Origin of the sequence: Breznakia pachnodae, from assembly GCF_030814225.1 — a bacterium.
GTDB classification, from domain to species: Bacteria; Bacillota_I; Bacilli_A; order Erysipelotrichales; family Erysipelotrichaceae; genus Breznakia; species Breznakia pachnodae.
Map to the genome: position 1 here is coordinate 1 of NZ_JAUSUR010000004.1, position 57,671 is coordinate 57,671.

At 28.7% G+C, this 57,671-nt stretch carries 57 protein-coding genes (1 of these 57 running past the window's edge); 8 read left to right on the forward strand and 49 right to left on the reverse strand.

Going from position 1 to position 57,671, the window contains the following annotated elements; all coding sequences use genetic code 11:
- From J2S15_RS11040 to J2S15_RS11100, 13 genes are all read right to left on the reverse strand, one after another.
- A partial coding sequence (locus tag J2S15_RS11040; RefSeq protein ID WP_307408257.1) for a hypothetical protein occupies positions 1-588 on the reverse strand: 588 nt, incomplete at its 3' end.
- A 221-nt stretch (positions 589-809) separates the two neighbouring features.
- Positions 810-1,244 carry a MarR family winged helix-turn-helix transcriptional regulator gene (locus J2S15_RS11045; protein WP_307408258.1) on the reverse strand — a complete coding sequence of 145 codons (435 nt, stop codon included), beginning with the start codon at positions 1,242-1,244 and terminating at the stop codon, positions 810-812.
- A gap of 126 nt (positions 1,245-1,370) precedes the next feature.
- The gene (locus J2S15_RS11050) at positions 1,371-1,865 is read right to left on the reverse strand and encodes a PH domain-containing protein (RefSeq protein WP_307408260.1); all 495 of its coding nucleotides are present in this window, start codon (positions 1,863-1,865) and stop codon (positions 1,371-1,373) included.
- A 128-nt stretch (positions 1,866-1,993) separates the two neighbouring features.
- On the reverse strand, positions 1,994-2,848 hold the full coding sequence (fba, locus tag J2S15_RS11055; protein ID WP_307408262.1) for a class II fructose-1,6-bisphosphate aldolase: 855 nt from the start codon (positions 2,846-2,848) through the stop codon (positions 1,994-1,996).
- Between the two features lie 3 nt (positions 2,849-2,851).
- Entirely contained in the window at positions 2,852-4,708 is a 1,857-nt protein-coding gene (locus J2S15_RS11060) for a fructose-specific PTS transporter subunit EIIC (protein WP_307408264.1), read from the reverse strand.
- A 1-nt stretch (position 4,709) separates the two neighbouring features.
- Positions 4,710-5,630, reverse strand: a complete 921-nt coding sequence (locus J2S15_RS11065; RefSeq protein ID WP_307408266.1) for a 1-phosphofructokinase family hexose kinase — start codon at positions 5,628-5,630, stop codon at positions 4,710-4,712.
- Positions 5,631-5,716: 86 nt separating this feature from the next.
- Positions 5,717-6,454: a MurR/RpiR family transcriptional regulator gene (locus tag J2S15_RS11070; RefSeq protein WP_307408268.1), complete on the reverse strand. Its 738-nt coding sequence runs from the start codon at positions 6,452-6,454 to the stop codon at positions 5,717-5,719.
- 78 nt (positions 6,455-6,532) lie between these two features.
- Positions 6,533-6,853 (reverse strand): low molecular weight protein tyrosine phosphatase family protein, encoded by a 321-nt coding sequence (locus J2S15_RS11075; protein WP_307408270.1) that lies wholly within the window; start codon positions 6,851-6,853, stop codon positions 6,533-6,535.
- Positions 6,854-6,953: 100 nt separating this feature from the next.
- The gene (locus tag J2S15_RS11080) at positions 6,954-8,042 is read right to left on the reverse strand and encodes a C40 family peptidase (protein WP_307408272.1); all 1,089 of its coding nucleotides are present in this window, start codon (positions 8,040-8,042) and stop codon (positions 6,954-6,956) included.
- 3 nt (positions 8,043-8,045) lie between these two features.
- Positions 8,046-9,119 (reverse strand): NlpC/P60 family protein, encoded by a 1,074-nt coding sequence (locus J2S15_RS11085; RefSeq protein WP_307408274.1) that lies wholly within the window; start codon positions 9,117-9,119, stop codon positions 8,046-8,048.
- Positions 9,120-9,121: 2 nt separating this feature from the next.
- Positions 9,122-10,198 carry a C40 family peptidase gene (locus J2S15_RS11090; protein ID WP_307408275.1) on the reverse strand — a complete coding sequence of 359 codons (1,077 nt, stop codon included), beginning with the start codon at positions 10,196-10,198 and terminating at the stop codon, positions 9,122-9,124.
- Between the two features lie 45 nt (positions 10,199-10,243).
- A complete protein-coding gene (locus J2S15_RS11095; RefSeq protein ID WP_307408277.1) occupies positions 10,244-11,671 on the reverse strand; it encodes a hypothetical protein in 1,428 nt (475 codons plus the stop codon).
- A 9-nt stretch (positions 11,672-11,680) separates the two neighbouring features.
- Positions 11,681-11,839, reverse strand: a complete 159-nt coding sequence (locus J2S15_RS11100; protein WP_307408279.1) for a hypothetical protein — start codon at positions 11,837-11,839, stop codon at positions 11,681-11,683.
- Between the two features lie 154 nt (positions 11,840-11,993).
- Between J2S15_RS11100 and J2S15_RS11105 the strand changes: the two genes are divergently transcribed.
- The gene (locus J2S15_RS11105) at positions 11,994-12,341 is read left to right on the forward strand and encodes a helix-turn-helix domain-containing protein (RefSeq protein ID WP_307408281.1); all 348 of its coding nucleotides are present in this window, start codon (positions 11,994-11,996) and stop codon (positions 12,339-12,341) included.
- A 117-nt stretch (positions 12,342-12,458) separates the two neighbouring features.
- On the opposite strand, the gene J2S15_RS11110 is transcribed toward J2S15_RS11105, so the two are convergent.
- Positions 12,459-13,907 carry an RNA polymerase sigma factor gene (locus tag J2S15_RS11110; protein WP_307408283.1) on the reverse strand — a complete coding sequence of 483 codons (1,449 nt, stop codon included), beginning with the start codon at positions 13,905-13,907 and terminating at the stop codon, positions 12,459-12,461.
- Positions 13,908-13,931: 24 nt separating this feature from the next.
- Positions 13,932-14,300, reverse strand: a complete 369-nt coding sequence (locus J2S15_RS11115) for a hypothetical protein (protein ID WP_307408285.1) — start codon at positions 14,298-14,300, stop codon at positions 13,932-13,934.
- A gap of 176 nt (positions 14,301-14,476) precedes the next feature.
- Here J2S15_RS11115 and J2S15_RS11120 point away from each other — a divergent pair, with 176 nt between their 5' ends.
- Positions 14,477-14,608, forward strand: a complete 132-nt coding sequence (locus J2S15_RS11120) for a hypothetical protein (protein ID WP_307408286.1) — start codon at positions 14,477-14,479, stop codon at positions 14,606-14,608.
- A gap of 20 nt (positions 14,609-14,628) precedes the next feature.
- On the opposite strand, the gene J2S15_RS11125 is transcribed toward J2S15_RS11120, so the two are convergent.
- The 7 genes from J2S15_RS11125 to J2S15_RS11155 all read right to left on the reverse strand — a co-directional run bounded on the left by J2S15_RS11125 (position 14,629) and on the right by J2S15_RS11155 (position 19,899).
- Positions 14,629-15,888, reverse strand: coding sequence for a peptidoglycan bridge formation glycyltransferase FemA/FemB family protein (locus J2S15_RS11125; RefSeq protein WP_307408288.1), 1,260 nt, complete (start codon positions 15,886-15,888; stop codon positions 14,629-14,631).
- A 188-nt stretch (positions 15,889-16,076) separates the two neighbouring features.
- Complete coding sequence (locus J2S15_RS11130; protein ID WP_307408290.1) at positions 16,077-16,754, reverse strand: suppressor of fused domain protein; 678 nt, start codon at positions 16,752-16,754, stop codon at positions 16,077-16,079.
- Positions 16,755-16,763: 9 nt separating this feature from the next.
- Positions 16,764-17,339, reverse strand: coding sequence for a hypothetical protein (locus J2S15_RS11135; RefSeq protein WP_307408292.1), 576 nt, complete (start codon positions 17,337-17,339; stop codon positions 16,764-16,766).
- Positions 17,340-17,577: 238 nt separating this feature from the next.
- The gene (locus tag J2S15_RS11140) at positions 17,578-18,153 is read right to left on the reverse strand and encodes an RNA polymerase sigma factor (protein ID WP_307408294.1); all 576 of its coding nucleotides are present in this window, start codon (positions 18,151-18,153) and stop codon (positions 17,578-17,580) included.
- Positions 18,154-18,518: 365 nt separating this feature from the next.
- Positions 18,519-18,911 (reverse strand): hypothetical protein, encoded by a 393-nt coding sequence (locus J2S15_RS11145; protein ID WP_307408296.1) that lies wholly within the window; start codon positions 18,909-18,911, stop codon positions 18,519-18,521.
- Positions 18,912-18,928: 17 nt separating this feature from the next.
- A complete protein-coding gene (locus J2S15_RS11150; RefSeq protein WP_307408298.1) occupies positions 18,929-19,177 on the reverse strand; it encodes a hypothetical protein in 249 nt (82 codons plus the stop codon).
- A 119-nt stretch (positions 19,178-19,296) separates the two neighbouring features.
- A complete protein-coding gene (locus J2S15_RS11155; protein ID WP_307408300.1) occupies positions 19,297-19,899 on the reverse strand; it encodes an SOS response-associated peptidase family protein in 603 nt (200 codons plus the stop codon).
- Between the two features lie 300 nt (positions 19,900-20,199).
- Here J2S15_RS11155 and dinB point away from each other — a divergent pair, with 300 nt between their 5' ends.
- The 4 genes from dinB to J2S15_RS11175 all read left to right on the forward strand — a co-directional run bounded on the left by dinB (position 20,200) and on the right by J2S15_RS11175 (position 23,592).
- Entirely contained in the window at positions 20,200-21,462 is a 1,263-nt protein-coding gene (gene dinB, locus J2S15_RS11160) for a DNA polymerase IV (protein WP_307408302.1), read from the forward strand.
- Positions 21,459-21,701 (forward strand): hypothetical protein, encoded by a 243-nt coding sequence (locus J2S15_RS11165; protein WP_307408305.1) that lies wholly within the window; start codon positions 21,459-21,461, stop codon positions 21,699-21,701. Before dinB ends, J2S15_RS11165 begins: the two co-directional genes overlap by 4 nt.
- Before the next feature lie 218 nt (positions 21,702-21,919).
- Complete coding sequence (locus tag J2S15_RS11170) at positions 21,920-22,375, forward strand: RNA polymerase sigma factor (RefSeq protein WP_307408307.1); 456 nt, start codon at positions 21,920-21,922, stop codon at positions 22,373-22,375.
- Positions 22,376-22,377: 2 nt separating this feature from the next.
- Complete coding sequence (locus tag J2S15_RS11175; protein WP_307408309.1) at positions 22,378-23,592, forward strand: hypothetical protein; 1,215 nt, start codon at positions 22,378-22,380, stop codon at positions 23,590-23,592.
- Positions 23,593-23,748: 156 nt separating this feature from the next.
- On the opposite strand, the gene J2S15_RS11180 is transcribed toward J2S15_RS11175, so the two are convergent.
- The 4 genes from J2S15_RS11180 to J2S15_RS11195 form a co-directional block, all read right to left on the reverse strand.
- Positions 23,749-24,177: a hypothetical protein gene (locus J2S15_RS11180; protein ID WP_307408311.1), complete on the reverse strand. Its 429-nt coding sequence runs from the start codon at positions 24,175-24,177 to the stop codon at positions 23,749-23,751.
- A 12-nt stretch (positions 24,178-24,189) separates the two neighbouring features.
- Positions 24,190-24,810: a hypothetical protein gene (locus tag J2S15_RS11185; RefSeq protein WP_307408313.1), complete on the reverse strand. Its 621-nt coding sequence runs from the start codon at positions 24,808-24,810 to the stop codon at positions 24,190-24,192.
- 126 nt (positions 24,811-24,936) lie between these two features.
- Positions 24,937-25,173 carry a hypothetical protein gene (locus J2S15_RS11190; RefSeq protein ID WP_307408315.1) on the reverse strand — a complete coding sequence of 79 codons (237 nt, stop codon included), beginning with the start codon at positions 25,171-25,173 and terminating at the stop codon, positions 24,937-24,939.
- A 241-nt stretch (positions 25,174-25,414) separates the two neighbouring features.
- On the reverse strand, positions 25,415-26,944 hold the full coding sequence (locus tag J2S15_RS11195; protein WP_307408317.1) for a hypothetical protein: 1,530 nt from the start codon (positions 26,942-26,944) through the stop codon (positions 25,415-25,417).
- Between the two features lie 1,484 nt (positions 26,945-28,428).
- Here J2S15_RS11195 and J2S15_RS11200 point away from each other — a divergent pair.
- Positions 28,429-29,151, forward strand: a complete 723-nt coding sequence (locus tag J2S15_RS11200; protein WP_307408319.1) for a hypothetical protein — start codon at positions 28,429-28,431, stop codon at positions 29,149-29,151.
- 543 nt (positions 29,152-29,694) lie between these two features.
- Here the strand turns inward: J2S15_RS11200 and J2S15_RS11205 are convergent.
- The 4 genes from J2S15_RS11205 to J2S15_RS11220 all read right to left on the reverse strand — a co-directional run bounded on the left by J2S15_RS11205 (position 29,695) and on the right by J2S15_RS11220 (position 36,605).
- Positions 29,695-30,903: an ATP-binding protein gene (locus J2S15_RS11205; protein ID WP_307408321.1), complete on the reverse strand. Its 1,209-nt coding sequence runs from the start codon at positions 30,901-30,903 to the stop codon at positions 29,695-29,697.
- A 105-nt stretch (positions 30,904-31,008) separates the two neighbouring features.
- A complete protein-coding gene (locus J2S15_RS11210; RefSeq protein WP_307408323.1) occupies positions 31,009-32,109 on the reverse strand; it encodes a hypothetical protein in 1,101 nt (366 codons plus the stop codon).
- A gap of 1,017 nt (positions 32,110-33,126) precedes the next feature.
- Positions 33,127-34,890 carry an ABC transporter ATP-binding protein gene (locus tag J2S15_RS11215; RefSeq protein WP_307408325.1) on the reverse strand — a complete coding sequence of 588 codons (1,764 nt, stop codon included), beginning with the start codon at positions 34,888-34,890 and terminating at the stop codon, positions 33,127-33,129.
- The gene (locus J2S15_RS11220; protein ID WP_307408327.1) at positions 34,887-36,605 is read right to left on the reverse strand and encodes an ABC transporter ATP-binding protein; all 1,719 of its coding nucleotides are present in this window, start codon (positions 36,603-36,605) and stop codon (positions 34,887-34,889) included. The genes J2S15_RS11215 and J2S15_RS11220 overlap by 4 nt, the downstream gene beginning before the upstream one ends.
- A gap of 480 nt (positions 36,606-37,085) precedes the next feature.
- Here J2S15_RS11220 and J2S15_RS20310 point away from each other — a divergent pair, with 480 nt between their 5' ends.
- Positions 37,086-37,244: a hypothetical protein gene (locus J2S15_RS20310; RefSeq protein ID WP_370872536.1), complete on the forward strand. Its 159-nt coding sequence runs from the start codon at positions 37,086-37,088 to the stop codon at positions 37,242-37,244.
- Between the two features lie 241 nt (positions 37,245-37,485).
- Here J2S15_RS20310 and J2S15_RS11225 read toward each other — a convergent pair whose 3' ends face one another.
- From J2S15_RS11225 to J2S15_RS11315, 19 genes are all read right to left on the reverse strand, one after another.
- Positions 37,486-38,160, reverse strand: coding sequence for a DNA alkylation repair protein (locus tag J2S15_RS11225; RefSeq protein WP_307408329.1), 675 nt, complete (start codon positions 38,158-38,160; stop codon positions 37,486-37,488).
- A 55-nt stretch (positions 38,161-38,215) separates the two neighbouring features.
- A complete protein-coding gene (locus tag J2S15_RS11230) occupies positions 38,216-39,088 on the reverse strand; it encodes a hypothetical protein (protein WP_307408332.1) in 873 nt (290 codons plus the stop codon).
- Between the two features lie 467 nt (positions 39,089-39,555).
- Complete coding sequence (locus J2S15_RS11235) at positions 39,556-40,827, reverse strand: hypothetical protein (protein ID WP_307408334.1); 1,272 nt, start codon at positions 40,825-40,827, stop codon at positions 39,556-39,558.
- Positions 40,828-40,844: 17 nt separating this feature from the next.
- Entirely contained in the window at positions 40,845-41,561 is a 717-nt protein-coding gene (locus tag J2S15_RS11240) for an SDR family oxidoreductase (RefSeq protein WP_307408336.1), read from the reverse strand.
- Positions 41,558-41,794, reverse strand: a complete 237-nt coding sequence (locus J2S15_RS11245) for an acyl carrier protein (RefSeq protein ID WP_307408338.1) — start codon at positions 41,792-41,794, stop codon at positions 41,558-41,560. Before J2S15_RS11245 ends, J2S15_RS11240 begins: the two co-directional genes overlap by 4 nt.
- Positions 41,787-43,220 (reverse strand): class I adenylate-forming enzyme family protein, encoded by a 1,434-nt coding sequence (locus J2S15_RS11250; protein WP_307408340.1) that lies wholly within the window; start codon positions 43,218-43,220, stop codon positions 41,787-41,789. The genes J2S15_RS11245 and J2S15_RS11250 overlap by 8 nt, the downstream gene beginning before the upstream one ends.
- Entirely contained in the window at positions 43,202-44,545 is a 1,344-nt protein-coding gene (locus tag J2S15_RS11255; RefSeq protein ID WP_307408342.1) for an acyl-CoA synthetase family protein, read from the reverse strand. The genes J2S15_RS11250 and J2S15_RS11255 overlap by 19 nt, the downstream gene beginning before the upstream one ends.
- Before the next feature lie 5 nt (positions 44,546-44,550).
- Positions 44,551-45,753 (reverse strand): phenylacetate--CoA ligase family protein, encoded by a 1,203-nt coding sequence (locus J2S15_RS11260; RefSeq protein WP_307408344.1) that lies wholly within the window; start codon positions 45,751-45,753, stop codon positions 44,551-44,553.
- The gene (locus J2S15_RS11265) at positions 45,746-46,495 is read right to left on the reverse strand and encodes a creatininase family protein (RefSeq protein ID WP_307408345.1); all 750 of its coding nucleotides are present in this window, start codon (positions 46,493-46,495) and stop codon (positions 45,746-45,748) included. Before J2S15_RS11265 ends, J2S15_RS11260 begins: the two co-directional genes overlap by 8 nt.
- Positions 46,492-47,328, reverse strand: a complete 837-nt coding sequence (locus J2S15_RS11270; RefSeq protein WP_307408347.1) for a beta/alpha barrel domain-containing protein — start codon at positions 47,326-47,328, stop codon at positions 46,492-46,494. Before J2S15_RS11270 ends, J2S15_RS11265 begins: the two co-directional genes overlap by 4 nt.
- The gene (locus J2S15_RS11275; RefSeq protein ID WP_307408349.1) at positions 47,321-47,782 is read right to left on the reverse strand and encodes a nucleoside 2-deoxyribosyltransferase; all 462 of its coding nucleotides are present in this window, start codon (positions 47,780-47,782) and stop codon (positions 47,321-47,323) included. The genes J2S15_RS11270 and J2S15_RS11275 overlap by 8 nt, the downstream gene beginning before the upstream one ends.
- A gap of 39 nt (positions 47,783-47,821) precedes the next feature.
- The gene (locus J2S15_RS11280) at positions 47,822-48,769 is read right to left on the reverse strand and encodes a hypothetical protein (RefSeq protein ID WP_307408351.1); all 948 of its coding nucleotides are present in this window, start codon (positions 48,767-48,769) and stop codon (positions 47,822-47,824) included.
- Positions 48,762-49,820: a radical SAM/SPASM domain-containing protein gene (locus J2S15_RS11285; RefSeq protein ID WP_307408353.1), complete on the reverse strand. Its 1,059-nt coding sequence runs from the start codon at positions 49,818-49,820 to the stop codon at positions 48,762-48,764. The genes J2S15_RS11280 and J2S15_RS11285 overlap by 8 nt, the downstream gene beginning before the upstream one ends.
- 1 nt (position 49,821) lies before the next feature.
- Entirely contained in the window at positions 49,822-50,637 is an 816-nt protein-coding gene (locus J2S15_RS11290; RefSeq protein WP_307408355.1) for a class I SAM-dependent methyltransferase, read from the reverse strand.
- Between the two features lie 2 nt (positions 50,638-50,639).
- The gene (locus J2S15_RS11295) at positions 50,640-52,034 is read right to left on the reverse strand and encodes a coproporphyrinogen-III oxidase family protein (RefSeq protein WP_307408357.1); all 1,395 of its coding nucleotides are present in this window, start codon (positions 52,032-52,034) and stop codon (positions 50,640-50,642) included.
- A 13-nt stretch (positions 52,035-52,047) separates the two neighbouring features.
- Positions 52,048-52,539: a DinB family protein gene (locus J2S15_RS11300; protein WP_307408359.1), complete on the reverse strand. Its 492-nt coding sequence runs from the start codon at positions 52,537-52,539 to the stop codon at positions 52,048-52,050.
- 200 nt (positions 52,540-52,739) lie between these two features.
- Positions 52,740-53,996, reverse strand: coding sequence for a radical SAM/SPASM domain-containing protein (locus tag J2S15_RS11305; protein WP_307408361.1), 1,257 nt, complete (start codon positions 53,994-53,996; stop codon positions 52,740-52,742).
- 396 nt (positions 53,997-54,392) lie between these two features.
- Positions 54,393-55,739 carry a recombinase family protein gene (locus J2S15_RS11310; RefSeq protein ID WP_307408363.1) on the reverse strand — a complete coding sequence of 449 codons (1,347 nt, stop codon included), beginning with the start codon at positions 55,737-55,739 and terminating at the stop codon, positions 54,393-54,395.
- A gap of 182 nt (positions 55,740-55,921) precedes the next feature.
- Positions 55,922-57,671: the 3' portion of a DNA topoisomerase gene (locus tag J2S15_RS11315; protein ID WP_307408365.1), read on the reverse strand. The gene runs 374 nt beyond the window's last position; the window shows 1,750 of its 2,124 coding nt (coding positions 375-2,124); the start codon falls outside the window, past its right edge — the gene reads right to left on this strand; its stop codon occupies positions 55,922-55,924.

A 57,671-nucleotide genomic window follows, 5' to 3' on the forward strand; every position in this document is an offset into this window, starting at 1 on the left:
GTAGTTAGCTATTTCTTGTTTCTTTCTTTTCATCTTCCACAGCAACACCTTCAATCGATGATTCAAGTGTTTCATCATTACTTTGATATACAGCTCTTCAAATAAATACAGATTTATTTCTTTTCCATCTACAATACAAGTATTATGTTTGGTATATGAAAACCCACATCCTTTAAAGATATGCAATTTAACACTATTTCCTTGTGATATAGATATTAGACTATTGTGCACTTTCTTGAATTGCAAATATTGTTTTTCAACTTTCTTATACTTCTTTTTAATATTCTTATGTTCTCTAGTTACTCGCTTTTCATGAAACTTTTGGATTTGAATACTTGTCTTTATTTTTGCTTTTACATCACTTATCACACTAAGTGGCATATAGTCATTAGTGCCATATCTTGCCTTCAACTTCTTTTGAAATCCTTTTCCTATTTTCACATCATAAAAAGTATCATCATAGCATCTACGATAGGTATAACGATACATTTGATTATATACTTTTAAATCATGATGGATACAATTTATTTGAGGTTCACTTAAATGTTTGAGATAGAATCGTTGACTTTGAGAGATAGTTTTTGACATAAGTATTACTCCTTTTATTGGTTTATAATATTATATCAACGATTCAGTTTTGTTTATTTCTTATTAATCAAATAATACCATTATACCCCTAGTGATTCAATACTATTTTTACTAATATTTTCTCCAATTTCGCAGTGATTATTTTGTATATTTCACGCTTTCTCCTCTGACGAAACAAATTTCTTAATATATAAAAAAAGAACATTAATCATGTTCAATTTTTAAATCTTTAATTTCATGTAAGAGCTTAGTTTTTCATCATACTTCTTCAATGACTGTATTAACTCATCTAGCTCATCACCTAAATCATCATTTACTAAATCAAAGAAATGTTCATAACTCTCTTTTGATATTTTTCTTCCTTTGTCTGTAATTTCAATATAAGTAATACGTCGATCAACTTTAGATATTTTCTTTTTTAGCATTTTGTTTTCACTTAATTTTGTTACTACTACTGATAAGTTTGCTGCTGCCTTATTTAATACTTCAGAAAGTTTATTAAGTGTCATTTTATCATGTGAATCACATATCCTAATCACTCTTAACTCTATATATGATATTTTATATTTTTCAAAAAAAGAAGCCATTAATGCCATTGCTGTATCTTGAATTCTATAACTTATCAATTCTACTTCTTCAATTTTCTTTTCATCCACCATTGTACCTCCTGACATCATTATATATAGTATAACATATTTATATATAATGTATAACCAAACGTTGAGTGAGGTAATAAAAAAGAGAGATTAGAAAATATATAAAATCTAATGTCTCTGTTTTTATTATATCTTTTCGTGATATTGCACTGTCATATCTTCGCGAATGTTTAATACTGCTCTTCTGATAATATCTTTTACAGCAAATGCATCCAGAATATTCTGCATTACAAATACCCCTTCTGTGATATCTGTAGTATAGATGGTAATGTCACCAACTTTAGCAATACGATCAGTAACTGATTGTTTTACCTGAATGTCTTTCACATGACGTAATTCAACTTCAAACTGCTTTTTACCAATTAATCCATCAGTAATAATAATTCTTTCGTTTGTAACCTTATATCTTGTATCATTTAAAAAGCCCTTCGCTTTATCACCAATACCTTGAGGTTTCCCTTCCCAAAGTATAACCTCTTTGTCTGCTGGTTGAGCATTTGGACTAGTTTGATTACTTGGACTTTTTTGATTCATTTGAGCTTGTACGTTTGATAAATCTGTACCACAGCTTGCACAAAATTGATTGTCTTGTGCATCGAATCCACATTTTGGACAAAACATTATTTGCACCCTCCTTAATTTTATTTCATTATACTATAGGAAAATTGATATAACAATCTTTTGTCCACTATCTATTCTATAGAAAAAGAGTCTATAGCAGTAATAATACTGATATAAACTCTTAGTTGTTAGATTGCTTTATTTACACTGTCACAAACATGCATTTTTTCTTTAACATACTCTTTGACATATTCTTTTCCAATCGTATTATACTTTTTGGGATCAATTGTTTCTGGTTTATCTTCCAGAACTTCTTTGACACCTTTGGTAAATGCGATTCTTAAATCTGTAGCATAATTTACTTTACAGATTCCATTTTGAATACATTCTTTTACTACTTCATCTGCTACTCCACTAGTTCCATGTAACACTAGTGGAATACTTACTACTTTTTTAATATCTTTTAATACATCTATTGCTAGTTTTGGTTCACCTTTGTACACTCCATGTGCGGTTCCAATACCAACTGCTAATGAAGATACATTGGTTCTCTTCACAAACTCTACTGCTTCTGTTGGATTGGTGTATGGATTTTCATCACCACCATCCAAGTCATCTTCTTTTCCTCCAACTTTACCCAGTTCTGCTTCTACTGAGATTGCAGAAGGTCGACAAGCATCTGCTACACGTTTTGAAATTTCAATATTATCTTCAAAGCTTTCATGTGAACCATCAATCATAATTGATGTATAACCAACTCTAAGTGCTTTCATACATAACTCAAAGCTATTTCCATGATCTAAGTGAAGAGCAACTGGTATAGTTGCCTTATTCGCTAGAGCACTTACATTGGCAAGATATAACTCCAGTCCTGCATAACTGACTGTAGAAGGTGTTGTCTGGAGGATTACAGGAGACTTTAATTCCTCCGCTGCTTCGATAACTGCCATTACCATTTCCATATTTTCTACATTAAATGCACCTACTGCATACTTATGTTTCTGTGCATCTTTTAACATTTGTTGTGTTGTAACTAAAGGCATGAATTAACCTCTGGTGCTTAAGACTGTAAGCACTTCTTTTTCATTTGGACAATTACGTAATGCATCAATAAATTCTTCATGAATTAATTTCTTAGATAAATTTGCCAATGTCTGCAAATGCAAATTACCATCTGTTTCTTTTGCTGCTATCATAAAGATTAAATTACATTTTTCACCATCTGGTGCATCATAATCAAATCCATTTTTCGATATACCTACTGCTACATTTGCTTTTTTCACTGCATTTGTTCTAGCATGAGGAATGGCAATTCCACTTCCTACTGCAGTACTTGCCTGAGCTTCTCTTTCTAAAATTGCTACTTTAAATTCTTCTTTATTACTAATCATTCCATTCTCATCTAGTAATGCAATCATTTCGTCAATTACATCATTTTTATTTGTTGATTTTAAATCTATAGTAATTGTATTTTGGTCAAACAATTCTTCAAAGTCGATTGTGTTTTCTGAAATAGTTTCAGTTATTGTAGTTTCTTGTTCTACTTTAGGTGTTACAAAACGATAGAGTACTGCACCAACAACTGATCCAATTAAGATACATCCAACCCAAATAAATGGTTCATTCACAATTCCCAAAATTAAGAATCCACCATGAGGTGCAGGAACCTGAACTTTCATCATATACGTAAGAACTGCTGAAATTGAAGAAGCTATCATTAATACTGGTAAAACTTTTAATGGATTCTTTGCTGCAAAAGGAATTGCTCCTTCTGTAATATGTGTACACCCAAGAATATAGTTAATAAGTCCTGCTGTACGATCTTCACTTGTAAAACGATCTTTAAAGAAGGTTGCTGCGATTGCAATTACAAGAGGAGGTGTAATACATGCTGCAGATACTCCAGCCATAAAGTAGAAGTTACCTTCTGCAAGTAATGCAGTTCCAGTTACATAAGCTGCTTTGTTTACTGGCCCACCCATATCAAATGCACTCATACATCCTACTACGATTCCTAAAATAAATGGGTTTGAATCTTGTAGTCCTTTCAGGAAATCCATCATTGCCTGATTAAGTGCTGAGATTGGTTCTCCAAGTAATAACATCATTGCACCCATTACAAACACGGAAACAATTGGAAGAATGAAAATAGATTTTAATCCTTCTAAAGATCTTGGCATCTTTCTCATTGATTTTACTAAGAATAATACAAAGTAACCTGTTGCAAATCCACCAAGAATTCCTCCTAAGAATCCTCCACCTGTAGAATTTGCCAGCATACCTGTTACAAACCCAGTAATCATTCCTGGTCTACCTGCGATTGACTGTGCAATGAATGCAGTGAAAATCGGAACCATTAATCCCATTGCCACTCCACCAATCTCTTTAATAGATGCTGCTATCTCATTATATTGCGAACTTGTAGGATCAAATGAATAGATTCCCCACAGGAATGAAATAGCTGTTAATACCCCACCAGCCACTACTAGAGGAAGCATATGTGATACACCATTCATTAAATGTTTATAAATTGTATGCCCAACTGATTGTTTTCCTACTTCAACTGCTCCTGATTGTTTTGCCCCACCACGTACTGGTACTTTTCCATCAAGACATAATTGAATTAATTCCTTTGCCTTGTTGATTCCATCTGTTACTGATACTTCTAATACTGGTTTTCCATTAAAACGATCCATATCAACGGTTTTATCACATGCAACAATAATTGCATCTGCACTATTGATATCTGCTGCTGTTAATTCATTTTCAGCTCCAATCGCTCCATTTGTTTCTACTTTTATTTCTACACCCAATTCTTTTGCTGCTACTTCTAATGACTCTTGTGCCATATAGGTATGTGCTATCCCTGTTGGACATCCTGTTACTGCCAAAATCTTTTTCATATTATTTCACCATCCTTACATGTATTTTATCTTTATAGTTTTCTACCTTCTTAAAATCACCCAATGCATTGCTTTCTGCAACATTTGCTCCAATTGCTGCAGACTTTTTAAGTGCCTCTTCTATTTTGGTATTGTCCATTAACCATATACTCATAAATCCAGCCAATGCAGCATCACCTGCACATGCAGAACTTAATAGTTCAATCTCAACTGCAGAAGCATAATATATATGTTCTCCATTATAGAAGTAAGAACCTTTTTCTCCTAACGTTAATAAGATATTTTGTGCACCTTGCTCATATAAATATTCAAGGGCATCAATAACATCTGCTTCATCTCGTATAATCAATCCAAAGATATCCTTAATTTCTTCATCATTTGGCTTAATTAAATAGGGATGAAATTGAAGTAAACTTTTTAATTTCTTAGAACTTATATCTAAAATAACTTTTACCTCTTTCTCTTCACAAACCTTTAGGATACTCTGATAATAATCCGAATCAATTCCTACTGGTAAACTGCCACTGATGGATAAGCAATCCATATCATCAGCATTCTTTATTAACTCTAATAATTCCGTCTGCTTACTTTCTGGAACATAAGATCCTTCATTGACCATCTTATACTCTTTTTCACCATCAAACAGAAAGATATTAATTCGGGTTGTATCCTCAATCCAAGTAGGTAAGACTTCATAACCATTCTTTAATGATTCTTCCACAATATATTTTCCAGAAAACCCACCAAAGAAGCCTAATATTTTCGTTGGGATATTATAGTATCCTAAAACAAAACTTACATTTAAACCTTTCCCATTTGGTGTATACACAGTATCTCGAGTACGGTTTACTACTTTTGGTTCTAATCCATCTGTTGTTATGTTCATATCAATCGCTGGATTTGTAGTCAAAGTATAAATCATTAAACTCCTCCTCTCTTTACACTTTTAGTATAAGAAAAAGATAGATGAAAATCTTTCCAAAAAATGAAAATCATCATCTACCTTGTCTAATAAATAGCTAAATAATCAATTATAATTCGTGCAATTATGCTGAGTGATACCCTTGAAGAAACCTCGTATTTTGATATTGCCTGGTGCTCATGTTTATATCCAATCAGGTTTACTGTTGCATATTTACTTAACTGTGAGTTCTCGTTGCAACAACAGTTAATAATCTTACAGCCATTACGATTACCACTTTCAAGTGTTTCAATTAATTCCGTTGTTTTACCATTTAGCGAAAATGCAAATAGACATTCGTCACTTTTGATTTCACTTCCAACCTTTCGCATAATATTTGGATCTTTAATACAAACAGCATTTACATCCAATAGTTGAAGTTTAAAAGCAAATTCCTCAGCTACATATTCACTTAATCCTCTTCCCAAGACAAATACTCGTTTACTGTTTTTTATAATATAAATACTATCCAAAATATTCTGAATTGAAATTCTCTCAATATCATTTTGTGCTTCAATTAAAGATTTCTCCATAATCTCTCTAGCAGCCTGAATATCCGTATCTTTATGTTTGGCAGAAGATTTATAACGTAGTTCATTAAATCCTGCAATACCACATTTACGAATCGCACGTGATACAGTGGATGGTGATGAGAAGGTATTGAATGCAATATCTACAATTGATAATGTTGGAAGATTATCTTCATTATCATTAATATACCGTATTACTTCTAACTCCGTTTTTGACAAGCTATCAATAATATCCTGATTAAGTTGAATAATCATAAACACACCTCCATCTTATAGTTATATCCTACGATAAGAATAATCTATACACAAGAATAAATTATTAGAACTTATAGCTTATGTTATAAATTCATTTACCTCAGATTCCAAAATATCAATCAAAGATTCTTCCATAAACTGATAATCATCATAAATATTAAGAACAACTAATTTCTTATCTTCTATAACATCCTGATATTTCATCTTGATTCGCTGTGCATGCTTTTTTTCCATACAAAAAATAATATCTGCCCAACCAAGTAAACCAACAGTTACTTTAATCCTGGAGTTATTTTCGGTACCTGCTGAACGAGCAGTATGTCCATTTACTCCATTAAATATTTTTTCAGCAGTTAAGCTTCTTCTTTTGTTTTGACTACACAAAAACAGTAATTTCATCTTTTCCATATATTCAATTATAACAAATCTCACTAGATATTGAAAAAGTCCTTTCGGACTTTATTGATTATATTTGAAAAAATATTTCATCATTTAGTATTTATTCAACTCTTCTTATCTGATCAAAAGTTTCTAATCCATACAAACTCCGAGTTATGATTCCTGTTTCTGCATTTTTAGCTTCTACTATTTTCCAGTCACCAAGATAAAGCATTGCATGATTTCCCCTAATCAAAATATCTCCTGGCTGTGCCTGAGCAATATCTGTCGATCCAATATCATATCCTGATACTAATACCGAGTATCCCATCGAGTAACCATTTTGTTGATAGGCAAATAAAATTAAACCATCACAATCAAAACTATCCGGCCCATTAGTATCTAGAACATAGGGTTTCCCAACTTGGTTCAATGCAGTATTTATTACATCCTGAATTGTTCCTTTATTTTGCACAGGAGCATTCTGTGTATTTTCTGATACTGAACTATTTATATTATCATTACTTGTATTATTTGTTTGTTCAAAAGACTTTTCTTCAATTTCTTTTTCTCTAACAGTAACTTTAAACTTTAGTTCCGTACTATTTCTATTACTATCTACTGCAACAACTGTAAGTTCATAATCACCCACAGTGTTAGTATCTACTGCTCCATCAATAGTATAATAATTTACTTTATCTACAGATACAGTTGCATCTCTATCCTTTGATTTCACATTTGTCTTTTCTAATTCTTCTTTAGATATATATTCAATAGCACCATCTACTGGATCGCTAACTGACTCTATGTTTGATAGAACATCATATTGATTATCTATATCAATGGTAGGATTTTCTTCCTTCATCTTTATTTTTGGTTTCTTCGTATCTATTATTTCAATAGTTTTATTAAACTTCTTTTTTTGACCATCTTTTTCAACAACAAAAATTAAAGTATGTTTTCCTATTTCCATTGTGTTTAGTATAGGATATTCTTTTATTTTCCCATCTATTTCTTTCACTAAAGTTTTGGATTCAAAATTTTCAGTTCCATACTCTATCTCCACTAGACTTTCATCAAAAGTCAAATTAATACTCTTTTTCACCTCATTCTTCTTATAGTTATCATATATATAATAACTACTGATACCAGCAACAATGATAAAAAGAGAAACTAATAATATTATATATTTGCTTTTATTCGCTTTCATACTCTATCTCACTCTTCTTATATCTAAAAATTTCCAAGCACCCGGTTCTCCATACAAATATCTATCAGAAATTCGAACACCTGCAGATGAAACTGCTTCAATAACCTTTCCATCTCCTAAATATATAGATACATGATTTTCCGTATATATAATGTCACCTGGTTGTGCTACATCTAATGTATTTCCCACACTATATCCTGAATACGCTCCTGATGATGCCATAGAATATCCATTCTGAACAAACGCATATAAGACTAATCCATCACAGTCAAAAGAATCTGGTCCTCTGCCTCCAGTTACATAAGGTTTTCCAATTTGATTTAATGCTGTGTTTATTACATCTTGAATTGAACCCTTTGTCTGGACAGGGATATTCTGATTTTCATTTGTTGGGTTATTATTCGCTTGATTTTCACTTTCTGGTTTTCCTGCATCTTGTTGATTATTATTTTCAGTATCATTTTCTCTCTGCTTGACACTGACTTTAAATACAGATTCCATGCTATTTCCATTTTTATCAACTGCTAGTACTTTGATTTCGTAATCGTCTACAACACTAGTATCGATAACTCCTGAAACAGTATAATAGTTTGCTCTTTTCTTTTCACTTAACTCATCCAATTCTTCTTTTGATATATATTCAATAACGCCATCTACTGGATCGCTAACTGACTCTATGTTTGATAGAACATCATATTGAGCATCTATATCAATGATAGGATTCTCCTCTTTTAATCTTATTTCTGGTTTCTTCGTATCTACTATTTCAATTGTTTTTGTAAATTCCTTTTTTTGAGAATCCTTTGTGACTACAAATACTAAGGATTTCTTTCCTACCTCCATCGTATTTAAATCAGGATATTTCTCAATCTTCCCTTCTACCTTTTTCACCAAAATTTTTGTATCAAAATCTTGTGTTCCATATTCAACTTCATTAAGTTCATCATCAAACTGTAAAACAATACTATCTAAAATTTCATTCTTTTTATAATCATCAAATATTAAATATCCTCCAATACTAATTAAAATCACAATAACAATTATGATAATTATATATCTTTTCCTTTTCATTCCCATTATTATCTTACCCTCCGAATATCTATAAATTGAAATCCCTGCATGTTTGGGTCATCTGTCGCAAAATATGGTGCATAACTATTAACACGAATTCCCTGTTGTGGATTTTTTGCTTCAATTGCAAATCCATTTCCAATATATATTGCTACATGATTAGGTGTAACCAGAATATCACCTGGTTGGGCTAATGAAGCATCATTTCCAATACTGTAACCAGCTATAGAGGCAGTGCTAGGCATTGAATATCCATTTTGTGTAAACGCATATAAAACCAATCCATCACAATCAAAAGAATCAGGTCCTCTGCCACCAGCTACATAAGGTTTTCCCGCTTGAGCCATTGCTGTGTCAATTACATCTTGAATTGAACCTTTAGATGCTACCTGGCTATCAACTGATGTATCTCCACCAACTTTATTTATATCTTCATTTCCTTGAATATATGATTGATTATCATCTATATTACTAACTTCTTTTTCCTTAATAGTAAGAATAAATTGTGACTCTGCTTTATTACCATTTCTATCAACTGCAATTATTGTAATTTCATAATCATTCGCAACATTGGTATCAATTACTCCATATATAGTATAATAATTTATTTTATTTTCTAATTCTGATTCCTTATCTAAGTCTTCTTTAGATATATATTCTATATCTCCATCGATAGGATCCTTAACAACATCTATATTTGATTTAACATCATATTCACTACCTACTTCAATTGTAGGATTGTCTTCTTTGATTATTATTTCAGGTTTTTTTGTATCCTTAATCTCAATAGTTTTTGCAAACGTTTTGCTTTTCCCCTCTTTTTCAACTGTGAAAAGGAGTTTTTGTTTTCCTATTTTCATTGTATCAAGTTTGGGATAATTATTGATTTTACCATTTATAGAAGTAACTAGATTCTTTGTATCAAAACTATCTCCATATTCTACTTCATTTATAGTGTTATCAAATGTCAATGAAATACTATTTATAATCGCTTGTTTTTTATAGTTACAATATAATCCATAACTTACAACACAAGTAATTAAACCACATAGAATTAACACTAATATTTTCTTGTTCCTTTTCATTGTTTTCATACCCTACTACACTAATTCATCTGCTAATTGCATTTACTAATCTAGCTCAATTAACAGTTTCCCTTTCTCGCCTGATATCTCTTCAAAATCATTTATATTTAAATCATCTAAATCATATGTCTCTTTCATAAGTTCTTTTATAACATCTTTCCCCGAGACATTATCATTTAAAACAATAAACTTAGAAGTAAGTTTCCAATCAATTAATTGATCGTATTCTTCTTCTGAATTTATATCGTTAATTCGAAAATATAAATAAACTATACGCTCTTCTTGATTATCGCCAACTTTTCCCGAAGTTTTTACTTTATAAATATAGTGCAAATCAAGTTGTTTGTATTCCTTATCATAAGTTGTGTACTTTGATACAAGCTCCTTAGATTTCACCACATTGTCTTCAATGTCTTCGAAACTAAAGTCTCTGTCATTTGTTTTCGTTAAACTCATAAAATCTTTACGGTCATGTTCAATGATATCATTCATTTCGTCTACTGTTAACTGATCAATTTTTTTCATAGTTTTGGTAGGAATATCATCGGATGATTTATAACGCTCTATTAATCCTGTAACTTCATATTTGTTTTCCTTTATGGTTACATTGTAATTGTTTTCATCGGCTTTACTTTCATCATATACAATTTTAATCACTAATTCATCACCATTTGATAATTCCCCATTATTTGTAATTGTATATTCTACTGTTGATAAAAAGTCATTCATAGCCACACTGTCATTTGTATCTTCAAGTTCATTATAATCATATGACTCTCTACAATAAAAACTAGCTGAACCTTCTCCGCTATCTCCTTCGTATGTAACTTCACATGAATCTCCTAATATAATATCTATTGACTTAGGTTTATTAAAGAAAAGTTGATATACTACACCAGCTACAATTACAATGGCCAAAATAACTAAAATCAGTTTGCCTGTCTTTCCACTAACTACATTCTTTATATCCAGATTATTGTTATTGTTATCTGTTGCTTGAATTGCATTTTCAATATATTCATTTTTCTTTAAATTAATAATTGCTTTTACACCTAGAATAATCTGAATAAGAATACTTAATATTATCAATATTATTTTCATCATTAAATTTGACACAAATTGATCCAGCGATCCACTATTATCAGCAGAAGATACAATAGCAGATACTATTTGAGATCCATTAAATGCACCTAATAAAGATATTATTTCTAATACTAAATAGAACATCATGTCTTTTTCATTCGTCTTTCTATAAAACTTAATGTAAGATGCTCCTGCAATCACTACTAATGAACCAATAAGAATAATCATAAATACCAATGACAATAGTCCAATTTTATTAGCTACATTATGAATATCATCTAAATCAAATAAATTTCTTATTTGAAAAATACTAATACATGCAATTACTCCAAGTATTACTAATACATAATCTAAATTCTTTTTTGTAATATACGATTTTATTTTTTCCATTTTACCTTCCTAAAGTTTATTTTTATAAACTTTTTCACCTTTCTTATTTACTTGTTTTAAAATTTCACTTATTTCCTGATATAAGTGTTTTGCCTGTTCTACAGACAATTCTCCATCCTCTTCTAATTTGTCTAGTAAAGCTTTTATAGCATCATTTCTTTCCTCCATTTTTTCACCTCTCGCTTTATTGACGAATTTCAAATAAAACGGTTTTATAAAAATCATAAATTTTTCGAATTGTTATCATATATCACATTATGACTTTTACATTATTTTAACATATCATAAAATGACATACAATAAAGTAAATAGAGGTATCCCCATGAAATATAGTGATTTAAATTATGAAGATATTGGTAATAGAATTAAAACATTTAGAAAAGAAAAAAATCTTACTCAACAAAAGCTTGCAGATATAGTAGATATTGTAACTAGTAATGTATCGCATATTGAGCGTGGTACTACAAAAGTTAGTTTACCTACTCTAGTAAAAATTGCGAATGCTCTTGAGGTTACTGTTGATGAAATACTTTGTGGGAATGTAAAACAAGCAGCCCCTTTAATAAAAAAGGATATTGCAAAGCTTTTAGATGACTGTAATCCTAAAGAACTGAAAATACTGACTGATATTCTTGTAGCTAGTAAAAAAACTATTCGTGATAATCATTAAAGCGTATAAAAAGTACTCATTCAAAATGGGTACTTTTTTATCATTTTATACAACCTTCATCAACTATAAATTTAATATTTTAATGTGTAAAATGAACTCTTATATTAAGATATTTTATTAATTCTCTTTAATTGATTCAAACATTTCTTTCGCTAATCGTATTCTTTTTTCTTTAAATTCATCAGTTCCAAAATTAGATTGATCATCACGAATCGTAATAACAAATAAATAGTGCTTTATTTGATTATCAATTCCATTCAAGTCAACATTTATCGTTAATCCTTCACCATATGTATATCCACCCTCACCTGTAAATGCGGTACCAGCTCCCATAACACCACTTACTCTCAATGTAGCAAATACTTCACCATCTTCTTTATAAATTGATTCTATAGTAGTTTCGCTTCGGTCTTCAGCACCAGTAATAAAGTAATTATAACTTTGACCATTTAAATTATTAACAGCATCTTGAGCATTTTCTTTAGTATTAAAACCACAATGTATACAAGGCATCATTCCACCTTGAACTTTCCACATATCAATTCTGATTCCTTCAGGGCCAAACCTTGTATCATCATCTTTAGATTTCCATGTTATGATAGTATCATTTTCTTCCACTTTTTCGAGTCCTGATAACAGTGATATTTCTGCATTAACATCTGATAAAAGTAGTTGTTCAAACTCAAATTCTGGCGCTTCCTCCACTTCAATCACTTCTTCATTATGATTATTTTCTAACTCTTTACTTTCTTCATTATCATTCGTAGCTAAAAATACTCCTACTACAATGGTACAAATTGCCAAAGAACCAGCAAATAATTTAATTAATACCTGTTTAGCTATCTTAGATGATCCCTTAGTTGGAGTTATCTCTAATGATTTAGATATTAAATTCCCGTTTACATTCATCCATATTGAGCTAGATATTTTTGTTGATGCAGCGAATTCATTAAACATCCAAACCATAAATGGAATAGGTGCAACTCCTCTAAATTTAACGCCTTTAGCTTCTAGTGTCTCCACTTCTTTCTTTATGTGTTTTCTTCCATAGTTGAGCCTACTTTTTATTGTTCCACTAGATAGTTCTAATGTATCAGCAATTTCACCTACTGATAATCCTTGAAAATAATACATTAGAATACACATTCTATTTTCTTCTGATAAGTTATCAATAATATCAGACATAGCAATCTTTAACTCTTCGTATTCATATTGATCTTTAGGTTTAAATTCTATAGTTTCATCTTCTAGAAATTCTTCAACATTTTGTTCTTCGCTTGTTATATTACTAAAAACTGTTGGTTTCTTTTTCTTTAAATAGTCTTTTGCTTTATTAGCAACAATTCGATTCAACCAATTTGGAAACTTTGAATCATCCTCTAACTGACTAATTTTTTTAAATGCAGTTATATAGGCATCTTGAACAACATCATTTGCATCTTGTTCATCCTTTATAAATTTCCTAGCCATAAAATAACTTGTATGAATTGTTAAATTATATAATTCCTTTATAGCTTCATTGTCTCCAACTCTTGCTTTTTTTACATATTCAATAATCTTTTCCATATTTATATTAATTTCCCCTCTATATTAATTACTCAACATTTTCATAATGCTTTTATAATTATCTATATTATAGTATACACAACCCGCTATGACTACTAGCCAAGTTACTATACCAATCATTGATATAGTAGTTGTAAATAAAGCAATTGTTGCTCTAAATGCCAGTAATAGAAAGATAGGTCCATTGATTAAACCTTTTCTTCTTTTTAATTTAGCTTTTAATTCTGGTGATTTATTCTTATCAAAAATACCTTTTCCATAAATCAATTCCATAATTTTCTTAGACAACTTCCATACCGTTGGTCCAAATATTAAGAAGTAACTAATTACTTCATCTCCCATTCCTTCACTCACGTATTCTCTTTCGCCATACTCATTAATTCTTGTTTTCATTTCTAATCTCCTCACTTTCTTATGTCCTTCACCTTATTGACGACATAGAATTCATATGGTTTTATATCTTTTAAACTTTTCACAAATATTATTATACATCATATTTGTATATACAATAACATTATTTTTAAAACCAAATTTTTATTTAATCGTCTATGAAGTAGAGGAGGTCAAGTATGAACACTACTGTTACACTAAAGCAATTACTTTTAGATTTATCTAAAGACTGTAAAATAAGCAAGGAAGTACAATACAAAATATTACTGTGTGTCTTACATAACATAGTAAACAATCTATCAAATGAATAAAGAAAAAGCCCTTTTGGACTTTATTGTTTCTTGATTAAATTATACAACTTATAATGCTCTTTCTTAATTGGTAATATAAAATCACCAATCAATTCTTCCACATATCCATCAAATCCCTGTTTGAATTTGAATATACCATAGTCTTGCGCTTCTTCACGAAAGTCTCCACTTATTCCATAGAAATTATACTGTGAACAACCTCTCTCTATAGCCATTTGAATCATATGCCATTGTAATGCATAGTTTGCTTTATATTTCAAAAGATGTTTGTAAGATCCGCCAAACAAATAAATAATCTCAGTATCTTCAATTACAAAGATACATGCAGATAACGGTATTTCATTTCCATATGTTTCTTTTAAAGCTAATACTTCATCAATATTGTTTTGGTATGTATGAATTTTATCTTTTTCAGCTTTTATTATATTCTTACATTTCTGACATTTCTTTTCAGAAGATGAATCTAGTAATTGTTCATGTTTCGCTATTATTTCTTTTGATTCATCCTGATACTTCTTTTGTTTATTTATATATTTAGGTACATCTAAATATGCAAGTAATAATTGTGCCTTATCTCCATAGGCATCTAAATAATCTTTATAGAACTTATGATCTCGAATATCAAAATGACGTCGCTCACCTGTATGTTCCATGATATCCAAGTAAATTGGTAAATCTTTTGTAGTAAGTTCTTTAATACACACTTCATCATGAATTGCCTTATGTACATTGTACCTTGTTCGTTTGTGCATATTTGCAAGTACATCTTCTTTTGATTTTCCTTTTAAAGGTAATACAAATGTCCACCTTGGCTGATACTTTTCACTATTACCTACTGTAAAGCCCTGATGTTGAAAACCTGCATCTTCTAATATTTGAACAATATCTTCATTACTAAAACCATTATCTACTTCATCACCATTGATATCTCTTTCCTTATAAGTGATATATGGATCCATATGTAAATAGACACATCCTTTTTTAGATACATGTTTTTTTAATTCATGCATAAAGAAGTTAAACACTTCTTTATCACGATAGTCAATTAGCATTCCTCTCTGAATACAAGCATAGTGAAATTTCTTCATCAAAGGTTGATAAAATACCGCACACATCGCAATGAATTCATTATCACCTTTCACACCTAGCACTTCTAACTCAGATCCTCGTTCTTGCTTTAACCTTATCATTTCACACGAATTCATAAAATTACGATATTTATGATTCTTATGAAATCCCCTATAGTCCTCTTTACTTGCTACAACAAATTCTAATTTCATATGTATTACTCCTTTATATAATCCCAGCATTCCTCGTCCCTGTTTTACTTTTTGCCTTGATTATTTAATTCAGTTTCATACGTATTTCATTAATCAACTATTACAGTATACAAAAATAATGTGTCTGCTTTGTGAAGATTTTGTTAAGAGTATAGAAAAAGACCATGTATGGCCTTTTCATTTTTACACTAGCTTTTATATGCATTTTCACTTTTATAATAATTCTTGCGATTTGGATTAATAATGAAAGGATACTCATCTTTCATTAATTCTAACAAACTCTCTGCATCTTGTTCTAGTTTATAATTTACTTCTTCGTTATAAAGTGGAATAATCTGATAAAAATGAACTCGTTTACTATCCATATCAACAAACGTTCCTTTCTCTTCAACTGAGAATGGAGAAACTAACATACTACTTGATAGGTTTGTTGTATCTGCAAATGGTCCCTGATTATCAATTGTATGACCAAAACCTAACCAAGTATCACAATTAATTGGCAGTCTTGCTAAACCTTTTAATAAACGAATTGGCCAGTACCATTCTTCACTATTATCTTCTATCTTCCAATCTGGTGGAAGTACAATCATTAACTCAGCGTAGCCAAAGAAACCTTCCAGTTGTGGAGGAATATTCATCTTATGTGCTCCCATTCCCATAGTTACTAATGTATAGTAATTACGCTCACTCGTTGGTGCTATAATTCCAATATCCAAATGGATGTCTGGAGATACAATTTCATGAAATACATTATCTGCACTACCAAAATGTTCACTTATAAATGTATCTAGTTGTTCTAATTCTTGATCACTATACAGTTCTAAATTTAATTCTTTTTCTTTCTTCTTACGTTTAAAAAAACTCATATTTTCCTCCTAAAAATAACAATCAACATTCTTTTCAGTTAAGATATCTTCGATAATATCAAGATCTTTCTTTTTCACATGCATTAGTCCTAATGTCTTATCTTCATGATTAAAGAATTCTAATTCATGCTCTTTAAATATTGGAATTAAAAAATTATATCTCCATGTTGTAATTTTATACTGAACTGTATCTACTTTTTCATAAGGAACACACATATCTTTTGCTTTTCTTCCTAGGAAATAAACATTATTTTCTCCTAACCATAATCTTCCTCTTTCATATTTAGTATTTTCCATATCTGCTACAATCTTATTCAAATCATATTCATTATCAACACCTAGTAATTTCATATAGTTCTTTTTCTTCAATAATAGGAAAAAAGTAATAAGTGTCATTGAAAAACCAAGAATAAAAAATAGAAGACCCATTGCAAAGAACCCGACAAATTCACTCATCTGTGCTCCATCTTCATTTAATCCAATAAATCCAATAGCCAGTAATATTACTGCCATACTAAGTAAACTTATCCCCATAATTAACAATCGTTTTTTTGTGATATTTAGTGCTTTATCCAGTTTTTTCATATGCCCCCTCATTAGCCATTTTTATTACTCTTCTATTCTATGCTTAAGTTTATCACATTACTTCCTGAATTGCAGTTTCTTATATCAGTTTATTTATTGTACTTAGGATAAATATTCAATTCTTTTAAACTAAAATACCATGGATTTTAGATGTACATCTTTATAATAACTATCATTTAGCCAGTATGTTCTATAAGCAACAGAAAAGATAACGATTCTAATTTATACATATACAAATTTATAATTCGAAAGTATCATACCCTAATTTTATTAAACGAGGTTTTACATAATTTCTATATCGAAATAAATTTGTTTTAACAGTACCTTCAGGTATGTTTAAAGAATTAGAAATTTCCTTAATTGAATAATCATTAAGATATTTCATTTTTCCAACTTTTGACATTACGATTGGCATTTCTTTTGCTTCTTCCTTAATAACCTCTTTTATTTCTTTTCTATTCAATTTTTCAATTTGATTATCTGCTACTTCTATTATTTCTTCAAGATTAGTTTCATCATTAAGATGTACTTGTTTTACTCTCTTTCTCTGTGTGGAAATTATAAGATTAAATGCAATTTTAAAAAGCCAGCAATGAAAAGAATTGCAGTTATTTAACTTATCGATACACTCAAATACTTTTATAAATGTATCTTGAACAATTTCCTCAGCATCAAATTTATTTCTCATAAAATGGAGAGCAAAGTAGTAAACGGAATCATAATAGAAATCATAGATTGCAGTAAAAGAATTTATATCGCCCTTGTGGAATGCTTCAACATGCTTAATATCAATTTTCTTTCTTGAGTTATTCATAGTATCACGCCCTTTATATTTGCATTATATAATGTTTATTTATTATAAAGAAGTGATTTGACTATAAATTTATATATATAATAATATAATATATAAACAGTAACTATGATGTACTAAACCTTAATTATTCCTAAATAAAAAGTAGATACTCGTTTGAATCAAGTATCTACTTCATCATTAAATCTTATTGTACTTTTTTTCAAAATAATTTGATAGTCTTACTTTTAGCTGTACTGTCGTTAAAAATTTGGTTAATTATAATCATTGTAATTTATTCTATGAAGTAAAATAATAGTTTTAAAAATTATAAATCATAGACTCTAGTTTGCTATTGTATCAAATACTTATGATGATTATGCACAATATTACTTTTCATTAATACACCAAACTATAAAACCATTTATATCTTCCTCTGAATAGCCTAATGCATGAATTAAAACGATATATCGATCATACTCATCTTCATTATTCATAATGGAAGTATATTCATGGTTATAGTATCTTTGTATATCAGTAACTTGATCTCCTTCGGTATAAAACATATAACTACTATTTAAATCTTCACCCACCAAACTAACTCTTGAATAAGTATCACATTCAAAAACACCATCTTCACATTTAGCTTCAATTTCAAATCCATGTTCATTTATAAGTTTATCACTTACTTTATTGTAATCAATAGCCTTTTTTTCACTTCTCATACAACCAACTAGCATGAACAAGAAACTACATATAAAAATTATCTTTACCTTTCTCATAATTACTCCTACTTTCATTAACTATCTTTTGGTTTTGGATGATCAGGATTCATTATATATGAATATGTATTAAATTTAACAAAAAAGCTAATTCCAATTATCATAAGCATTATAGAAACAAAGACATTAAATACTAACTCTGATATATTTGGTAAACTGCCAATATCATATAATAGTATTTTCGCAATACCTATAGGAACTACAAGCAAAAATAAATATGTTATCTTATTTTTTACTATAATCCATTTTTCTTTTTTTTTATTCATGATTTCCACCACCTTCACTCATTTATAATATATCATAAATAGTTCATAAACATATTGATATGGTAATTTCTTATCAAAACTTGGAATTTTTAGGTGTAAATACTCAATAATTAAACTATCTATTCATATTTCTTTTCAACTAACTGCCACTTCAAATCAGGATATGATTTTGGTTTTGTCCACTTACCTGTGTCTTCTCCATTAAGATAATCTTCTATCTCATCATCTTCTAACATCAAAGGTAATCGATTATGCAGCACCGTAAATTCTGGAGTAGCTTCTTGTGTAACAATTACAAAATAAGGTTCATTATCTTTATCGATTTTGTAAAGTCCTGCAAACTTTAAAATATCTTGATGTTCTCTAAAAACAAGATATTTGTCTTTGTGATTTTGCCATTCATAAAATGCAGAAGCATATATAATACATCGATGCTCCTGGAAGTCTTTTTTAAAAGTGACTTTCTCTTTTACTGTTTCCTGTCTGGCGTTAATAAGATTATTCTTTGTTGTTTTACCTGTTTTATAATCTTTCCATTCCGTTTTTATACCCCAGTCCATAATTTCAAGTTTATCCTGATCTTTACCACTTGTTTCTACCAAGCTGCTATTTGTTGGAAATGTTTCACCAAACTTCATATCAGAGATATCTAAATCCTGACCTACACCATTTAAAATATCTTTTAATTGTTCTTCACTTATTGATACAAAACGACCGCACATACTCTCACTCCTTGTTTATATATAATCTTTATAACTACAATATAATATAAAAACCACATGTTGTCTTTTAAGTTAATCGCTTACTTATGGTTAATTTTATTTGTTATGGACTAAGGATGAAATTATTCTATCTTAATTAGATATTTCAATCACTGCTGCATCAATGTAATTTCACGAAAATTATCACTTCAAAGTGATATATGCAACTAAATCATAATTGTAAATATTTTCATTCCCATTTAATATTGATTTTTGGGAATTTATGATATAAAGTGTAAGTGCAAAGAGAGGGCAATTAAAATGAATAAGGATAGAGTAATTCTTCACGTGGACATAAACCACTGTTACGCGCAGATAGAAGAAATGCTTAGTCCGCCTTGTAGGAAGGTTGCTATGGCAGTTGGTGGCAACGAGGATCAAAGACACGGCATTATTCTAGCTAAAAACTTAAAAGCAAAGCCATTTGGTATCAAGACTGGCGAACCAATTCGAGATGCATTAAAGAAGTGTCCTGGATTGTTTATCATTCCTCCTAAGTATGATGCATATCAGTATTATACAGAGAAGGTAAAAGATGTATATCGAGAATATTCTGATAAGGTTGAATCATTTGGATTGGATGAAGCATGGATTGATGTAACTGAATCAATTGCTTTATTTGGTTCTGGTGAACAAATTGCGAAGGAAATCCAAAATCGAGTATTTACTGAATGGGGGTTAACTGTTTCCATTGGTGTTAGTTTTAATAAAGTATTTGCAAAATTAGGAAGTGATATGATAAAACCTTCTGGTCTTGTAGTTATAAGTAGAGACAATTACAAAGATACAGCATGGAAACTTCCTGTTGAAGATTTATTGATGGTTGGAACTGCTACTGAAGTAAAGATGAATAAGATGAACATCTATACAATTGGTGACTTGGCACAGACTCCGATAAAGGGATTACAGAAACGATTTGGAAAGATTGGTGTTCTTCTGTGGTCTTATGCTAATGGTTCTGAGACCTCTCAGGTAGATCCTACAGGAATTAAAAGAGTTCCTAAGTCAATTGGTAATTCATGGACAATGCCAAAGGATATCAACAACTTTAGAGAAGCGAAGATTGTCTACGAACGACTTACTAATTCAGTTGCCTGCAGGCTTCGTGAAGAAGGATATAAAGGGAATGTCATTCATATCAGTATTAGAGATAAGAAATTGGATTCTTTTGGCAAACAGATGAAAATAGATCATTACACTGATACAGCAAAAGAAATACTTCAGATAACGATGAATCTACTTGATGAGATATGGGATAGAGATATTCCACTACGCAGTATAGGTATCAGTGTAACTGGCTTAAAATCATATATTACACATACACAGTATGATTTATTTGGAGTGGTTGAAGAAATGGAAAAAGAAAACCAAATTGAAATGACTTTAGAAGACATAAGAGCAAAATTTGGATTCTTTAAAATTGATAAATGTTCCGCTTTAATTGATACACAATTAAGTGATGTAGATCCAAAAGGTAATCATACGATATTCCCTGTTGGCGTGTTGAAAGGAAGTATTGAATGAGAGTATTTAAGAAATATGTAAAAGTAATTGCCATATGTGATGAGGAAGGCAAACAAACTCCTTTATGTGTTGTTTGGCTAAATGGACATAAATATGCAATCGATAAGATTTTAGAGACCAGACAAGCAGCATCCGAAGTTGGAGGATGTGGCATCCTTTATAGATGTTTGATCAACAATAAAGAACGCAAACTATTTTATGAAGTAAATCGATGGTTTATAGAAAGTCCAAAACCATAAAAACGTAATAATGATTTTATATTGAATTTTTAAAGGTTTAAAAAAATGAAAATTAAATTTTTTCATTTTTTTTAATATTTATGAAAAAAACTACAAAGTCAAACGTAGTATTATTAGATAAGTAATTATAGACATTATAAATTCAATTATTACTTATCTATCATATTCAAAGAAAAGATATGATAAAATGAGGAAGAAAGTTTAGAGGGTTATTCGCGATGGACCATTCACAGTTTGAGGAATATATAGACAAATATTCCAATCTAGTTTTTCATGTTGCCTTGGCAAACACGTCAAATTTTTATGACGCACAAGATATTACACAGGAAGTCTATATAAAACTATATAACAGTAAATCTTTTGAAAGCGAAGATCATCTAAAGAATTGGTTAGTACGGGTTACAATAAATCAATGCAATAGTTTATATCGACGGTTCTTTAAAAAGAAATATGTAGATGTTGATATTAGTGAATTCATTATCAGTAAAGAAAGTGTTCAAGTACATGATGAACTTATGATGCTTTCTAAAACTGAGAGAACAATTGTATATCTGTATTACATCGAAGGATACACCTATAAGGAAATATCTGATATGACTGGTCGCAGCATCAGTTCCGTATCACGTGATATTAAAAACTCATTAGAACATATCAAATCCCAATTAGAGGAGTAACTATGAACGAAAATAACTATAAAAAATATGTAGATGAAGTAAATAAAAACAACAAAATAAAAGAACATCTGCAAGAGATTCCAAATAAAAAATCATCAAAGAAATACACAAAACCAATTGTAGCTTTAGCTATGGTTGTATGTTTAGTGATTGTAAGTGTATTTGCTTTACAGAATAATAATTCAAAGCCTGAAAAAAAGAAAGAAACACCAAAAACCGCTGATGTTATACCAAATTCTCGTAAAGGAGATGATGGACTGGTTTATTTAAAAGAAGATGTTGACTATCCCAATAACATAGGAATATCTGATACTCCTTTGTATGATACATTACCAGTCTATGAGAATGTGGAGTTAGAATATTCATCAGACGGTTATGTAAACCAAAGTATTACAGATATAATTTCACAGGAACAAATGGAAGAAGACTATGTAGAACCAATTGAAAAAATATTAAACCTTGATCCTAATGATAGAACTAGAACGGATAACGTCACTGACTGGGGAGTAACAACAAGTATTTCTTACTCTTATCCTAATGGTGTTTCATTTACTATTGATTTACATATATATGTAGCTATTTACTTTGAAAACCCTCAAGAATATGGTATCAAAGATGGAGAGTCCGCAAATGAGTTTGCACTTAAAGTCTTAGAAGAATTCACTGGTAAACCATATGAAACATATAATTACACAAGTGCATTTGATAATCCACCAAAATCAAATCGCAAGGGATATGTAACTCGTAGTGATGTAAATGATATGATGAAGACATTCGAAAAAATGAATTATCATTTATTCAAAGGTGATAACGGAGATGAACTTAGCATATCATTACCTAATTATTTTGGTTTATCTAAAGCAGCTGATAAAAAAATGATCAGTACAAAACAAGCGCTAGAAAATTTGAAAAATGATTATGGTGTTGGACCAACAGAGTATCCAGATTTTGGTGACCCTAATGCCGACTATGAAGCTCTTTTTCAAGAATATGATACCATTATCCAAAATGCATTAAGTGATGAAACTTATGAAGATGTATTGAGTATTGAATTATATAACAGTCGTCATTGGAGTTCTTACAACTATGTATATCCATCATACTTAGTCTTAATCAAAATACCAGATGATGTCGAAACAAATGCTGAGCCAGGAGAAACACCGTGTATTATAGTAATGGTAACTGCAACAGAACTTATTCATACACCTAGAGAGTAGCTATGTTATTCAGGAGATTGCAATTTGAAGCATTCATAAAAGAAAACAGCAGAATATTGAAAATCATTATGATATCCAGCATTCTGCTGTTTTTATTTTCTAAGTTAATGATAGTACTTTATAACTTCATCATGCTCAAGTATATAAATACTTAAATTAATTATTCACACCTTTATAAGGACTAAACAACTTATCAATTTCTTCATGCTTACTTACTTCTATAAAATATGAGTCTGTTTCCAGCTGTATTGAATATTTCTTACCATAGCGCTTTATCTCTTTAATATCATTAAGATCAATTGATATATAGGATGCTTTAATTCTAGCATTGCGTGATTTAAAAAACCCAGCAGATGTATTATAAGCTTCAGGTTTGATTTTATAAATCACGAATCTTCTATTTGTAAAAGCGAATTTACAACTAGCTGGCATGTTATTATACTTCTCATCATCACTATAATAAATTAAGCCATTTACTTTTAATTTCAATTGTTCATATGTATCAATACTAAGATCTGCTCCACATTGATGACAAATTTCTTCTTTGTTTTTTGCGGAACAAATAGAACATTTTATTTTCCCCATAATATATCCTTACTAGCCAAAGATTGCATCAAGAACATATGGGATAACCAAATTATTATCATCTGACAATCTATTAGAATGCCATATGATGTTCCCCTCTTTATCAAAAACTTCAACACCAAGATTCTGTGTCATCAAACTATCACGATAATTATCTTTAGTTATAACAATCTGCTCTTTGCGTGATTTTTTAATTGGTACAGCTTGCATATTATTAACAGCAAGTCCACTAATCTCACACTCTTTTCCACTCTTAATCTCTTCGATATATCTTTGTGCGACATTTCTAACAACAACAGATTCTACTGCATCGAACAAAGTCTCATAAAGAGCTGGTGTTTTTTTGGGACTTCCTCCATAAATAGGTATCCCAAATACTGACATTGAACGCATACCAATATTATGTTTTTTTCCATCCGTTGTTTGTAACGTAATTGGACCTTCAAAGTCACGACCAACACTAATGAATACATATTTATGTACCGTACTTCTCCCTACTGACACATTTACTTTTGCAATATCTTTGTAATAAATGCTTTTTCCTTTAAACTCCAGGTAATCATCATAAAAGTTAGTAACCTTCCCTTTCTTATGATATGGTACCTCTACTAATAAATTATTTGTATTACTCATATATTTTTCCCTCCATATAAATATTTACCTAAAACAGTATAGCATTCGCTATTAACGACTGTCAATTTCGATTACATCCTTAGTGTAAAATGAATACGGAATGAAAAAGCCCTTATAAAAGGACTCTTAAGTAAATGCATTTATTGATAGAAATATCCACAAGATAGTCATACCAATCCAAAAATATACATATTTGCTCACTCCAGTTTCTGAATCTTTAGAATTAACAAAATATTCGTATGCATTATATGCACTAAATAAAATCCACCAGTAGTTTATATATTCATCATATCCTAAAGCAAATAAACCTATCACTGCAATTGCTAAAATAATGAAAACTGGTGATTTTGAAAATTTTATCATATCATTCCCTCTCTTTCTCATAGTATAGCATCTGATTAAACTATAATCAAAAAAGTCGTTGAATAAGTGGCTTAATTATCTATGTCAGGGGGTGACAGGAAACGATTTCTTAATATCATTAAGTATTAAAATATGATGAATACATCTTTTTTCATCATTTTGTATTATATAGATTCATTGCAAATCATTAGTTTTAAATATTTTTTAGACTTCGCAAAAACATATATATACAGATGTATTATTATATTATAATACAATTTTCCGAGCCACAAACATTACAAATTTTTTTATCTGATCCTACTACTATAACATTATCATTTAAACAATCATTACAAAATAACACTTCTTTTGTAGATATTTTTGAAACTTTATCTAATCTAAATAATGAAAGTTTAGACTTTTCTATATTATTAGTTGATATAAAATCAGGATACAAGAATAATGTAGATTTCATTTTTAAAAATCTGTTATCGATCGCTATATTTTTATAAGTTAAAATATCTTTTGAAAGACTAACTTCATATCTTCTCTCTTTTTCATTCATCCACTTCTTATCTTTAAATGAGTATATCCAATAAGGAATTATCTGATTTGCAAAATCTACTTTTTTTGAATCACTTACATTAAATTGATTTATGATTTCAAATAAATCATTTAACTCCTTCTTTGCTTCTTTTTTTCCATATATAATATCATAAAAATAAACATTTCCTAATATCAATCCAACTTCAGACTTTTCTTGAATTGGTGCTAAAACATTCCCAATTCTATCTGTTTTATATCCAAAGTAATTTTTTCCATATTCTTTTTCTAGTGCAGCTGTGGGCTTGCTCATAGAAAAGGATGTCACAAACACATTGTCTTTTTTATTTACTTGTATTTTTTTTGCCCAATTAAATTTTATCCAATTTTTATCTTTGAAGATTTCAGCTACCATGGTGCCCTCTCTTTTGTCATTGAGAAATTCAAGCTTTTGCATCCATATTTCATGATTGTTTAAAGCACTAGTAGTTGCATTATCGTCCATATATTTATACAAATAATTTTCATTATAATTGTGCCTTGATTTCAAAATCCAGTTACTAATTGTAATACATAAAGTTCCTCTAAGAGGTCGTGTATTAATATCAGTATTAGTTTTCTTTAATAACCTAGCCATAAGCGAAAATAATTTTTTTAACTCATCTCTTGTGAAAGTTATTATTCCTAAAATACTTGAATTCGAAATAAAACTTAAATCATTCATCATCTGTATGTATGAATGGACAAGTGAATCATAAATATCATCATTATCATTACAATAGTTTATGCCTTGTTTCATTTCATGAAGAACTGCATCAGAAAATTTCCGTATTTTTTCTGTTCGGAAATTAAAATAGCAAATATAAAAAAGGCTGAGTTGTGAAATTAATCCATCCATATTATCAAAAAAATTATTATCTACTCCTAAGCCCATCATAGGCAACATTCTATAAGAAAGTATAATTGTATAAACATGAATATACATATATTCTCTTAAACTGTTAATATTGAAACGAATTGCATAAAAATATAGTGAATTAATTAGTGCTATTTCATATTCACTTACTCTAGCTACCCCCATGATATTCGATTCATTTAAATCGTTATATGTTGTCAGTGAAACTAGAACTTCTTTTTTCTTATAATCAGGATCTTCAATAAAATCTTCAACAACATCTTGTAAATTTTCAAGTCTAGCTTCACGATTATTTGCAGGCCAATCATTTGGTTTTTCAACTTTCATCATCATATTATATCAATGAACCTCCTTTTTTCTATAAAATTTTATTACTCTACTTGAGTCTTAATAACATAACTTATAATTTTATCAGTATGATATAATTATAAGGGTGATAAGATGGATTTTTCAAATTTTTTTGTATTTTTTGTAACCATAATAATACTACTGTTTATATTTTTAACTAAGAATAAAGCTTTAAGCATTCTTTTTAATGATATATTATCAAATAAATATTCAATAATTGTTATCTTGATTGTGCTAATCATTACATTGTTAGCATCTCAAATAGTCAACAATATTTTTAATTATAAATTTTTAAGTGTAATTAACATTATAATGATTTTTTTTGTATTAACGAATAATTATAACCATTGGGATAATCATATAGGATTAAATAAAATAAAAGTCTTGATTAACTCTCTAGTTAAAATGTTTATCATTGATGCATATATGATATTTTTTGAAGTTCTATTTTCACAAAGGTTTAATATTTTAGTATCTACTATTCTATCAATTATCGTTTCAATACTTTTATCATTTAAAGTAGTTTATTATTTTTTGCCTGATTTACCTTCAATGAAAAAATCTAGTGAGCCCGTCGAGTCCTTTGATTGGATTCCATATTTCGTGAATAATACTTTGTTCTATATTTCATTTATTGTAGTCTTTTTTACATATAATTCTTTTTCATTTACTTTCCAAAATTTTTTTGTTATTATCTCTTCAATTGTCGCTTTACTATATGATTTATATAAAATTTTTGTTCCTAAAATAATGAACAATCTAACTAATATGAAGAAGCTATATATCATCTGTTTTTTTATATCATTTGATTACAAGAATTATAATGGGTTTTATAATTACTTTATAAAACCATTTCTCATTGATAATTTAATAATATCTATAATCATAATTGTTTGTGTAATAATATTTAGATATACTGACTCAATTATCAAGTGGTATGCTAGAAAGACTTACAATAAATAATTAAAAAATTATTATCGCTAAGCAACCTTCATAAGCGCCTAAAAAGTGTAATTATATATAACATACAGTCCTATATATCTTTATAAAATTGAATGCTATAAATATTAAAACGAGTAATTTTATCCAAATTAATATTAAAATTCAATTCTCTTATTATATATGATATTTTTGTTCTATCTTATGATAATTATTTCTTACTTCTTAATATTTATTATATTAACTATCAAAACAAATATAGACGTAATGTATAAACTTGTTTCTTATCCATTTCTTATCTCAATCAAAATCATACATCATATGCTTAAAAAGAAAAGTTGCAATTACACAATATGTTCTAGTTAGTTTATCATTAACATAAATATATAAGTATTTTCTCATCTCATTTTTTCACAATAACTATTATTTTAATTATTTCATTATAATTTACTCATATAGTACTATTTTCCTTTATAAAAAAATTCTAATATATTAGAATTCTCAGCAAATACCAGGAGGACAGGACGTAAATGGATACTGAAAATAATATCACTAATGAACTATTTAATTCACCAATTGTAAACGGGCTATTAATAATACTAATTGCCATATTAACTCTAGCTATTATTTTTCTACTATTTAAATTTTTATTTGTTTTTATTAAGGATAAAATACAATCGCATGATACTCTTTATTTTAAAAAAGATGTTTATAATGGACAATCAATAATAATTCTCACAGTGAATATACTTCAACCAAAGAGAAAGAAAATAATATTTAATAGATTTTATGTTGGAAAAAGATTTGGGCAATCAAATGAATTGGTCATCACTGAATTTATGGGAGAAAAGTTGATTAAGAAGGCTTTCCCAAATGAATTCCAGTATGTCTTTAAATATGATATATACAAAGAAGACATCCCTGCAAACTATTATAATAAATATGAAGATAAAAGAAATTATGGAAACCAAATCAATAATAAAGGAGATGGGAACAATCAAATTGCAAGTGATTTTGGTCATACAGAAATTATTGATTATAGGAAATATAATCAAATAATAAAAGATATAGGAAATAGTGTTAATATTTCAAATATCCATAAAAATATGATGCTTCATACGATTGAGCTAATTGAAAACGAAAAGCTAACCAAAGAAGATTCTAATGACTCTATTAATATATTTAAAAAATATAAAGATGAAATTAGTGGGGTTATAGGTATTCTAAATATTTTAAGCAACTTTATAAAATGACAAAGACATCAATACATTTATTGCAAGTATTGATGTCTTTTTATGACGATAAATTTTCATATCTCCAAAACATAATTTTCAATTCTCTTAATAATTAAACGGAGTGCAAGAAAGATTTCTATATCATCTGATAGGATCGTACGTAATTAATCTAATCTATCACATATGTTTTCTAATATGAGCAACTTTGAGTTAAGCAATAATGTGTATTTAAACACAAACTAATTATAATTACAATTCTATATTGTCTAATACCTGTTTATAATTAACAAAATTACCACTTTCAGTTTCATGATAAATAGAATAACTAAAATTAATTATCAACCTTATTTCAAGAAATTTTTTAGATATTTCAATTCACTATCAATGATAATTAGACCACATTAACACTTTTATAATCGTAAATAAATTTACTTTCGATGATATCGACACATTTATTACCTGAAATGCTATTGTTAACTAATTTATATCGACTGTTTATAATTGAACTATCCTCATTTATTTTGCTTTTATCTTTAAGTAAACTAGCATTTCCGTACTCTTCTAAGTCCCTTTTATATCATTTAACCTTTTTTTAATTGCTTTTGCTATATTGATTTGTAATAATGACGATCGCCCAAATTTAGGGTTTTCTTGTTGCAGTTTTTCAATTTCCTCTTTAGTTGGCTCAATCCTAACATTAAAATCATTCTCTAAATCCTCAATTGTCATATTATATCTATAATTATCTTCAATATATTTACGTTCTTCTTCATCTTCATAAACCACAACATTACTAAGAATAGTTCTAGACGAGTAGTATGCACTATCAAACCCTTCAATCATATGATTATTCCAAGCAGAAATATATAGTAACATAAACTTCCAATCCAATGAATCTTTAGTGAAATAACTATATTTCAAATCTCGATTAGTACCAAAACCACCAAGTCTTGGCGCAATCGTCAAGCCTCTATCTCTATCAAAATTGAATAAAAATGAAAAATCAAGTATTTTATGTTGTCCATACATAGCAGAGATATTACTGTACTTTTGTATCCTCCATTCACTTGGAAATGAGCTCGAATTAGCGAGCCAGCCATAATAATCTCCAGTGTGAATTCGGTCTCTTTCATCATCAGAATCTAATGGTTCAATTAGAATGTAAAAATTAGGGTCAAAATTATATAAAAGTTTTTGTTCCCAATCAATGTAAGTCCAGTCGTTTACATGCTCCATTAAATATTGATATCGCTCATAAATTGTTTGATCTAAACGCATTCTTTTTCGATAGAGTTTTTCAACAATCGAATCACTTGCTGAACTATTAGAAGAAGTATTTGTATCAGAAATTCTTGTAATAATCTGACCTAAATGAATTCTTTTTCCTTGTACTTCATTTGAGTTCTTAGTAAGAAACAAAGGAACGTTTAAAGTATTAAATACAGTTAATATATCAATAATTTTATCATCTATCACTACCGTATTTATTTGTATCTTTGGTGCTTCTCCTGAAAAGGGCTGATGAATTAACATATCTGTTATTTGCTGAGTATTCCTTCTATTTGTATCTTCGTTAACTCCAAATATCTCAAAAGTATTATCTTCAACGCCAAATACCAAATAGCAATCTCTATGATGAGTTGTATTGGCAAATGCTAAAATATCTCTAAGAAGTTCAATCTTATTTGCATGCCATTCGCGTTTATAATCAAGCCATTCATTCTCATCTGTTTTTGAGCTTATTAAGTTATTTAATTGTATTTTATCCAAGCTTATACCTCCTTGCAATGAATCATTTCAATTTTATTATATAGATAAAGAAAAATTGACATTATTATTAGTTGATTATAATTTTATTTACTTCATCCTTAATTTTTATAACATTCTATATAAATTAGATATCAAATAATTATCAAACTTAAAGAAAATGGTATCATTATATCGCATAATCCTTCCAGCAAAATAAATCATATCTCTATGATAGTTTGTTATCAGTTCTTTTTGGGAATTAGCAGGTAGAACGGCTGCCATACTATTGTTGTAAAGCAAAAATTCCTTAAAATTAATTGGACTTGAATTTCTCATCTTAAATTTCAAATTTGAGTTATTCCACGAATCATCAAAGTATGCAGGAAATGCGTAACATCTTGATAAATATGAACAAAATGATGAACCTACTTTATTTGAATGGTACACAATACCATCACAATTTAAATGTTCTAGATTCATCATGATCAGCTGAGGAAAAATATATTCCACCTTAAAATTTCGATCAGATTTTTCATTTTTCATTGAGCATGCGATTATCAATGGATAAATCTTTAAAATTTCATTTATTTTTTGAATGTTTGTTTCACTTATAGCATTATTTAACTCTAATATGTCATTACTTGAATATGCTAGATTTATTAGTTTAAGACTTTTTTCAAGTTCAAAAATACATACATTTAATAATTCTTCTGCAGGTTCTCCAAGTTCTCTCCAAACAGTGTAAGAAGATTCTCCTAAATATATACATGGTATTCCAGGAATACTATATCGTTGACTTTTTATAATCTCTCTTTGATTAAAAGGTATATGAAACATACCTTCCTCTGTTATTTTTGTATTGCTCTCCACACGTCCCTTAAATAAATAACTTGAATAACTTATATTATTTATTGATTTATGTGCATTTTCATATTTAGTAAAAAACAATGAATTATGCTTAAATTTATCAAGAATTGTTTTTGTTGACCTAATTGCTTTTGCAACATCTGCTTTCAAGTAATAATTGATTATTTTAGGGATTTGCTTACAATCAAGAGCTACGCTTTTTCTTATTTTAGAATCTATCTTTAAGTTCCCAACAAAATTTGAATATAAATCTAATTTTTCTCTTAATATACTTTCAAATTTAGAATCACTATCATACATAATAGGTATTTCAAAATCACTAATTCTTTCTATATTTTCAATTTTTTCGATATTATTCATAATCCCTCCTATCTTCTTGTATTTTAACATATTAAGTAAATAAAAATTTATAATATTATTTTTAATAGTTAAAACCTATAAACCTTTTAAAATACTTTCTTAATAAATTAGATATTTCATTTATAAACCAAAATAGCTAATTCAAATAAAAAAAAGTCCATTTCTGAACTCTCAAATTCCATCATGGCACCAAAGCAAGGTTTAAAACTAACCCTTCTCTTGTGTTTACGTAAAGAGATTTTAAATCCCTTTAAAGACATTTTTGTTAACTATTAACTACATATTATCGTAGGCACGATATAATGTCAATACTTTATTTAACTCATTTTCACTTTTTCACTTCAGGACTCATTCTCATTTTTCATTAAAAAATGGACAAAAGAATAATATTATTTTTTTACATGTAAGTAGGCGGGGACAATGATCGATAATATATTTAATCAATTTACTACAAGAAAAGTTGCAATACTAATTTGGGCAGGTATACTACTCATATCCATGAAGTTCAATAAAAAATGCGATTAAGTATAATTGAGGTTATTAAGTATACCTTTATATATAAAATAATCATTTTAGTTCTAACCATAATTTGTTATGTTGTGATATTAACCTCTATATTAAAGATATTATACAATGGTTTTTATTTATTAGTATTCCGCTTTGTTTCAATAGCATCTATACTAAAAATCAAGATTATTATCTGAAGAATATATTTATTAGCAATTTTAAACTATCAAGATTTATTACTATCTATTATAATTCCAATAATTTATTCTATTGTTTTCACTACGTTTATATATATTCATGGTTATTGTTAAATACGAAAGTATATTTTTTAAGCATTTTATTTTTCTTATTTGTCCAATTTTTGAATTAGACAAATAAGAAAAAAAGGGAGGTTTCATTGAAATGCACCCCCTTGGCTATTCCCTTTTTGTCTAAGTATGTCCAACTTTTTTATTACAGATTACCTAGGTCTATTCATTTGAAACTTTTCACAAAATTATTTATAGGATTTTACGATTCATATGCGCTTGATTGAAGTGTATACATGTCAGCGTATAATCCAGCTTGCTTCATCAGTTGTTCATGATTTCCTTTCTCCTTCACCTGTCCATCTTCTAATAATATAATACAATCACTTTGACTGCAACTGGATAAACGATGACTAATTAGAATCGATAACTTATTATTGGTGATATGTTGAAAGTGTTTGTATACCTCTTCTTCTGCTAATGGATCCAAAGAAGCAGCGGGCTCATCTAAAATCATTAAAGAACCACCTTTATAAATACTTCTAGCAATGGCAAGTTTCTGTTCCTGACCTTTAGATAGATGAATACCATCATTTGAGAACTCTTTTCCTACATGAGTGTGAATGCCATTTGGGAATGTGTTCACTTCTTTTTTTAAGTCAGCTTGCTTTATCGCTTCTTCTAATTTCTCTCTATTGACATTATTGAAGGTAATGTTTTCTTCAATACTTTCTTGAAAGTTTTTAAAGTCCTGAAAGATAATCGATAGTTGGTTTAAATATGAGGTATATTCATATTCATTAATATTGACTCCATTGACAAGTATTTCTCCTGATGTTGGTTGATAGAGTCTGGATAATAATTTAACGATGGTTGTTTTACCACTGCCATTACGGCCAACTAAAGAAATGGTCAGTTTATCCGTTATCGTTAGATTTAGATGATTTAAAACAAGCACATCACTTTTAGGGTATGAAAAGCATACATCTTTAAATTCTACACAATGAATAGGTTCATCTAAGACCTTTGTGCCAGAAAGGTGGTCAGAAGTAACCGCTTTTTCAAACTCCACAAACCCTTCTAAATAAATTAGTGCTTGATTTACATTCAATAACTCTGTCTGCATTAAATTTAGTGTCATAAACATAGAAGTTGCAGCATTCACAAGCAAAATAAGATACGATGCATCAATTGGGTTTTTGATAGTTGAATATACCAAAAATATATACATAAAGGCCATCACCAACGTAGAGCATACCTTTCCAATCAATTCTCGTATATCACGGATACCATATCCTCTTGATCCTGAGTATATGAAATGATTATACACCTCAGAAACTTTTTGAAGTAAAAATGGCTGTAATTTGTATACACGAATATCTTTTGCGGAAGTAATATCATTCATCGTCCTAAGATAATACCAATATGCTTTATTTTCTTTGAAGGATGATTTAGCATATTCAGTTTCCTTTTTAACTCCCTGCCGATTAAATAAAAATTGAAGGGAAGATAAACTAACAATAAATATAACTAGCCAGACATTATAGATCAATAGAATAAAAATAACTCCGATTAATGTAATCGTGTATTGGATAATATTTGGAATTGCTATAAATAGCATATCGACTACATTTAGGTTTTGGATTGGCTCAATTGCGTTGGCACATTTATCGATAAAAGTAGGATCTTCAAGAGTTTCAAATGATACATTCGTCATCTGCTCACTCATATATCCGCATATTTGATTTATAAGTACATGATTCAGCAAAGTTACTTTTGCTTTTAGATAAACGCTAAGTAAACGAACAACTAAAGCAATAGTCAATATAGTAATAATTCTAGGAATCGCTTCTTTTGCGTGTGTTGCCTGAGTAAGTTGATTAATTACAAAAGATGGTAAATAAATACTAATAAAAACTAAGACTAACTGTGTGCAGGCAAATAAAAATTGAAGTGGTAAAAAAGAAGGTTGTAATGAATTGGTAGTTTTTAATGTAAGACGAAGAACTTCTACTTTTTTTTTCATATAGACACCTCCTCTTGATAATGTTTCGACTGTACTTGGAATAAGTTATAATATGATCCTTGTTTTTTCATTAACTCATCATGGGTTCCGTATTCAGAAATATTTCGATTGTCTATCAAAATAATCTCATCGCAAAAGCTTGTACTTGCTAGCCGATGAGAAACAAATAAAATGGTATGAACTTTATATTCATGATTAATTTTGTGATAAAAGTCATATTCGGCGATAGCATCTAATGCAGATGTAGGTTCATCTAAGATTAGAATTGGGCGTTTTGAACAAAGTGCTCTTGCTATTGCAAATTTTTGCGCTTCTCCACCAGATAGATTCATTCCATCTTCACTTAGATATTTTGTGAGCTCTTGCTCATAAGAAATATCTTTCATTTTTTCACCAAGACCAACTTTTTTAAATACATCATCAATTTCTTCCTCTGTGATATCTTTTCCAAAGGTTAAATTATCCTTAATAGAATAAGGATATAAGTTAATTTCTTGAAACACAGGGGCAAACAAATCAAAATATTCAGAAAGTTTATAGGATTGAATATTGATTCCATTTAGTAATATTTCTCCTTCTATTGGTTCATATAGTCGCATTAACAGGTTCACAAACGTTGATTTTCCTACCCCATTTAAACCAATAATCGCTAGTTTCTTACCATTTTTAATTTTAAAGTTTAGATTTTTATAAATATAGTTAGTGCTTCCTGGATAATGGAAACTTATATTTTTAAATTCGATTTCCCAATCACTAGCTAGTGTAACAGACATTCCTTTTTCATCCACATCCTCCATTCCAAGCATAGCAAATAAGTCATTGTATTGCGTATATCTACGGCACATCTTCTCAAAGTTATTCATTCCTTTATCGAGTGCAGAATTTAATTGCATAACGAGTACAGAATAGGTCGAAAATGAAGCTATATCAATTTGACCATCAAAGTAGAGTTGAAGTAAAGAAATGTACATAAAGGCATCCCTAATAAATTGATATACACCATCACATAATAAAGGAGCACTAGCAAGGTTGGTGATTTTGCTCATGATATTTTCTAATGTATGAATCATCTTGTGTAGTTTATTTGAGAACCATGATTTTAAAGAAAATACGCGTAATTCTTTTCCAAAGGCAACATCCATGGCGACATCTGAATAATATTGAAAATGGCGGAATTCTCTGCTGCTTTCCTCATATAGTGTATCAATTTTTTCGTTAACAGAAATATTCATATATACATAAACAAAAAACCATACAATGATAAAAATGGATAATAATACATGCAATTGAAATAAAATACCAACGGATACAAATATGATGGATAAAGAGCTGCTTAGTTCCGCAAAGTGTAAGAAAAACCACTGAATACCATCAACCGAAGATACCGGCCTAGAAATTGTCCATAAATTATCACGAATCTCAGGTTTTTCTAGTTCTGATAGTGGCAAATGAAATATTTTATCATTTAATTCAAGGAGTTTTTTATAACGAAGTTCATACCCAATTGGTGTATATTTGTACTTACAAAAGGATGCACCAAGTCCTGCGAAAAGAATAGCCACAAATAGTATAAAAAGTTGTGCTATATCCACCTGCGTTGATTCAATCATTCTTAAAACAATTTTGGGGACTTGAATCACACAATAACTATAGATTCCCACAAACATAAAGTTTAGTAGGACATAAAGAAAATATATTTTTTCTTCATCCCACATAATTGAAAATAGTCTTTTAAATGTGTGTACTAGCGAACGAATTTTCTTCATAATTCAATTGTATGATTAAAACGTACCTTGTAGACGACTGAACCATACTTCTCCTTTCATGCATTGCTATAATGAATTCGACCTATACAGATTTCTCTGATACCAAACATATCTTCCTTATTGAAGGAAGATATGTTTGGTTTAAGTCTTCTTCGTATTACCATTAAGTTCTTTATCTTTTTCGTTCCTCTAGAAGATTTAAAACTAAATTAATGAATTCTTTAGGAGATATGCCTTTTCACAAGGTAAATCTTCGTAATGTAAGAACGATAAAATTTACGTATAAAACTCTTGTCTTGTGCTTGTTCACTCTTTTCAGAAACTTCTCCAATCTTCTGTAAATAATGATTTCTATAACTTACATCTATATAGATATGGTTTAATTACTTTGAAATCACGTATTAAGACTGACCTGTTACCTATGCTGGACTGAATCCAATCGTTCGTCAATACAATCAATTTAATGCAACGCGTACGCGAATCTCTATTCATGATAAGAAACTACTTCGTTATGTACTCGTGTGCTCTGCTTGGAACGTTATATTTTCAACTAATTCTTTAAAGCATTTTATGATCATAAACGTCTGACTGAAAAATTGCAATACCGCTCTTGAGCATCGACTAATAAACCAGTTCGTTATATATATATATATTGTATCAAAATAATATAATGCGCCATTCAATCTAAAATATTTAGAAACTTCACTATTTTAAATGTTCTTTTGATGAGTTATTTTTATTATATTTAATTTCCTTTATTCTTGACGATCCATAGCAAGTCTTCTGTTAATATATTCATTATTGAGTGTAAAGATTACGTTAATCAATTCTATTTATTTTGAATGAAACGATTTCTTTTTAACTCATTCCTGTTTTCTATTGGCATTTTTTCCATTGCATAATTAAATGTAATCACATTCATTTGTAATAAGTGGTTATTTATAAAGGAAATTGTTTGCTCTGGATATGAAAGATAACTATATTTCAAGAGCCATCCCACAGCTTTCTTTATGTGTAAATGTTCTTCATCAAGTAGTTCTTCACACACAGCATCGACGATTTCATAATCTACATTAATTGAAAAAGTTTGCGATGAGTGAATAAGGCAAACAGCCGCAGCTCTCTTTACATAAATACATGATGCTTTAGTCCAATTTAAAATATTTTTATATAGCAGTGGATATCTTTCAACAAACGGATTCAATACCCTATAACAATATTGGTCACATTCATACCATTCATTTACATACTCATAAAGAAAATTCTCAAAGAAATGAAAATATTCTAAAATATATATATTTGAAGATTTAATAAATAATGTCCCAAATGAAAATAATTTGAAATTTCCACTATCAATCATTTTTTCAAATAACATTATTTTTTCAATATCTTTTAATTTCAAAAATTGACTTTTAAATAATTTGTTTATTTTCATAAAATTGAATTCATCTGCATTTAGTATATTACACTTTACTTTATCAGCTAATTCTTCAATATTTTCCATTTTTCAACAAAAATAATTGATTAAAATCAATTATATCCTCCTTTACTTTTATCTTCTAGATTATATAATAATATTTACTTAAATTAATTATTTTATCACAAAACTGAAGTTCTAATTCAAATGCTCTATTTAAATCATCTTCTAATAAATAACTTGCTTTTTTTATATATGCTTTCATAAACGAATATTTTATCTCTATCCACGTCTGAAGTAAATATTCTATATCAAATTTCAAAAGATTCAAAAAATTAAATTCTGGAAATTTATTTAAATACATCAAAAAAGAAGCAAATAGTTCTCTTGAATTAATAATATATGTTAATGGATTATGATCAATGACATCAATTAAATCATTATCGTCAATTTTCGAACTTTTATTTTTATCTTTATCAGAAAGCGCACTTATCACTTCATCCAAATTTCTTAGATATTCTTTAGTACTCAATTCAGAAAGCATTTTTTTCCATAAAACTTTTCTATCGATATCCTGTTTATTATAATAAATTTTAATCCGTTTTCTTGTGATTTTGTTAAAATCCGAAACATTAATCTTAATTCCCATTGCATCAAAATTCGAATCAAATATTTCTACAAAATTATTTAAATAATGAACAGCTAATGTATGTGGAATATGTTTCTTTTTGTAGTAACGTTTTGCCCAAAATGCATCAAATAAATCAATTTCACAGATTCGATATGAACTATCAACAATATTTAAATTATCAATTTTATCTTCTAACGCAAATAAACTCTCCATATTTTTAAAAATCTGTTTTTCTTCAGAAAATTTTTCTTGTATTTTTATGAACAAGCTGTTATAAAATAATAAATTTACATCAGCTTCATTGATAATTTGAAAATAATTAATTACTGCTGCTAGATAACAATCCATTCCGCTGTACTTCTTGTATTTTCTTTTATTAATCATTATTTGTTTCCCTTCAATTCAAGTAAGTCAATAAATATTTTAGCATGTTCTAGCTGATAAGTTTATAAAAATTCAATTAATTTTAAATGAATATAACGTTCACTTTGTTCTATTTATTTGGTAAATCGTTACAATATAAATCATTTATCTATTCAAAAAAATAATCTTAACACCTATTAACTAAAGGTTATTCTATTCGTTTAATATTTAGTTGATTTAATTAGTTTTCCTTCGCAATTTCATTTATTTCATTTCTTCTTCAGGTAAATAATTTTATAAATCATACAAATCGAGTGATGATTATTAATCAACCAAGATTAATTACTATTCAGATGAAACGCCTTTCGAATATAATTTATTGCTTACCTACCTTTAGCCACCAAATGACATATATAATATATTGATAACTTTTAAATTATTTCTGATTTTTTGAGCAACCTAATATATCATTTCATTTTCAAGTGGATCTATTCATGTGTATCAAATTCATTTAATTCATCTAAAATATTCAAAAAATACTTTTCATTATTTTCAGGAAATAATTTTTTTGAAATCCATTTGGAAATTATTTTAATTTGTATTTTTTCATTAGAATTATATTTATTTAAATTTGACATATATTCTTTGTATAATTTTTCATTACTTATATCACAAAAAAAATCATCGCATATCGAAAATATTATTTTATCTTTAGTATATTTTTTAAAATGCTCCACAACTTTAAGTTCAAGTTCTTTATATTTTGGCTTGTCTCTTATATTTTCTTTACATTGATCAAGAAAATCATATAATGAAAAATTGCTAATGTTAATTTTATTCATTATGTTGTTATTCATTATGTATAACTGTTCTAATGCATAATAAAATGAAACTGCAGTAATACTACCATCATAAGCTTTTTCATAATAAAAATTTTCATCAATAAATTTTTGTAAAGTGTTTGTTTTTAATAATAGAGGAGAGACTACTATGCCAGACACCCATGTTTGTTCTGATAACCATTGAATTGTTTCAATGAAGTTATTTATTGATAATAATGGGTTAAATCCTGGTATACCAAACAATACATTTACACTAACTCTACCCTTGTTCATAGAATCAATTAACTTTCCACTTTCAATAATCTGCTTATTTGAGATTATTTTATTTAACCAATGAACTCTTAACCACTCATTAGCTGTTTCCATTCCAATACTAGTATTCAAAATCTTTCTCGTCATACTTTCTAATCGGATATATCTATTTTTCTCAATTGTAGAGGCCTTACATTGCACATTCAAAATCACTGGTTTTTCAGATAAATTACTAGATATCATTTCCAACGTACTATCTGGAAGTTGAAAATTACAAAATACATCTTCAATGGCAAATTCATCAATAAACAAATCACGATATCCATTTAATAAACTGATACTTTCTTTTGCACATTCATTATATAATGAGATATCATTTTTCCGAAGATATTGCATTTTTGCAATCATATCAAACTTTTCACATAAAAAATTGCAAAAGGAACAACCATTAATGCTCTTTTTATTACAAGCATATGTACATCCAGAAGTAAGAATAAAAGTAGAAGAGTCATCTTGCCATTCATCAGTAGTCGATAATAAATTCATTTCATCTATTAACTCATCAAAAACTGATTGTGTTCCTTTTTTTTCGCAATCATCTAAAATCATACTAAATTTTTCTGAATCACTTTCCCACAATTTTTCTACAATATTTGTTATAAACATGACTAATTACCTCACTTTCATGTATCAGAGATATATTTGTCTCCTTCTAATTGATAAATAGCTCCCTGCTTGTTAAAGAAAACATCACTGCACATATAAATTATTTGTTTTTTAAATATATTTATTTCCATATTATTCCGCCTGCTATTTTTATTAATTGAAGATGGAATACTTGGTGGATATATTAAACTAATTGAAATATCTAACTCTCTCAATTCGCTGGCTACCGATTTTGTTAATCCAATTAAACCACTTTTTGAACAAGAATAGCAGGTATTATAGACGATGCCTTCACGTCCTCTACGTGAACCTATATTGATTATCTTTATTTTTTTATTCAATCTTAATTTTATAAAGTATTTGATAGTTAATAATGTCCCAAATAAATTAATATTGATTACTTTATTCATTATATCAATATCTGTATACAAAAATGGAGAGTTTTCAGAAATGGCTGCACAGTTGATTAAAATATCAATTGGCCCAAACACTTTTTCTGCAACAATCATTAGCTTATTAACTTCAGATTTATCTGAAATATCTGCTTTTATAAAAAAATAGTTACCTTGATACTTAGAGAAATACATTTCTGAAATATTCTTTTTTTCTTCATTTCTATAATAGTTGACAATAATCCTGGCTCCATTTTCTAAAAGTGATAAACCAATTATTTTTCCTATCTCACCTGTACCACCAGTAATTAAAACCACTTTATCTGATAAGTTCATAATCATATATATTTCTCAACAGCTTCAATTAAATCTGATACTTTTTTTATGTTTTTATAATCAATTGATTCAATTTCGATTGAAAAATGATCCTCAATCTCTATTAGTAACCTAATAAAAGATAGCGAGTCGAAAAACAAGTCATCAACCAATGAAGACTCAATTGTCACGTTAGTAACATGTACCTGTTCTCTTTCAATACAATTCTTAATTATTTTTAAAATAGATTGTTTAACCATAATATTTACTCCTATTTTTTTTCCCATTTTTTGTATGCTTAATTTCATTTACTAGATTAAATTTCTTAGGAATTTTATATGTACTTAAATATTTTTTACAATGATTATATATCTCTTCATGAAAAATATTTTTATCGGAAACAATATCAGCAACTAGCAAGTTATCTTCTTCAAACACTATACAATCCATAATTTTTTTATTTTTCAAAATACACTCTTCAATTTCCTCAGGATGAATTAGATTCCCATTAATTTTAACAATATTTTTTATCCTTCCTTCTATAAATAATTCTTTATTGTGTAAATATCCGAAATCTCCAGTCTTTAACCATCCCTTTTGAATTACTTTATTTGTTAGTTTATCATTATATATATATCCAGCCATTACACTTGCACTTTTAAGAATTATTTCTCCCTTTACAAAGTCTTCATTTGTAACGATACATCCATCACCATATATCCCAACTTCTACATTATCTATTGGAAAACCTACAGAATTAGGTAGAGATTTGTTCATATTGTATTTCAGCGTAGATACCCGTGGTCCTGCTTCAGTAAGTCCATATGTGATATATATTGTCGCATTTGAGAAATGATATTGAACTTTTCGCCTACTATCCTCTGAAATATAATCGCTACCAATACATACTTTTGTTAAACTACTTACTGAATGCTTTGCGTCACGTTTAATATATTCTAGTATTAAATTAGGCGAAACCATTAAACATGTAATTTTATCCATCAAAATAGTTCTATAAAATTCAGTTGTTGTCAAAATTCTAGATTTTCCAATAACTAGTGTTCCTCCAACATACAGAATTGATAGTACCTGAGCATGCATACAGTAGGAAAAAGCCATCGATAATAATACTAGTGTTTTATCATTCATACAAAAATCAAGAGATGCCACATTTGCTTTAATATTACTAAAAATCGCCTTATTTTCAAATCCGACAAATTTCGGCAAATTTGTACTTCCAGAAGTTCTATAAACTACATTATATTTCCCTAAATCGTTAAATACATATTTATTTTTTTTAATAAACTTACCATTATCTAATATGTAATAATTCACATCCAAGTTTTGGATTTTTTGTGCCCCTTCTATATCAGTCAATATCAAATCAGCTTGACAATATAAATAACTTTCTTCAATTTCATAACATGTACAAAAGTAATCCATCGGGACAACTGTAGCAGCAATTCCTTGAACAGCAAAATAGCTAATTATAAATTGAAATGAATTAGGGAGAAATAGTATCACACATTTTATATTGATATTCAAACTATATAATCGTGCCACTAGACTCTCAGTATAATAATATAATTTTTTATATGAATATCTATTTGAACCATCATAGACAGCAATTTTTTCAAGTTCTTTTTTTTGGTTTATTATATCAATTATTATATTTTTATTTGACATTCAAAGCACCTGTACTTTTCTTTAAATGGAACATTTGTCCATTTACCAACCTTTTTTACAACAAAATACACATCATATCCTAATATTTTCTTTAGATTCTCTTCCAAATATGTCTTCAATTCCTCTGAGTAAGCAATTGTTAGAGTGTTTGAAAATTTAAATATAAAATTTTCATATGTAAGTTGTATAACTTTATATCTTCCAAAAAAAATTTGATTTTTGTTTTGAAAAAAATGAATTAAATCATTTACTATATTAAATTCATATTTTTCATTTTTTTTGGACAATAAGTGATCATTCTCTCGACACCCCACAAGTTTAAATAAAAAAGGATATCCGTCTTTTTCTTTAAATCTTGAATTGGAGTCAATCCACTCTGCTAAATCTCCTAAATTATATCGGATGAGAGAACTATCAGGACTATTTAAATTTGTAATTACTGTCTCATATCTTCCGTTTGCATTAGGAATCAATTCTAAAAAAACATTTTTATCTAGCAAATGAAATAAATCATCATTTATGGAAACTCCAATAAAATTACTCTCATTCCCACTATATACATTTAAAATTTTTGTTCCTATTTCTTTTTCAATCTTCTCACGTTGATAATTGCTTAAATATTCACTATTTACCTCAAAATAATTTATGCATTCTACTGTTTCTTTCATTTTTGAAAAATCAGAAATATAATCACATAAGCCTTCTAAAAAGGATGGCCAGGAAATAATTGCAGTAATTTTATTGATTTCACAAAAATCAATAAAATTACTATATGTTTCTGGATTCAAGCAATCTATACATGCGATATATCCATATTTTGTATACTGAAATATTGGCTCTTCACTGTTAAAAACATATTTCCTGGCTACTATAGATTCAGGAAGGACCCATACATGATTTGATAAGTCTATAATATTTTTATGCTTTCTTCTATAAATATTCAATTCTCTATAATTATTAAATATATCTGTATCACTTCTAATCACTTCCAAGGGTATTCCTGTTGATCCACTTGTTATTAATATATTTAATGATGATAATTTTAATATCTCATCTTTCTCCGCATAGTTAGAAAAATCCTTAGTTAAATTATCGTATTGTTTCTCGTTTAACATTCCTTCTCGTATAAAGTCTAGTTTATTTTCTAAATAATCCATCTTATTTGTGATTGGTATTTTTTTAAACTCTTCATAAGTGTTTATTTTATTGATTATTATTTCATTTTCTTGAAACAACTTCATATAATACTTTGTTTTTGATGCAAAATGCAAACAACTTATGATTTGCTCTTTGTTTCTATTAAACTGTTTATGTTCAATTTTCATGTCTATTACCTCAAATCAATAATTTTTTTGTTTTTACCAGTTTTTGATAATTCAAGGTCATCACATTTCTGTACTTCAATTTCTATTTTATTTCCTTTTGATAACTCATATATATCAATAGACGCATTGGCTATTTCTTGCTCTATGACGTCTGTGCAAATTGGATTATCTGTTCTAATTAGTATTTTCAATTGAATTACTCCATTTATTTCTTTAATTTCACATTGCCAGATATCTACTGCACTAAGATGTTTTTGAACAATAGTTTCTATATGAAAAGGATATAACTTAACACTATCATATAATACAACTCCATTGTTTGACCTGCCAATGATCTCGATAAGGTCTTTTTCTTTATCAATTATTTTTACTTCATCTCCAATTTCATATCTAATTAAAGGTGTCCCAAACAAATTTAAGGAGGTTATAACCAGGTTTCCTATTCCACCCCCCTTTACATACCCATCATCATTTATCACCTCGAAAATGAAGTCATGACTTAATAAATAAATTAGAGAGGAATTTTCTTCCGAAAAACCTAATGCATCTGTTTCTTCACTTCCATAATGGTTATAAATTTTACACCCTAAAAGTTCAATCACTTTATGTATAAATGATTCCTCCAACTTTTCTCCTGAACTTAATATTGTCTTAATAGATAAATATTTAATTTTATTTGTTTTTATACCAAGCTTTATTAGGCTTTTTAATCGTGAAGGAGAAATATCTATTATATTAATCCTATAATCTATTAATATATCAAGCAAGATATTGTCAGAAATATCATTCAACGGAAAAACTTCTAATCCTATCCGTTTAGAGGCAATTTGAGTTATTTCTCCATATCCCCAAAATCCAAAAGGTTGAATAATTCCAATTTTATCGTATCTGGTTATACCGCTTTTCTGCATTAACATAATTTGATTGAAAATGCTAGACTCAAAATCTTCATAAGTTCTAAACATTAACTTTGGATTCCCTAATGTACCAGAACTGGCGCACACCTTATAGAAGGAAATATTTGATTTAAATTCTTTTGAAAATTTAAATAAATCAATTGAGCTCGTAAGCGGTATTGATGTTAATTCGTTTATATTTTCTACATCAACATGTCTGAATTTTTTTTTATAATATTCATTATTATCTTTTGAAAATTTTATTATTTTTTTTAATTTTTCTAATTGGATGGTTGTAATTGAATTAATCATATAATATTTCCTCAACTACCTTTATAATTTGCTGCTCCAATAATTCATACAATTCTTTTCCCATATCTACTGTAACGTGTTCAACTTTACTCAACACTCCATCATTCCCCTTCCATTTGTTGGGAATCGGATACGCGTATATCCCTTCTGGAGGAGGTGATATACAATCTTTCATTTTATTAATTCTCACACTTTCAGGTTTAAAATACATCATCAAACTAGTTTCAGATGCCCCTGCATGCTCGATACTCCAATTATCAAATTCTCCAAAAATATTTCTCATTTTTTCTCCAGAAACTAAATTCCACCAACTGAATGCAATAACTTTTATATCAATAAGAACTTCCTCTTCCCTTAACTGCTCAATTGCTTCAAAAATACAGGATTCATTTTCCCAATGGCCATTAAGAATTATTAAATTTTTAGCACCATTTTGAAAAATGGAACGCAATAAGCTTTTCAAATAAGAAATGAAGATATTCGAGTCCACATAGAGTGTTCCTGGGAATTCATACCCACCACCACTGCTTGGTAAACTTCTGCATGAATAATTAACTGGCGGGAGTAATGCACTATAATAATTATTCTCTATTATTTCCGATAAATTTAAACTAATCTCAGCATCTACATTCATTGGTAAATGTGGTCCATGTTGTTCACAAGACCCTATTGGTAATATAAATAAGCATTTATCTTTTTCAATTAAGTCAATTTCTTTCCATGTCATTTCTGAATATTTCATAACTCTTCCTCTTCTAATATTTGTTTTGTTCTTTTAATTGTATCAATAACATCACTAACACCTTTTGTATATAAGCATGCGCATTGACCCACTCCTATTGCCCCCAATTTAAAATAATTAATACAATCCCTGCTTGAAGACACACCACCTATAGCGATTTTTGGAAAATTTATTTCTTTTGTATCCTCAAGAAACTTCAATACAAGAAATTTCATAAAATCTCCAGTCATTCCCTTTTTCTCGAATTTCCCTTCATCATCAAATTCAATAATCGGCAAACAATCGGTTACTGATACAGCATGACAACCGCTTTTTTTTACAATTTCAACCATTCTACGATTTTTCTTCTCTTCGGTAGACAGCAATAATTTAACGATTATTGGTATTTTAATTTTGCTAGACAATGCTTTACAGTATTCATATAGTAAAACTTCATTAAAGCATAGTGGTTCTTCTCCAAATGTTGGACAAGAGCAACATAATTCGATATATTTTACTCCGATTGCCTCCATCTCACATGCAATATTTATTGCCTCTTCAACATCCTTTGAAAAAATACTTACTATAACACGATCTAATAAATGAAAATGTTTTAATGATATTATCCAGTCACTAAAATTGATATTGGAAAATCCATCTTTATTAAATGTCATCCCATTCTTGATTGCTATGCTGCCAGAAATATAGTCAGCTTTATCTGTAATAGTTTTGGTTGTAATATAATCAAATCCAATCTCATATAAACGTTTTATGCCTTTTATATTTCCGGAATAAGGACCAGCAGCAGCAATAAGCGGAAACGATATATCAAATAAATTATCCTTATTATTCATATGTAATACTCCTAATATCTTTTTTTAACTGTTCTACAGTCTCATAATGCTTAATTTTTTTTAAATCTGTTGCACCTTTTAATAAATACGAGCAATTTTCAAACTGTTCCTTGCGACATATCATTATTATTTTTTTATTCGCTTCTAATGCCCATCCTAATTCAATACACGTACCATCACTTCTAATTGAATAAGGATTTTCTTGTGAACCGAATATAACAAATAAATATATGTCGCAAATCTTCATAAATCTCGAATCTCGAATATATATGTCTTCTGCAGAGAAATCATCAGTTTTTTTTCCGAAATCTTCTTCTAAATGAGCTGAAAGCACTCTAAAATCATTTTTTTTAAAAAATTCAAATAAATCGATAAATATTTTTTTTATTTCTGAATCAAATTCCCCACATTCCGTGACATATTGAATGGGTCCTCCAATATAAATGTTTTTCACTCTTTTTTTACCTTCCTATTATTGTTTTACTCTAATGTATTAATTATTTTTATAATAACAAAAATCTATTTCAAAATTATTTAAAAACTCCGATGGTCTGTCTCTAATTTTACTGACCACAAATTGAGAAGTTAATTCAGAATTAATTATTTTTCCTTCTTTTCTATACGGTACGACATCCGAACACCCTGGACTAATAATATCGATATATTCTAAGACTTTTTTTATTAAATTAACATCTTCTCTCGATGTCATTATTATTTTTGCCCACGGACACTTACTTTTCATATTCTTTATTAACTTTATATAGTTTTCATTTTTAATTAATTTGAAATTTTCGCTATTCCCTATAACCCTTGGTAAAGATATATATATATTAGCTCCTTTACTTTTAAGTTTTTCCGCATGAATTATTAATGATTTGAAATCTTCTTCTAAATCATTAAGTCCTACCAATATACCTATATCAACTGACTCAAAACCATGATCAATCCATTTTTCACATGTTTTATATCGGAAATCGAAATCCTCTTTGGGGCTATTTTTTATAAAGCTGTTAGAAAAAAACTTTTTATAACTACTTCTTGAATATGTTTCTTGAAATAATGATAATATTAAAACTTCGGTTTTGATTACATTTCTTCTAATATAAATTATTTCATCATCTGTCAATGCTCCAATATTAAAATAAACCTTTTTAAAGCCTATTTGTATTGCTAGGTTAATTGACCAAATAACCAAATCCAAATTATCTCTTCGCTTTCTTCCAGTAATATGCTCACCTGTTAAAATACACACCGCACTTATTTTTTCTATCGAATATATGATATTCAGTTGATCATATATTTCTTCTTTCGTTGCTGTTTTTCTAATAATTTTATTATTATTTTTCCTTAAATTACATATTTTGCACACTGAATCACATTCATTGCTAATATATAATGGAACAAATGTCTCTTTATATGGTTTGTCACTCACTTTATCCATTTAACTCCTTAATTGCATTTTCTAAATGGCTCTTTAAAATTGAGCAGTTATATTTAATTATTTTATCGCACTTTTCGCCTGACATCCTACAATTAGCACAAAACCTACCTTTGCAATATTTATATACGGAACAGTCTCTACATTCATCTAACTTTAAATAATTTATTTCTTCTTGTACTTTATATTCATTAAATTCCTTTATTAGGTTATCAATATCTGATGATTGTTTTACATCATTGATATGTCCCATGTAATAACCGTCTTCATCTGAAATAGGACAAGGATAAATATACCCACCTGGAGTGATTTTTATTGTAAGTTCATTAATACAATCTGATTCTCCGCATGAATTAATTTTTGATATAATTTGTTCAATCCTATTAGATGATATTTCCGTAATACTTTTATTTTCAATAATATTTTGAATTATTTCATTTTCGATACTCACCTGCTTTTTGATAGGTGGCGCAATCTGTTTCCAACTTTTTTTTGCATTCCCTACAGGTAATAAAACCGGAAAATAGACATAAGAAAAACCATTATCTTTACAAAAAGATATCATTTTACTAACTTCCTGAATGTTTTCATTCATTATCGTCATAGAAATACCAACTTTATTTGCTATCTCATACTTAACAATATCTTTTAAAAGCTTTTCAACTTTCACATACGTATTCTTACCTCTTATTTTTTCGAATGTTTCCTGAGTGCTGCCATCCAAACTAATTTGAACCATCACGTTATCATTTCCAATTACCATTGACTTCAAATCGTCAATAGATAATGTAGTTCCGTTTGTAGTAATAATAACTTTAGTTACTTTTGATAGTTCACTAACTAATGTGAAAAAATCATTATGCAAAGTTGGCTCTCCACCTGTAATGATACAAGTTTCAATTCCTTTTTTTACTGCAATTTCATGAAATTTTAGTAAATCACTTGAGCTAATTTGTTTTCTTTTACTACTTTTTAGCAAATCGCTACAGTGAATACATTGAAGATTGCACTTAGATTCAATTTCATAATATATTCGTTTTGAAAGATTTGGCATATTATTCTCTTACTTTCCTCCACCCAACAAAGTACTCAACCATGTGTGGTGGATTAATACATTTATCAACTTCGACCAATTTATGTTTTGGTAAAATTTCATATTCTTTTTCATCATATGATAAAGGTGAATCTAAATATTCATCTGGTATGACATCTAAATAGTCTCTATCTTTGTCCATATTTAATTTTCCAGATATATCTTTGTATAAGTATACTGCATCCCATTTAACGAGGTATCCATCATATTCGTAATAATTTAATCTAACTGCAAAATCACCTATTTTATCATCTGCTACCTCGATATTAGATTCTATAAAAGATTCATTTATATTTACATCATTTTCATAACCAAAAACATCTGTAATAAAAACACCACCTTCTTTAATTAAACTTTTGATATTGTCCAAAGTAACAGAATAATCATCTATACTAATAGGAACCAATAGTAAAAGTACTATATCAAACTGTTCATTTATATTCATAAAATTGTTTGCCATATTATTATTCAAAAAATCATACTCAATAAAGTTAATTTCTACATTGGATTTTCTTGCATATTCTTTTGCAATTTCAATGGACTCTTTATTCTTTTCAATTGCAGTCACATTATATCCTAATTTAACTAACTCAACTTCATGTCTTCCTGTTCCTGAACCTAATGATAAAACTCTATTCCCATTACTTTTCTTATATTTCTTTATATATTTATCAAGAATCTTATCAAATTTGGGATATTGGAAATACTTTTCTCTAAATAAATCAATATATTTAATTATTCCCGCAGGATAATTCACCTGCCAACTATCTTTTTTCAAATTTAAATCTCCTCTACTTTTACTTTTAAATAACTTTGACTAATTAAACCTTGCATTTTCTCCCCCCAAGGTTGCAATCTACATCTATTAGAAACAGAATAAAACTCCTTAGAAATGTTATCCACATAATACTTGCCTTTTTTTGTAACAATCATGCTATCATCTTTTTCTTCTACCAAACCGAATGATTTTAATTTTTCAATTTCATTTCTATATATATTTCTAAATTCACAGTTGAATATTTCCCTGAATTCTTTGTATGGAATTTTAAAACACCTCACACCTAAAACGACATACCTACTCATTGCATCTTCGATTGTAAATTTCTGTCCTATCAAAACAGGCAAACATTGTTCAGATATAGCATTTTTATATTCTTCTATATTATGCACATTACAATATGTATTCCCATTAAATACAGAACTTGCTCCAGCACCAAGACCTATAGTTTGACCTTGCGGTGCCTTCCAGGTAGTTAATATCTCTTGTTGAATGTGTCCGTTTTTTGCATAATCTGGTTGCGCAGTATGATCCCACCCCTTACTAGTCAAGTAATCATTTATTACATAAAACATACTTTGGTCTTCGGCCTCTGTTGGTTGTATTTTTTCTATTGCTGACTGTCTAACAGACAATTCTAAGCTATATGCACTAATTGAATTTACTCCAATATTAATAAATTTTTCTAATTGCTCTTTTAAATCATTTATGTTTTGATTAGGAAGCCTATAAAGTAGATCAGCAGCAACTGTTTTAAATCCCAAGTTTACACAATCTTTTAAAACTCTCTCATTTTGCTTTGAAGTTTGATGTAATCCTAACGTTTTGAGTGAACAATCACAAAATGTTTGTATACCGAAAGAGACTCTATTGACTCCTATTTCTTTTAATGCAGATAAGTAATTGTAATCCACTGTACTAGGATGACCTTCTACTGTAATCTCGATTTCTCCATTGTAGGGTATAACTTTTTTTATTTCTTGAATTATGCGCTCAATCTCTTCTGGATATAGTAGTGACGCTGTTCCCCCTCCAAAATATATAGTTTTTAAATTTAATTTTTTTGTTAATGCAGCCATTTTATACATTTTTATTTCTTTAATAATTGCTTCAAAATACCTTCCTAATTCTTTTCTACTTTTAATTATTTCTACATAAAAGGGGCACATTGGACATCTAAATAAACATGCAGGTACATGTATATAAACTACAGTATCATAAGAAGTAATTGGTATATCCGTCTCCATGAAAATATCCCGAGGATCAAAAGCATTAGGACCATGATAAAGAGGGTAACTCCATACATATTCACGATCAACCTTTGGAAACTCTTTTATCCACTCATCATAAGTCACTAGTGGAGTAAAAAGATTATTTGATAACATTTTATTTTTCACAGTAATTTCTCTCCTAATTCCTATTTTCAGTTTGTGGCAATGCCCAATCTTCAGCTACTAATTCAGGTATTGCTCTACCTAGAGTATAATAAAAAGCAACAATCTGTCCCTGATGAAAAGTTTCATGAGCTACCAAAGAACATAAATGACTTGAAATAGTTTTGATGTCTCCAAACCAATCAATTGTAAATAGATGATCTTTTCTAGCTATAATATTAACCATCGATTCATCCAACTCTTTCATCATATTCGTTAACTCAATATAACTAATCTCACCGTGATAAGTATCTGAAGTTAGGTCAAAACTCATATTTCCTTTTTCAATCGCCATTACATATGCTTGCTGAATGTCAATCATTTCCTGAAAATGTTTTTTTAAAGTGTTCAATATTGGCCTAGGTAAATTAAAGTCAATGTCTTCATTTTTTAAATCATTTATTAACTCAATAGTATTTTTTCTTGTCGATTTCCACTCATCTAAAGTGAATTCTATTTCTTTAATCATAAATTTCCTCCCGTTTCCGTATCGATATTTTATAAAAGAAAGCATAATGATATCAAATGGAAATGATATCATTATGCGTAGTCTACTTAGCCGATTGCCATGCAGCGGATTGCCAACCATCATTGTGATGCTTTGTTAAGTAGATTAATTTTCTCCACATATATCTCACCTCCTTCTTGTATATAAAATTTATAGTTTTCTCAACAATCTGCATAAATTAGTTTAATCATTCTAGGTATGTAAGAATCATAGAATTCTTTTAAACACTGTTTTTCTCCATGCATTTCTTCCTGCCATTTACATCCACCTCCGCAGTAATTAATATATGCACACTCTTGACACTCTAAGTCATACTCTCTATTCAGATAGTCATAATAATTTTCATTGAAAAGTTTGCTAGTTAAGCTTCCCACTTTTTTTTCATCAAATCCAATGTGTGAGCAACACTTATGTAAAGACCCATCTGTGTCGAAAACCCATCTTCCGAATGATGATATTCCACAGTTCATAGAGAAAATAAAAGGTTTAATATTATACTTTCGCTTAAGATGTAAATAGCAATCATACATTTGATTTGCTGTTGCAACCAAATCTTCATGCAAACTTTTAAAGTTTACATTTTTTTTGTTTGGGACTACAGGAAATAATCTGAACTCAATATCGCTACTTTCAATATTTGATAGTATTTGATCTACAGCTTCTTTTAAATATAAGCGATTATCTTTATCAACATTCATTCGGATGCTAATATTTTTCTTCCCATATTTTTTAATGTATTTATTTATATTTGCAACAATTTTCCTATAACTTCCTGAGCCATCAGGACACACTCTTCTTGAATCATGCAAAGCTGATAGTCCATCAATTGTGATTCTATAAGAATCGATGTATGGAATTATATCTGGATGATCTAATAATCTCATTCCATTAGTTACCATAATAAATTTGGTTTTAACTGGTAGACTATTCATTTTTTTTATTAAGTATAATAAAATGCTTTTGTTTATCATTAATGGTTCACCACCATAAAAATTGAACCCAATTTCCTCCGTTTTAAATTTTTGAATATACTCTAAAAGCCAAGTGTAATAATTATCTATTATTTTTTCAGTCATAAAATGACTATCATGATTATTAAAAAGGTTATTCTGTATACAATATGTACATCGCAAATTACATAATCTAGAAGGAACAAGCGTTACACCAATTCTCCTAGTTTCTGTGTTAAGGTTTTTATAAATATATGAAAATAAACTTTTTTCATCTGATCCATGTTTATAAATAAAAAAGCCTTTTAAAAGATATTCTCCTATATCTCCTTGAAAACCTGGGTTTTCTAAACACTCTTGTAATTTATTTTTACTTATTTTTATTACTGCCCTAGATAATGAATTAAAAATAAGTAAATGATTTTTGTCTAATTCGTTTATTATATTGTAGCTTGTTAATTCATACATATTTCACCTCATTATGCGAGAACTAGTAAAATTTTTCACTAGTTCTCATGAATCAATCATTCATATTGAAAATCAAACTGAAAGTTTTCATTATCTTCATCAACGATATCTTCTATTATTAAGAAATCTTCCATTATAGTTTACCTCCTTTTTTATATTGTAAGCCCTTACATTATAAAAATCAATATACTTTTTTCTTAAGAAAATCAAGAAAATGAGAAAAGCGAAATGAGAAAGTCCACATTTTCATTCTTCATTTTCATTTTTTTATAGCCATTTTTATAGATAATGCTGCAGAGTATTTACTTTGATATTTGCAATTACTCGTTTTGTGAACCCCCTCCACAATCCTCATCACTATATTAATATATGCTAAGTTTTAAGTTATTATAATTTCTATTTAGTTTCTTTACTTTTCAACACTATATTTACTTCAATGTTATTATCATCAAAACTATCGACTTCAATTCTATCTACATAGTTTCTTAGAAAATCTCTTTTCTTCGAATAATCAAAATCCTTCCATTTTATATTATTTTTAGATTGTTGATTAATCAAATCTACTAATTCCATTCTTTTCTTTAGTAGCTCATGTTCCTTATTACGATGATACTCTTCATTTATTAGAGAATTAATAAGATTTTCATCATTCTCATCTATCAGATGTTGCACATTCTCTAGTTTCTTTTGATTCTCACTCGCAGGAGTTGCCTCTAATAACTGAACGATAATTACATCTAAATCATATTGTATTGACTCATATAACTTTTTGTGATTAATTCTTTTTTTGCAACACGGACAGTAGTAGTATAAATATACGTTTTTACTTTTTCCATTTTTTGCAGGCTGTGCTTTCATTTCTGTGTCACATATTTTACAATATACATACCTTTTAAAATCATATTTATACTTATTTATTGCCTTGTATCGCTTTTGCAGATCCCTTTGAACTGCATAAAACAATTCTTCTGAAATAAGTTTTGGCGTATGATTTTTTATTACTAATTTAGGATTTCGTAACGTATTTTGATATGTTCCAATATAGATTTTATTCTTAACTAAGGTTAACAAAACATCTTCATTCCAATGATCTTTTAAATAATGATTTGAATTTAACCATGCCAACATTTTTCGAATTCCTAATTTCTCATCATGTATTTTCTCAAATATATACCTTACCTTCGGTGCAATTTCCTCATCAAGCATCAAAGGTGCTGATCCAAATTCATTATGAATCCTCTTATACCCTAATGGGATAATAGATTTAGGATAATTCCCCTTTTCTGCACTTGTTTTTAGAGATGCTGATGTTCTTTCACTTGTTCTCTCACTTTCATATTGGTTATCCACTCCTTTTCTTCTTATATTTGCTCTTCCATCAGCTGTTGTGAAATCCAGAGTATTTTCTGTCGAGGATACTACATTTACATTATGTTTATGAAACAAGATAAATAGTTGTTCTGTTTTCACACTATTCCTAACTAAGCGATCTAATTTCCATATAAATATATTTGCTATTTTATCTTCCTTTACTAACTGTATCATCTCATTATAATCTTTTCTAACCACATTTTTTTGAAATGCTGATTTGCCTTCATCAATAAAGAACTTATCTATTGTCATTTGTTGTACTTCAGCAGTTCTAATTACTGTTAACTCTTGGTTAGCAATTGAAAAACCTCTAACTTGCTCCTCTGTTGAAACTCTTAGATACGCAACATTCATCCTTCCGTTTTCATCCATCAATTTTGTCCTCCCTGTTCATATGTTTATCATCTTCTGATAAATCATTTAAGGATGATGGAGGGAATTCATTAGTTACTTTAACAAATACAGGACAATAATTTAAGTGGAGAAGACATACTAGCATAAAAAAAACAGAGACAAATTTTAACAGCTGCTTCTGTTTCTCGTTATTAATCATCCTAAATTTTTCTAAGATTTGCATATTTACCATTAAGTACAAGTTCAAATTCTGCTGGATATTTTTTTCCTAATTTACTTTTAATATTAAACTCCACAGACTTCCCTGCTAGTAGTTGAGTTACCTTATTGCTTGTTAACTTTAAAGTATTATCAAAGTACTTAACATTTTCAAATAATCGAAAGTCACATCCACTATCATCCTTACTATACTTTTCACAATACCAAGTTGTTTTACCTTCTATTACATTAGATCCACATAAAGGGCATTTACCTACTATTATTTTGTTTGGCTTACTCGCAGTGATTGATACATTCTTGTATGCACTATCCATGTGAGAGCGAAATTCATTAACTACAGACTTTTGCAAATCATTAACATCTCTTGTTCCATTTTTTATATCTTCCTGTATCAACCACCACAATGCAGTTAAATCAGCTGTTTTAATTCCATCCGGTAGTAAATCATAGAATTCTCTACCTAATGTAGTAGAAATAATTGAATTACCTTTCATTTCTAAAAATTTTCTCTTTAATAGCAATTCAATAATTGCACCTCTTGTCGCTACTGTGCCAATCGATCCATTTTCTCCCTTAACTCCCTTATCCTTTTCCTTCAATATATTTCTAATTTTCTCATCTGATACATATTTGGCTATACTACTTAGATCACTGTTAAGAGATGCAGGTGTATATCTTTTTAAGGGTTTCGTTTCTTTTTCGATAATTTCATAATCTTTAGATGCAAAATCATATATTCCTTCTTCAACAAATATTTCATGATTTTCTTGGTCCGATTTATTTGAAAAGTATTTTTTATAACCACTGTCTACTACCCTACTTTCTTTATAAACAAATACACCTGTTTTATATGGTAGTTTAAATTCTGATTCTTCAATTTTCTCTGTAGGTAAAAATTGCATTGCATATCTTTCAACAATTGCAACATACACATTTCTTTCCGCTTCAGTGAACTTACTAATATCAAGTTTAATGTTTTGAGGAATGATTGCATGGTGCGCTGAAACATTTTCACTACTGAAGCACTTTGATTTTATAGAATAATCTAACGGTAATGAGCTATTCACATTACTTAACGCTACTGCTAATACACCTGGTGCTTTCTCGTAGAATTCGTCACTTAAATATTGGCAATCACTTCGATTATAAGTAATTGCTTTGTATTTATCTCTAAGTGACTGAGTAATATCAAGCGTTTGCTTAATTCCATATCCATATTTTTTATTCATATCACTCTGCAATTTTGTAAGATTATAAGGTAGAGGTGGAGCATTTTTCTTTGGCTTGTTTGTTACTTCTACTTCGCCTTTGAAATCGGTCAGCCCGTTAATGATATCACTATAAAATGATTTGTCTGTAACTAATTGTTCAGTATCGTTTTCTTTATTAAATTTAAACTTTGCTATTACATCAGAATAACTATTACTATTCGAAGTCAGATTCATTTTTAGCATCAATTCATAATAACGTTGTTTTTCATGATTTTCTATTGCTCTGTCCCTACTTACAACCAACCCCAATGTTGGTGTTTGTACTCTACCTGTTGATATGTTAGATAACCCTAATTTCAAACTTGCTAATCTTGTTTCATTAATACCAAAAGCCAAATCAGCCATTTGTCTGGCATATGCTGCTAATCCTAATTTTCGAAATTCTTGATTATCCTTTAGCACTTGAAATTCCTTCTTTATATTTTCAGGAATATTATCATTTATAAGAACTCGATATACC

What these genes read in the sequence shown, in the direction of transcription:
- J2S15_RS11305 (WP_307408361.1), bottom strand. Translation starts at nt 53,996, where the DNA reads ATGTATGAATTAACAAGCTACAATATAATAAACGAATTAGACAAAAAT.
- J2S15_RS11105 (WP_307408281.1), top strand. Translation starts at nt 11,994, where the DNA reads ATGAAATATAGTGATTTAAATTATGAAGATATTGGTAATAGAATTAAA.
- J2S15_RS11195 (WP_307408317.1), bottom strand. Translation starts at nt 26,944, where the DNA reads ATGATGATGAAAGTTGAAAAACCAAATGATTGGCCTGCAAATAATCGT.
- J2S15_RS11090 (WP_307408275.1), bottom strand. Translation starts at nt 10,198, where the DNA reads ATGAAAAGGAACAAGAAAATATTAGTGTTAATTCTATGTGGTTTAATT.
- J2S15_RS11260 (WP_307408344.1), bottom strand. Translation starts at nt 45,753, where the DNA reads ATGATTAATTCAATTACAACCATCCAATTAGAAAAATTAAAAAAAATA.
- J2S15_RS11125 (WP_307408288.1), bottom strand. Translation starts at nt 15,888, where the DNA reads ATGAAATTAGAATTTGTTGTAGCAAGTAAAGAGGACTATAGGGGATTT.
- J2S15_RS11210 (WP_307408323.1), bottom strand. Translation starts at nt 32,109, where the DNA reads ATGAATAATATCGAAAAAATTGAAAATATAGAAAGAATTAGTGATTTT.
- J2S15_RS11155 (WP_307408300.1), bottom strand. Translation starts at nt 19,899, where the DNA reads ATGTGCGGTCGTTTTGTATCAATAAGTGAAGAACAATTAAAAGATATT.
- J2S15_RS11050 (WP_307408260.1), bottom strand. Translation starts at nt 1,865, where the DNA reads ATGTTTTGTCCAAAATGTGGATTCGATGCACAAGACAATCAATTTTGT.
- J2S15_RS11215 (WP_307408325.1), bottom strand. Translation starts at nt 34,890, where the DNA reads ATGAAAAAAAAAGTAGAAGTTCTTCGTCTTACATTAAAAACTACCAAT.
- J2S15_RS11140 (WP_307408294.1), bottom strand. Translation starts at nt 18,153, where the DNA reads ATGAATAACTCAAGAAAGAAAATTGATATTAAGCATGTTGAAGCATTC.
- J2S15_RS11300 (WP_307408359.1), bottom strand. Translation starts at nt 52,539, where the DNA reads ATGATTAAAGAAATAGAATTCACTTTAGATGAGTGGAAATCGACAAGA.
- J2S15_RS11165 (WP_307408305.1), top strand. Translation starts at nt 21,459, where the DNA reads ATGAGAGTATTTAAGAAATATGTAAAAGTAATTGCCATATGTGATGAG.
- J2S15_RS11235 (WP_307408334.1), bottom strand. Translation starts at nt 40,827, where the DNA reads ATGTTTATAACAAATATTGTAGAAAAATTGTGGGAAAGTGATTCAGAA.
- J2S15_RS11265 (WP_307408345.1), bottom strand. Translation starts at nt 46,495, where the DNA reads ATGAAATATTCAGAAATGACATGGAAAGAAATTGACTTAATTGAAAAA.
- J2S15_RS11145 (WP_307408296.1), bottom strand. Translation starts at nt 18,911, where the DNA reads ATGAGAAAGGTAAAGATAATTTTTATATGTAGTTTCTTGTTCATGCTA.
- J2S15_RS11135 (WP_307408292.1), bottom strand. Translation starts at nt 17,339, where the DNA reads ATGAAAAAACTGGATAAAGCACTAAATATCACAAAAAAACGATTGTTA.
- J2S15_RS11065 (WP_307408266.1), bottom strand. Translation starts at nt 5,630, where the DNA reads ATGATTTATACTTTGACTACAAATCCAGCGATTGATATGAACATAACA.
- J2S15_RS11185 (WP_307408313.1), bottom strand. Translation starts at nt 24,810, where the DNA reads ATGAGTAATACAAATAATTTATTAGTAGAGGTACCATATCATAAGAAA.
- J2S15_RS11280 (WP_307408351.1), bottom strand. Translation starts at nt 48,769, where the DNA reads ATGGATAAAGTGAGTGACAAACCATATAAAGAGACATTTGTTCCATTA.
- J2S15_RS11075 (WP_307408270.1), bottom strand. Translation starts at nt 6,853, where the DNA reads ATGAAATTACTGTTTTTGTGTAGTCAAAACAAAAGAAGAAGCTTAACT.
- J2S15_RS11120 (WP_307408286.1), top strand. Translation starts at nt 14,477, where the DNA reads ATGAACACTACTGTTACACTAAAGCAATTACTTTTAGATTTATCTAAA.
- J2S15_RS11255 (WP_307408342.1), bottom strand. Translation starts at nt 44,545, where the DNA reads ATGAAAATTGAACATAAACAGTTTAATAGAAACAAAGAGCAAATCATA.
- J2S15_RS11225 (WP_307408329.1), bottom strand. Translation starts at nt 38,160, where the DNA reads ATGGAAAATATTGAAGAATTAGCTGATAAAGTAAAGTGTAATATACTA.
- J2S15_RS11110 (WP_307408283.1), bottom strand. Translation starts at nt 13,907, where the DNA reads ATGGAAAAGATTATTGAATATGTAAAAAAAGCAAGAGTTGGAGACAAT.
- J2S15_RS11130 (WP_307408290.1), bottom strand. Translation starts at nt 16,754, where the DNA reads ATGAGTTTTTTTAAACGTAAGAAGAAAGAAAAAGAATTAAATTTAGAA.
- J2S15_RS11240 (WP_307408336.1), bottom strand. Translation starts at nt 41,561, where the DNA reads ATGATTATGAACTTATCAGATAAAGTGGTTTTAATTACTGGTGGTACA.
- J2S15_RS11060 (WP_307408264.1), bottom strand. Translation starts at nt 4,708, where the DNA reads ATGAAAAAGATTTTGGCAGTAACAGGATGTCCAACAGGGATAGCACAT.
- J2S15_RS11080 (WP_307408272.1), bottom strand. Translation starts at nt 8,042, where the DNA reads ATGAAAGCGAATAAAAGCAAATATATAATATTATTAGTTTCTCTTTTT.
- J2S15_RS11200 (WP_307408319.1), top strand. Translation starts at nt 28,429, where the DNA reads ATGGATACTGAAAATAATATCACTAATGAACTATTTAATTCACCAATT.
- J2S15_RS11270 (WP_307408347.1), bottom strand. Translation starts at nt 47,328, where the DNA reads ATGAATAATAAGGATAATTTATTTGATATATCGTTTCCGCTTATTGCT.
- J2S15_RS11285 (WP_307408353.1), bottom strand. Translation starts at nt 49,820, where the DNA reads ATGCCAAATCTTTCAAAACGAATATATTATGAAATTGAATCTAAGTGC.
- J2S15_RS11170 (WP_307408307.1), top strand. Translation starts at nt 21,920, where the DNA reads ATGGACCATTCACAGTTTGAGGAATATATAGACAAATATTCCAATCTA.
- J2S15_RS11085 (WP_307408274.1), bottom strand. Translation starts at nt 9,119, where the DNA reads ATGGGAATGAAAAGGAAAAGATATATAATTATCATAATTGTTATTGTG.
- J2S15_RS11175 (WP_307408309.1), top strand. Translation starts at nt 22,378, where the DNA reads ATGAACGAAAATAACTATAAAAAATATGTAGATGAAGTAAATAAAAAC.
- J2S15_RS11220 (WP_307408327.1), bottom strand. Translation starts at nt 36,605, where the DNA reads ATGTGGGATGAAGAAAAAATATATTTTCTTTATGTCCTACTAAACTTT.
- dinB (WP_307408302.1), top strand. Translation starts at nt 20,200, where the DNA reads ATGAATAAGGATAGAGTAATTCTTCACGTGGACATAAACCACTGTTAC.
- J2S15_RS11180 (WP_307408311.1), bottom strand. Translation starts at nt 24,177, where the DNA reads ATGGGGAAAATAAAATGTTCTATTTGTTCCGCAAAAAACAAAGAAGAA.
- J2S15_RS11095 (WP_307408277.1), bottom strand. Translation starts at nt 11,671, where the DNA reads ATGGAAAAAATAAAATCGTATATTACAAAAAAGAATTTAGATTATGTA.
- J2S15_RS11070 (WP_307408268.1), bottom strand. Translation starts at nt 6,454, where the DNA reads ATGATTATTCAACTTAATCAGGATATTATTGATAGCTTGTCAAAAACG.
- J2S15_RS11100 (WP_307408279.1), bottom strand. Translation starts at nt 11,839, where the DNA reads ATGGAGGAAAGAAATGATGCTATAAAAGCTTTACTAGACAAATTAGAA.
- J2S15_RS11250 (WP_307408340.1), bottom strand. Translation starts at nt 43,220, where the DNA reads ATGTCAAATAAAAATATAATAATTGATATAATAAACCAAAAAAAAGAA.
- J2S15_RS11115 (WP_307408285.1), bottom strand. Translation starts at nt 14,300, where the DNA reads ATGAAAACAAGAATTAATGAGTATGGCGAAAGAGAATACGTGAGTGAA.
- J2S15_RS11190 (WP_307408315.1), bottom strand. Translation starts at nt 25,173, where the DNA reads ATGATAAAATTTTCAAAATCACCAGTTTTCATTATTTTAGCAATTGCA.
- J2S15_RS11245 (WP_307408338.1), bottom strand. Translation starts at nt 41,794, where the DNA reads ATGGTTAAACAATCTATTTTAAAAATAATTAAGAATTGTATTGAAAGA.
- fba (WP_307408262.1), bottom strand. Translation starts at nt 2,848, where the DNA reads ATGCCTTTAGTTACAACACAACAAATGTTAAAAGATGCACAGAAACAT.
- J2S15_RS11150 (WP_307408298.1), bottom strand. Translation starts at nt 19,177, where the DNA reads ATGAATAAAAAAAAAGAAAAATGGATTATAGTAAAAAATAAGATAACA.
- J2S15_RS11230 (WP_307408332.1), bottom strand. Translation starts at nt 39,088, where the DNA reads ATGATTAATAAAAGAAAATACAAGAAGTACAGCGGAATGGATTGTTAT.
- J2S15_RS11310 (WP_307408363.1), bottom strand. Translation starts at nt 55,739, where the DNA reads ATGGATGAAAACGGAAGGATGAATGTTGCGTATCTAAGAGTTTCAACA.